48 protein-coding genes and 1 tRNA gene (1 of these 49 running past the window's edge) are annotated in these 57,671 nt (G+C 61.7%); 28 read left to right on the forward strand and 21 right to left on the reverse strand.

The genetic code is table 11. From position 1 onward, the window contains the following. The first annotated feature begins 353 nt into the window (after positions 1-353). From HZC36_00005 to HZC36_00015, 3 genes are all read left to right on the forward strand, one after another. Positions 354-944, forward strand: a complete 591-nt coding sequence (locus HZC36_00005) for a hypothetical protein (GenBank protein MBI5705354.1) — start codon at positions 354-356, stop codon at positions 942-944. 144 nt (positions 945-1,088) lie between these two features. Beyond that, positions 1,089-1,649 carry a hypothetical protein gene (locus tag HZC36_00010; protein MBI5705355.1) on the forward strand — a complete coding sequence of 187 codons (561 nt, stop codon included), beginning with the start codon at positions 1,089-1,091 and terminating at the stop codon, positions 1,647-1,649. 238 nt (positions 1,650-1,887) lie between these two features. After that, the gene (locus HZC36_00015) at positions 1,888-2,583 is read left to right on the forward strand and encodes a PEP-CTERM sorting domain-containing protein (GenBank protein MBI5705356.1); all 696 of its coding nucleotides are present in this window, start codon (positions 1,888-1,890) and stop codon (positions 2,581-2,583) included. 452 nt (positions 2,584-3,035) lie between these two features. Here the strand turns inward: HZC36_00015 and HZC36_00020 are convergent, their stop codons facing one another. After that, positions 3,036-4,244: a hypothetical protein gene (locus HZC36_00020; protein ID MBI5705357.1), complete on the reverse strand. Its 1,209-nt coding sequence runs from the start codon at positions 4,242-4,244 to the stop codon at positions 3,036-3,038. Positions 4,245-4,403: 159 nt separating this feature from the next. Here HZC36_00020 and HZC36_00025 point away from each other — a divergent pair, with 159 nt between their 5' ends. Next, positions 4,404-5,225: a hypothetical protein gene (locus tag HZC36_00025; protein ID MBI5705358.1), complete on the forward strand. Its 822-nt coding sequence runs from the start codon at positions 4,404-4,406 to the stop codon at positions 5,223-5,225. Here the strand turns inward: HZC36_00025 and HZC36_00030 are convergent. Continuing rightward, positions 5,215-7,122, reverse strand: a complete 1,908-nt coding sequence (locus HZC36_00030) for a hypothetical protein (GenBank protein ID MBI5705359.1) — start codon at positions 7,120-7,122, stop codon at positions 5,215-5,217. The genes HZC36_00025 and HZC36_00030 overlap by 11 nt on opposite strands. An 88-nt stretch (positions 7,123-7,210) precedes the next feature. Between HZC36_00030 and HZC36_00035 the strand changes: the two genes are divergently transcribed. Together HZC36_00035 and HZC36_00040 are read left to right on the forward strand one after the other, a co-directional pair. After that, a complete protein-coding gene (locus HZC36_00035) occupies positions 7,211-7,933 on the forward strand; it encodes a DUF3298 and DUF4163 domain-containing protein (GenBank protein MBI5705360.1) in 723 nt (240 codons plus the stop codon). A gap of 134 nt (positions 7,934-8,067) precedes the next feature. Continuing rightward, positions 8,068-8,568 (forward strand): hypothetical protein, encoded by a 501-nt coding sequence (locus HZC36_00040; protein ID MBI5705361.1) that lies wholly within the window; start codon positions 8,068-8,070, stop codon positions 8,566-8,568. Here the strand turns inward: HZC36_00040 and HZC36_00045 are convergent. Both HZC36_00045 and HZC36_00050 read right to left on the reverse strand, forming a co-directional pair. Beyond that, positions 8,466-11,432 carry a hypothetical protein gene (locus tag HZC36_00045; protein MBI5705362.1) on the reverse strand — a complete coding sequence of 989 codons (2,967 nt, stop codon included), beginning with the start codon at positions 11,430-11,432 and terminating at the stop codon, positions 8,466-8,468. The genes HZC36_00040 and HZC36_00045 overlap by 103 nt on opposite strands. Before the next feature lie 135 nt (positions 11,433-11,567). After that, on the reverse strand, positions 11,568-14,078 hold the full coding sequence (locus HZC36_00050; GenBank protein MBI5705363.1) for a zinc dependent phospholipase C family protein: 2,511 nt from the start codon (positions 14,076-14,078) through the stop codon (positions 11,568-11,570). Between the two features lie 188 nt (positions 14,079-14,266). On the opposite strand from HZC36_00050, the gene HZC36_00055 reads away from it, so the two are divergent. The 6 genes from HZC36_00055 to HZC36_00080 are packed head-to-tail and all read left to right on the forward strand — an operon-like array spanning position 14,267 to position 19,740. Next, entirely contained in the window at positions 14,267-14,377 is a 111-nt protein-coding gene (locus HZC36_00055) for a hypothetical protein (GenBank protein MBI5705364.1), read from the forward strand. Beyond that, positions 14,364-15,056 (forward strand): NAD(P)-dependent oxidoreductase, encoded by a 693-nt coding sequence (locus HZC36_00060; GenBank protein MBI5705365.1) that lies wholly within the window; start codon positions 14,364-14,366, stop codon positions 15,054-15,056. The genes HZC36_00055 and HZC36_00060 overlap by 14 nt, the downstream gene beginning before the upstream one ends. A gap of 1 nt (position 15,057) precedes the next feature. Then, positions 15,058-16,545: an ABC transporter ATP-binding protein gene (locus HZC36_00065; protein ID MBI5705366.1), complete on the forward strand. Its 1,488-nt coding sequence runs from the start codon at positions 15,058-15,060 to the stop codon at positions 16,543-16,545. Beyond that, on the forward strand, positions 16,542-17,540 hold the full coding sequence (locus HZC36_00070) for an ABC transporter permease (GenBank protein MBI5705367.1): 999 nt from the start codon (positions 16,542-16,544) through the stop codon (positions 17,538-17,540). Before HZC36_00065 ends, HZC36_00070 begins: the two co-directional genes overlap by 4 nt. Next, positions 17,533-18,390 carry an ABC transporter permease gene (locus HZC36_00075; protein ID MBI5705368.1) on the forward strand — a complete coding sequence of 286 codons (858 nt, stop codon included), beginning with the start codon at positions 17,533-17,535 and terminating at the stop codon, positions 18,388-18,390. The genes HZC36_00070 and HZC36_00075 overlap by 8 nt, the downstream gene beginning before the upstream one ends. A 33-nt stretch (positions 18,391-18,423) precedes the next feature. Then, a complete protein-coding gene (locus tag HZC36_00080; GenBank protein MBI5705369.1) occupies positions 18,424-19,740 on the forward strand; it encodes a hypothetical protein in 1,317 nt (438 codons plus the stop codon). Between the two features lie 139 nt (positions 19,741-19,879). Here the strand turns inward: HZC36_00080 and HZC36_00085 are convergent, their stop codons facing one another. The 4 genes from HZC36_00085 to HZC36_00100 form a co-directional block, all read right to left on the reverse strand. After that, positions 19,880-21,166, reverse strand: coding sequence for a PDZ domain-containing protein (locus tag HZC36_00085; protein MBI5705370.1), 1,287 nt, complete (start codon positions 21,164-21,166; stop codon positions 19,880-19,882). A 76-nt stretch (positions 21,167-21,242) separates the two neighbouring features. Further along, positions 21,243-21,611 carry an ATP-dependent Clp protease adaptor ClpS gene (locus HZC36_00090; protein ID MBI5705371.1) on the reverse strand — a complete coding sequence of 123 codons (369 nt, stop codon included), beginning with the start codon at positions 21,609-21,611 and terminating at the stop codon, positions 21,243-21,245. Positions 21,612-21,685: 74 nt separating this feature from the next. Beyond that, positions 21,686-21,913, reverse strand: a complete 228-nt coding sequence (locus tag HZC36_00095) for an ATP-dependent Clp protease adaptor ClpS (protein MBI5705372.1) — start codon at positions 21,911-21,913, stop codon at positions 21,686-21,688. After that, positions 21,876-24,266: a hypothetical protein gene (locus HZC36_00100; GenBank protein ID MBI5705373.1), complete on the reverse strand. Its 2,391-nt coding sequence runs from the start codon at positions 24,264-24,266 to the stop codon at positions 21,876-21,878. The genes HZC36_00095 and HZC36_00100 overlap by 38 nt, the downstream gene beginning before the upstream one ends. A gap of 272 nt (positions 24,267-24,538) precedes the next feature. On the opposite strand from HZC36_00100, the gene HZC36_00105 reads away from it, so the two are divergent. Continuing rightward, the gene (locus tag HZC36_00105; GenBank protein MBI5705374.1) at positions 24,539-25,294 is read left to right on the forward strand and encodes a sugar phosphate isomerase/epimerase; all 756 of its coding nucleotides are present in this window, start codon (positions 24,539-24,541) and stop codon (positions 25,292-25,294) included. A gap of 245 nt (positions 25,295-25,539) precedes the next feature. Here HZC36_00105 and HZC36_00110 read toward each other — a convergent pair whose 3' ends face one another. From HZC36_00110 to HZC36_00125, 4 genes are all read right to left on the reverse strand, one after another. Next, on the reverse strand, positions 25,540-28,488 hold the full coding sequence (locus tag HZC36_00110) for a hypothetical protein (GenBank protein ID MBI5705375.1): 2,949 nt from the start codon (positions 28,486-28,488) through the stop codon (positions 25,540-25,542). A gap of 151 nt (positions 28,489-28,639) precedes the next feature. Beyond that, positions 28,640-29,677: a DUF4838 domain-containing protein gene (locus tag HZC36_00115; protein MBI5705376.1), complete on the reverse strand. Its 1,038-nt coding sequence runs from the start codon at positions 29,675-29,677 to the stop codon at positions 28,640-28,642. Between the two features lie 26 nt (positions 29,678-29,703). Then, positions 29,704-30,849, reverse strand: coding sequence for a hypothetical protein (locus tag HZC36_00120; GenBank protein ID MBI5705377.1), 1,146 nt, complete (start codon positions 30,847-30,849; stop codon positions 29,704-29,706). An 87-nt stretch (positions 30,850-30,936) separates the two neighbouring features. Next, complete coding sequence (locus HZC36_00125) at positions 30,937-31,917, reverse strand: acetylxylan esterase (protein ID MBI5705378.1); 981 nt, start codon at positions 31,915-31,917, stop codon at positions 30,937-30,939. A gap of 77 nt (positions 31,918-31,994) precedes the next feature. Here HZC36_00125 and HZC36_00130 point away from each other — a divergent pair. Further along, positions 31,995-32,069: transfer RNA gene (locus tag HZC36_00130), tRNA-Val, on the forward strand. Between the two features lie 79 nt (positions 32,070-32,148). Then, positions 32,149-33,783, forward strand: coding sequence for a DUF2961 domain-containing protein (locus HZC36_00135; protein ID MBI5705379.1), 1,635 nt, complete (start codon positions 32,149-32,151; stop codon positions 33,781-33,783). A gap of 66 nt (positions 33,784-33,849) precedes the next feature. Here HZC36_00135 and HZC36_00140 read toward each other — a convergent pair whose 3' ends face one another. The 4 genes from HZC36_00140 to HZC36_00155 form a co-directional block, all read right to left on the reverse strand. Then, positions 33,850-34,689, reverse strand: coding sequence for a PEP-CTERM sorting domain-containing protein (locus HZC36_00140; protein MBI5705380.1), 840 nt, complete (start codon positions 34,687-34,689; stop codon positions 33,850-33,852). 428 nt (positions 34,690-35,117) lie between these two features. Next, on the reverse strand, positions 35,118-35,900 hold the full coding sequence (gene folP / locus HZC36_00145; GenBank protein ID MBI5705381.1) for a dihydropteroate synthase: 783 nt from the start codon (positions 35,898-35,900) through the stop codon (positions 35,118-35,120). Between the two features lie 294 nt (positions 35,901-36,194). Next, on the reverse strand, positions 36,195-36,677 hold the full coding sequence (locus tag HZC36_00150; protein MBI5705382.1) for a TlpA family protein disulfide reductase: 483 nt from the start codon (positions 36,675-36,677) through the stop codon (positions 36,195-36,197). 1,334 nt (positions 36,678-38,011) lie between these two features. After that, a complete protein-coding gene (locus HZC36_00155) occupies positions 38,012-39,286 on the reverse strand; it encodes a Glu/Leu/Phe/Val dehydrogenase (protein ID MBI5705383.1) in 1,275 nt (424 codons plus the stop codon). Positions 39,287-39,431: 145 nt separating this feature from the next. Between HZC36_00155 and HZC36_00160 the strand changes: the two genes are divergently transcribed. Genes HZC36_00160 through HZC36_00175 form a run of 4 tightly spaced genes read left to right on the forward strand, consistent with a single transcriptional unit; the run spans position 39,432 to position 44,266 of the window. Continuing rightward, positions 39,432-42,152, forward strand: coding sequence for a peptidase (locus HZC36_00160; protein MBI5705384.1), 2,721 nt, complete (start codon positions 39,432-39,434; stop codon positions 42,150-42,152). A 6-nt stretch (positions 42,153-42,158) separates the two neighbouring features. Continuing rightward, positions 42,159-42,353: a type II toxin-antitoxin system VapB family antitoxin gene (locus HZC36_00165; GenBank protein MBI5705385.1), complete on the forward strand. Its 195-nt coding sequence runs from the start codon at positions 42,159-42,161 to the stop codon at positions 42,351-42,353. Positions 42,354-42,371: 18 nt separating this feature from the next. Beyond that, on the forward strand, positions 42,372-43,175 hold the full coding sequence (locus HZC36_00170; GenBank protein ID MBI5705386.1) for a tryptophan synthase subunit alpha: 804 nt from the start codon (positions 42,372-42,374) through the stop codon (positions 43,173-43,175). Then, positions 43,172-44,266, forward strand: a complete 1,095-nt coding sequence (locus tag HZC36_00175; protein MBI5705387.1) for a histidinol-phosphate aminotransferase family protein — start codon at positions 43,172-43,174, stop codon at positions 44,264-44,266. Before HZC36_00170 ends, HZC36_00175 begins: the two co-directional genes overlap by 4 nt. Positions 44,267-44,662: 396 nt before the next feature. Here HZC36_00175 and HZC36_00180 read toward each other — a convergent pair whose 3' ends face one another. Next, positions 44,663-45,484, reverse strand: coding sequence for a M48 family metalloprotease (locus tag HZC36_00180; GenBank protein ID MBI5705388.1), 822 nt, complete (start codon positions 45,482-45,484; stop codon positions 44,663-44,665). 85 nt (positions 45,485-45,569) lie between these two features. Here HZC36_00180 and HZC36_00185 point away from each other — a divergent pair, with 85 nt between their 5' ends. The 6 genes from HZC36_00185 to HZC36_00210 all read left to right on the forward strand — a co-directional run bounded on the left by HZC36_00185 (position 45,570) and on the right by HZC36_00210 (position 50,168). Next, entirely contained in the window at positions 45,570-46,163 is a 594-nt protein-coding gene (locus tag HZC36_00185; protein MBI5705389.1) for a hypothetical protein, read from the forward strand. A gap of 151 nt (positions 46,164-46,314) precedes the next feature. After that, complete coding sequence (locus HZC36_00190) at positions 46,315-46,644, forward strand: prepilin-type N-terminal cleavage/methylation domain-containing protein (GenBank protein MBI5705390.1); 330 nt, start codon at positions 46,315-46,317, stop codon at positions 46,642-46,644. Positions 46,645-46,780: 136 nt separating this feature from the next. Then, the gene (locus HZC36_00195) at positions 46,781-47,224 is read left to right on the forward strand and encodes a type II secretion system protein (GenBank protein ID MBI5705391.1); all 444 of its coding nucleotides are present in this window, start codon (positions 46,781-46,783) and stop codon (positions 47,222-47,224) included. Between the two features lie 9 nt (positions 47,225-47,233). Beyond that, positions 47,234-47,800 carry a hypothetical protein gene (locus HZC36_00200; protein ID MBI5705392.1) on the forward strand — a complete coding sequence of 189 codons (567 nt, stop codon included), beginning with the start codon at positions 47,234-47,236 and terminating at the stop codon, positions 47,798-47,800. 8 nt (positions 47,801-47,808) lie between these two features. Further along, entirely contained in the window at positions 47,809-49,728 is a 1,920-nt protein-coding gene (locus HZC36_00205; GenBank protein ID MBI5705393.1) for a hypothetical protein, read from the forward strand. Next, the gene (locus HZC36_00210) at positions 49,728-50,168 is read left to right on the forward strand and encodes a hypothetical protein (GenBank protein ID MBI5705394.1); all 441 of its coding nucleotides are present in this window, start codon (positions 49,728-49,730) and stop codon (positions 50,166-50,168) included. Before HZC36_00205 ends, HZC36_00210 begins: the two co-directional genes overlap by 1 nt. Positions 50,169-50,404: 236 nt before the next feature. Here HZC36_00210 and HZC36_00215 read toward each other — a convergent pair whose 3' ends face one another. Beyond that, positions 50,405-50,791 carry a DUF4339 domain-containing protein gene (locus HZC36_00215; protein ID MBI5705395.1) on the reverse strand — a complete coding sequence of 129 codons (387 nt, stop codon included), beginning with the start codon at positions 50,789-50,791 and terminating at the stop codon, positions 50,405-50,407. A gap of 306 nt (positions 50,792-51,097) precedes the next feature. On the opposite strand from HZC36_00215, the gene HZC36_00220 reads away from it, so the two are divergent. After that, on the forward strand, positions 51,098-51,520 hold the full coding sequence (locus HZC36_00220; GenBank protein MBI5705396.1) for a hypothetical protein: 423 nt from the start codon (positions 51,098-51,100) through the stop codon (positions 51,518-51,520). 206 nt (positions 51,521-51,726) lie between these two features. Beyond that, the gene (locus tag HZC36_00225; protein MBI5705397.1) at positions 51,727-52,149 is read left to right on the forward strand and encodes a hypothetical protein; all 423 of its coding nucleotides are present in this window, start codon (positions 51,727-51,729) and stop codon (positions 52,147-52,149) included. Between the two features lie 240 nt (positions 52,150-52,389). On the opposite strand, the gene HZC36_00230 is transcribed toward HZC36_00225, so the two are convergent. From HZC36_00230 to HZC36_00240, 3 genes are all read right to left on the reverse strand, one after another. Next, positions 52,390-53,898, reverse strand: a complete 1,509-nt coding sequence (locus HZC36_00230; protein ID MBI5705398.1) for a D-aminoacylase — start codon at positions 53,896-53,898, stop codon at positions 52,390-52,392. Between the two features lie 315 nt (positions 53,899-54,213). Further along, positions 54,214-55,380 (reverse strand): ATP-dependent 6-phosphofructokinase, encoded by a 1,167-nt coding sequence (locus tag HZC36_00235; protein MBI5705399.1) that lies wholly within the window; start codon positions 55,378-55,380, stop codon positions 54,214-54,216. Positions 55,381-55,477: 97 nt separating this feature from the next. Further along, a complete protein-coding gene (locus HZC36_00240) occupies positions 55,478-56,701 on the reverse strand; it encodes a hydroxyacid dehydrogenase (protein ID MBI5705400.1) in 1,224 nt (407 codons plus the stop codon). 85 nt (positions 56,702-56,786) lie between these two features. Between HZC36_00240 and HZC36_00245 the strand changes: the two genes are divergently transcribed. Next, on the forward strand, positions 56,787-57,671 hold the 5' portion of the coding sequence (locus tag HZC36_00245; protein ID MBI5705401.1) for a glutamate--tRNA ligase. It continues 711 nt past the right edge of the window; only the first 885 of its 1,596 coding nucleotides appear in the window; it begins with the start codon at positions 56,787-56,789; the stop codon falls past the right edge of the window.

The raw sequence follows: 57,671 nt of genomic DNA on the forward strand, positions 1-57,671 counted from the left end.
CCGCGCTCCCACATTGCTGTTTAGGCGGCGGTTTCCTCCCTGGGAGCAGGAGCCCGGCTGGCGTGGCCTGTGGCTGGCTGGTTGGTCTGCCGACGGCAAAGCGATGGCGCATGTCGAGGTGGAAGGCGACGCCCACACGCTCATCGTTTCAAGGAGGGTGGACCGATGATGAGTCTCGCCAAAGAACCCTAAAGCATCAGGAACTCACCCCACCGCGCCTACGCGGTGGGTCCGCATTGAACTCGGACCTAACGACGTGGACCCACCGCGTAGGCGCGGTGGGGTGAGTCAACTTCGCTTCGTAGCCGCTTTGTGATCATCGCGTCCGCTTTGTGGCCCGATGAGGCTGGGCAATGATCGAGCCGAAAGTCTCAGCAGGATCCTGCGATGCTTGGTACGCTCCCAGCATGGTCTCCTCCCTGGCGCTGCTGTTGGCTTTCGCATCCGGCCCGCTGGACCGCGCCGCCGCCTGGCAGCAGGACCTCGAGACCTTCCGCACCGAACTCGCCGCAAAGCACAAGAACCCGTTCGACTTCCTCAAAAGGGAGGACTTCGACGCTGAAGTTCGGGACCTGCAGGCGAAGGCCCCCAAACTCACAGACTCTCAGATCGTGGTGGCCTTGCAGCGCATCGTCGCCAAAATCGGCGACGCGCACACCACCCTGGTCGCCGATGAAAAGCGCTTCGGCCTGGGACGGACGCCGATTTCCTTCCGCCAGTTCAAGGAAGGATGGTTCGTCTGGGGCGCGGCGAAGTCCCTCGGGCCGCTGGTTGGGGCCAGGCTGCTCGACGTTGGAGGAGAACCTGCCGGCGAGGCCGTCCAGCGGCTTGCCCAATTCGTTCCCACAGAAAACGAGGGTTGGCAGGCTCAGCAGGTCGCGTCGCTGCTTTCATCGAGAGCCCACGTCGTCGAGTGCAACCTTCAGCCGGTTCTGCGACTGTAGCTGCCGGACGGCACAATTCGGAAGATTGAGCTTGCGCCCCCAACCAAACCGGGTCCTCCGGGTGGGTTCGCCCTCGCCGCTCGCGCCGATGCCCAGATCAAGAGCCGACAGACTGCGTATCGGTTCGAGCGACATGGAGGGGCCATGGTCCTGACCTACAACCGGTGCCAATCCGACCCAAACAACCCCTCGGGCCCGTTCTTCGAGAAGCTCTTCGCCGAACTCGACGCCAATCCGTCACCCCTCATCGTCGACCTTCGCCAGAACGGCGGCGGCAACAATCTGGTCTTTCGCCCCGTGATCACGGGAATCCAGCGACGTCCCTGGCTCAACAAATATGGCCAGGTCTACGTGCTCATCGGCCGCGGCACATTCTCAAGCGCCATGCTCAACGCCCATGAGCTGAGGAAGATGGCCAACGCGATCCTGGTGGGGGAGCCCACCGGTGGCAGCCCGAACGGCTACGGCGAGGTCAAGGTGTTCCAACTGCCCAACTCGAAGGTCGTGGTGAGCTACTCGACGAAGTACTTCCGGATGACCGACGGAAAGGAGAAGACGATCCGCCCCGATGTGTTGATCCCGGAGACGGCCGCGAGCTACTTCCGCAACGAGGATGAAGCCATGAAAGCAGTGGTGGCACGGATTGACCGGCGCTCGAAGGTCAACGTGCGGCAGGAAGTTCGGCACTATTGGATTTCACCGTAGGGCACCGGAAGAACGTGCCGGAACTGGGGATTGTGGCGTAAGGCGTACATGAAGGATGGAGCGCGGACGTTCGGCCCCATGTCGCCAAGTAAGAGTGCTGTGTGGTCATCCTATACTTCTTTGTACATATTTTTTAGGGTTTCTCTAGTACTTACACTGTTGACACGCGCTCGTGCGCTCAGATAGAACCTGGTTGTCACTTAATGTTTCTTAGGTTGTTCTAGGAGGTTCGCTAACCATGGATTCCACAAACCGACTTTCGGCCATCGGCATGGCCTTAGCCCTTGCGGGCGTAGCCGCTCAGAGCCAAGCTCAAACCACGATCGACGTCAATCCGGGAGATGCCTGGATCGGCTACATGAACGTTTTCGAAATACCACAGCACGGCGGCGGCTACGTCTTTGGCAGCGGTTGGGGCACGGCCGATCTCTGCGCCACTTGGGCAGGATCGGTGCTCACCCTGAGCCCGAACACCATCGGCGACCCCGATCCCTTCTGGTACACGCCGAGCGGCGGGCCGGGCAGCGTGGGCAACAAGATCATGGACGCCAACATGTACGTCGAGACGACCGGTACCTATGTGAACGAGATGCTCACCTTCCAGGGCCGAGTGCTCTCGAACACCCTGGTCGGAAAGGTGGACGCAAACGGCAACGGATGGAGCAGCGTGGCGTTCATCAAGGACTTTGCGGCGGATTACAGCTCATTCACCCAGGTGACGATGGCGCTTTCTCCCGGCGATTTCAGCATCAGCCTCTTCACTTCGGCGAACCCCGGCCACCACATCCAATACGGCTTCGAGACCATCGGGCCGGACGTGTGGATCACCGACGTGGCGCCCTACGGCAACATTGAGGTCACGGCCGTTCCCGAGCCCGCCTCGCTGGTGGCAATCGGCCTTGGCCTGATGCTTCTTAGGCGACGCAGGTTATAAGGTCGCTCGTGACGCCCGAATGCAGAGAGGCGTCGTGCGGCATCGGGTGGCAGGCGGCGTTGACCCGCCAGCCCAGAAGGGCGGATTCTGTGAGGGGGGCACGGCGCAGCGTCTCGGGCCCATGCGGACATTTTACGAGCGTTCGGGCCGAGGTCCGAACGAAGAGGGATGGGTCTCGTTGTTTCTCCCTCCCTCCCTCCTCATGATATGAGGGGAACCCGTTGAGGAGTTGGAGGCGCTGATGGCCTCATCGGGATTGGCGAATTCGGCGGGTGACGCGAGAGCTGAGCCCCATGCACTTTTGGATGAACCGCGCCTGGGTCTGGTGCGGCAGGGCCACTCGATTCAGCGAGGGGATTCCAGCCCCGCATCCGTGGTCCTGAAACAAGAGGCAAACGGAGCGTGGACCCCGCTCGGCGAAACCGCAGGGCAGCGCGGGGCGAACCCCCAGGTCAGAATTCCGTGACCTCGTTCTCCTTGATTTCGACCTTCACCGTACGCGTCCCAACCTTTAGATGGTAGATGCCGATCGGAAGCGCGATCACCTCGCCGCCCTGGATGTTGTTGACCTTTCGATCTTTCGAATCGAGGATGTGAAGCTGATTGGCATAGGCGGCAGTCGACCTCAAAGCGCCGAGCCGAATCCGGGTGGCGTGGCCCACCTTCACCGGCACCTTTTCCAGGACCATACCGTTGATGACGAGGTCGTACTCGCCCTCCATGACCGTGTGCTCGGTCTTCCAGTTCTCGTTGTACTCGTTCTGGTCGCGTTTGCCGGGCAGGTACACGTAAATGCGCTGATAGCCGGCCCCCGATTTCTCGTGCCAGTTGGTGCGGATGATGCCGTTGCGCCCCTGCGCCTTGGCGTCGGCTTCCACGACCCAGGGCTTCATGTCGTTGATAGGCTCGCTGGTCTTCTTGATGCCGCGCAGGTTGAAGGCGTAGGTCCCGGTTTGGGTCTTCAGCATCGCCATCCTGCTCGCGGGCTCCACGTAAACCGGATCGCCCAACCTCACGCTGCCCGTGATCGGCGACGCGACGCTTCCCATCGTCCCCGGGTCGATGACGCTGGCGTTCAGCACGTGCAGGGCGCCCGTCGACAGGTTGCGCGCGACGATGATGCCGTTGACCGGTTCGGCGCCGTTGAGCTCGCTGCTGAAGTCCGCCTTGATGCCGCTCACCAGGTCGGCCCCTTTGATCTTGTTGCGAAGGGCGTTGACCGGTTCTGCCGGGTTTGTGCCAGGTTTGTTGACCGGCTCGGCGGGATCGGCATTGGGGTTGGCCAAGATGCCGGCCAGCAGCGCTTCCGCCGTCGCCTTATCTTTCACCACCGCCACGACCGCGCAGCACGGCTCGACTCCGTCCGGCTCGCGGAGGGTCACCGTCCGGTCGAGGCCCTTGACCTTCACGAGCTTGGCCATGGGCCCGTCGGCATCCACCACGTCGCCGACCTTGAGCTCCTTGGCCAGCGCGGCATCGGCCACCTGCATGATCCGCCCGGTATAGCGGTTGTAAACGGTCGCGGCGCCCTTGACGGCGTCGACCGAAACCACGCTGCAGCAGGGTTCGAGAGGGAAGATCCGCAAGGCAAGGGCCGAAAGCGCTCCCGTCGAGCAGAGCAGGATGGCTGCGGGCAGGGCGAGGGTTCGGATGGAAGTCATGGTAACGTCACCTGGAGTCAGTATATACATTCTCTACAAACTGGTCAAGATGAAGCCGAATGCCTTCAGACGGGCAAGCTGAGGCGGCCGACGGCTCTGAAACAGGGCATCGACGGCAGGCGACAGCGGATGCCGCTCCAGGCGGAATAGACTGGCTTGGTGGCCCGCATCGCGATTATCGTGGACCCTGGGCAGCCGTTTGAGACGCTAGGCTATTGCCTGTCCGGCCCTGTGAGGCAGTGGCGAGTACAGGGTCTGGATGTCGAGATCTATGACTGCCCGGCATCGGCCAAAGACGCTGAACTGGCGATCCTGCACGTCGACCAGACCGTTGTGCCCGCTGCCTATCGCTCGCTCGCCGCACGCTATCCGAAGTGCCTGAACCGGTACACCAGCGACATCTCCAAGCGCGCCATCTCGCGGCAGCTGGTCAGCAAGAACGATGGCTTTGCGGGGCCTGTCATCGTGAAGTCCAACCTGAACAGCGGTGGCGGCCCTGAGGCGGCTCGTACGGCAAGATTCGGCGCGGCGAGGGGTGGTGCGATGACATTCAGGGACTACTGCGTTCTCCCGTCGCCGCACGAAGTGCCAGACGCCGTTTGGAGCAACCCGCTTCTCGTCGTCGAGCAGTTCCTGCCTGAGCGCGAGGGCGAGCGCTACTGCGTCCGGCTCTGGAACTTCCTTGGCAGTCACGAGATCGTTTACCGCTGTGAGAGCGATGAGCCAATCGTGAAAGCCTCGAATACCGTTCGAAGGACGATCGTCGAAGGCGTTCCCGAAGAACTCCGGCAATGGCGTGAGGAGATGGGATTCGACTTCGGTAAGTTTGATTTCGGAATCGTGGAGGGCATGCCGGTGCTCTACGACGCCAATCGGACTCCGACCTACTCTCTGAAGCAAGATGCAGCTCAAAGGGCCGAACGCGACGGCGCGATCGTGGACGGGATTTGGGATTTCATGCCGGCCAGGCTCAGGGCGTGAACTCGACCCCCGCCAGCTTCGCCGCACGCGCTTTGAGCTTGTCATCCTTGAGTCCTTCGATGCACGCCATGACGATCTGTTTCGTGTCCTCGTCTCCATAGGCTTCAAACACGTCGAGCGCAAGCGAGCAAAGGTCAGCCTTCCCCGAGGCCAGGAGGCTCCGCAGCCCCTCCAGGCCCCCGGCCTTGGCGATCGCCGCGCGCGAGTCCTTGCCGGCGGCAAGCAGCACTTTTGCGGCCGCCTTCAACACGCCCTCGTCATCGCTTCGGAACAGCGCGGACGCGGTCCACGCCACATGGTTCGGGCCGTCTTTGGGGTCTGAGGACGCAAGCCCCGCGACCTTGGCCGCCGACCCATTAAGGTACTGCGCCAAGTCTTTGGGCTTCACGTCGGCGATCATGCCCACCACTCGCTTCAGCGAGGATTCGTCAAGGCAAACGCCCTCCCCCACAAGGTTGGGCTCAAGGGTATCGCTGTATCCCTTCTCGGCAAAGTCGACACCCGTGAACTTGCGCACGTCGTTGAGCAGCATCACAAACCGGCCCGCGGCGATCCCCGGGACCATCCGCTTGTTGATCTCCGTGCGCGAGGCCTTGTCCGTATAGATCCATACCCTTGCCTGATCCCAGGGGCCGCGAAACCGCGACTTGTTCGTGATCGATCCAAGGAGCTTGAGGCCGATATCGTGGCCCGGGCGAACCTTCCATTTGTTCTTGAGCGATGGCTCGTGCTTGGCCATCTCTGTGCAGGCCCAGCGGAAGGTGGCTTTGTCCTGAACCCCTATGAGATCGCCTCCCCAAGCGCTGAGTTGCAGAGTCGCGGTAGACCAACTCGGGATTCGAAGTTGGGTGTGCTGCATCGAGCTCATGATTTGGCACCCGGGGTCATCGGGATAGAACAGCGTTCCATAGGGCATGGTGAACACCACGTCCATGCCGGTCTTGTTTGTCACTTGAAGCTGCCCGTTGTTCATGTTGTCGCCGAGCACTTCGTAAGTCACCGAATCCTGTCGGATGGGCACACCCATAGGGTCATCAATCCGGATGTGACCGAAGAGATCGCTAAGGTCCGGAAGCTGAAGATCTTTGAAAGGGTTCTCATAGGCGTCATTGGCCCGGTTGAATTGCTCAAAGAACTTTTTGATCATGTCGCCAATCTTGTCTTCCTCGGGCTCGCCGTAGCAGAAGCAATAGGTGCTATTCGTGTGCTCGACGAGTTCGTCTGCCGGGACCTCGCTATAGGCCACGATTTGCTCGTGGGTTCCCACGACTTCGTTGATCGGCGTTCGCACCCCTCGGCTCATCGAGAAGCCGACCTTCGTCATGGTGCCGCGCACATGGAACCGCTTGCCGATGAATCCAGGGATCCAGGTCTCCATCGAACATGGGCCGGTGTGCTGAAACTCCCACTTCTTCTGCTTTTTGGCTTCCTTTCGAAAAGCGGCGAGGGCCTGGCTGACGCGCTGCGACCAATCGTTGGGCGACACGCTTCCTCCCCCCTTGATCGCCAAGGCGTTGGCCGCGGCGGTGGCTGCGCGCATGGCATCCTGATAGGGTTCGTAATAGCCCTTGATGGTGGCCTTGTGGGGGGTCTGGCAGCGATCGTCGCATGAAAAGTCGCACTTGGAATGCTCTTTATGGACTTTCCCGTTGCAGACGTTGTCGCAACTGAGCACCTTGGCAACGCTCGGCTCATCTTCCTCCACCCAAGTCGACACTTGGTACTCGAGCGAAAAGAACTCGGTCGCCTCGATCACGTTGCCGTTCCGAATCTCGTTCTTGTATTCCCGCGACTTGATCGAGCCCTGGTCCTGCCAGTTCTGTCCCGAGGCGCTTGACGTCCCCAGGGCCAAGAGGGAAAGCGAAACCCATGCCGAACGGGCCACATTGCATTTCATTCGCATACTTTACGCCACTTTCCGGCTGAGTTCAAGGGCATTTCGAGACGACAGAAGCGTCGTGGCCCGCGACAAGTCAGAATAAGTTGTGGCCCGCAAATTCCTATTCCTGTTCTGTTGGCTCTTGGCCGGATTGGCGCTCGCAGGCGAGGACGTCACGACGTCCAAGCCAAAGGTGCTGACGGCTTCCAGTCCCAACAAGTGGTCGGCACAGGCGACTCTTCTTGCGTTGGCCAACCACAAAAGCGCCCTCTGCCGTGTTGCCGAGGCAGACACGCAAAAACAAGAGCAGTCGTTCTTCAATGCCTTCGTGGAGTCCGCAAGGCAGGCAGAGGACTCGATTGGAAAGATCACGTCCGCCAAGCTCAGCTACGAAAGCTCTTTGAGTCTCCGCTTCAACGACCCCAGGCTTCTGAGCTTTAGGAGCGAGACGTACACCTATATGGGCGGCGCCCACGGCATGGCCAACATGCGCACCTACAACTATGGCTTCGTGAAGGGGAAGCCGGTTCGCTTCAGGCTTTGGGACGCGCTCAAGAGCGACGCCGACTCGAAGATGGAGATGCACATGGTGCTTCTGGAGAAGGCGATGGCGCTGAAAGGGGCGGACTGGATCGACAACGGCGAGGTCACCGAATTCGAGCCGATTCAATATGATCGGTTTTGGGTTTCGGGGAACCAACTCGTTTTCGAGTTCGACCCCTATGAGCTTGGGCCCTTTTCCAGCGGCCCGATGAGCGTGCGCGTGAGCCTTAAGGAGATCGCTGCCCTGGTGCGCACCGACGGCCCCCTGGCGTTCCTGCTGAAGTGAGCGTCCCGCTTTCCCAATTCGGACTACATCCTTGCGCGGACGTATCGAAGCCTGTCCGTGACAACCTGACGCCACTCGCGTGACAACACTCGGTTTTGCAGGTTATGAGCCTCAAAACCAGATACGATGAACCTGTGAAAGACCAGGGACCTCAGGCGTTCACGGAGGAGGAGCAGATGCGGCTGCGCGCGAGCATGCTGCGGATCATTCCGCTCAGCGATCGCATCGCGGAGAGGTTCTTGGATCTGACCTGCGAGGAGTTGTCAGAGCCGGGGTTTGAGATGACGGAGAGGCAGCGGGATCGCTTGATGGTTCTGCTGGCAACGCTTGTTGACCAGGTGCGCTCTCGCAGATCGTTCGATTCGACCTGTCGCAAGCTGGCCGCCGAGGAACTCGGCTTGCCCGCAGCATTCCTCTTTGGGCCATCGGGAGAAACGGCCTTGCGAAGAGCGATTGCCGAGGTCGCTTGGAGTCTGGTCGAACCCGACGAGATCGAGCTCTGGGCCAAGCTCCAAAGAAAGGCGTCCCGCAGCTACTTCGGCATATCGAAGAACGCCATCGCAGAATTCGGGTCTCCGTTGAATGAAACGGATGGAAGCGGCACACCGAGCCCACGCGTGACGTCTTCCCGATAGGCCACTTCGGTCCAAACGATAGTCAGGCCAAGCGCCAGCCGCATGGCTTCTGCAAAAGCAAGCGTTTCGGCGCCCCTGTTTTGCCGGCCTTCCACCAGGTGAAACTCGGCAGCACGCGTCAGGTGCGCATTCAGGCCTCCCCAGTCCTGCTCCGCTTGCCATCCTCTGGCGGCCCGCATCATGGTGTCCCGCGCCTCATCGAGTCTGCGTTGGGCGATGAGCGTTCGGGTCAATGATGTGAGCTGGTCCGTGATTTGATAGCGGACGCCCATGCGTGTCCAGAGGTCGAGCGAGGTTCGAAAGGCTCGTTCGGCTTCGGCATAGAGGCCCTTGTCGTGCGCCACCCTTCCGTCGACTTCATTCCACAGCGCCAGGAGCTGGGGATCGCCCAAGCGTTGGGCAAGAGGTCGAACATGATCCAAGACCGCCTGCCCATTCGGCTCGTCGCCCCGATTCTGAAGGAAGGACCCGTAGACCAGGCCACTGGAAACGAGGTGGACTTCATCCTGGGCGGCGTTGAAGAGATCATAGGCCTCTGCGTAAACGGCCATGGACTCATCGAGCCTGTTGGAATAGCGCAAGAGCGTCGCGAGGCTAAACGCGCTGTGGGCGCGCGACAATGGGTCGGCGTCTTGAGCAAGCTTGGAGTAGCCTTCCTGGGCGCATGTGAGCCCCTCGGAAAGGGAGCCGGCCCTCCTCTGAACCATCCCACAGAGGCACTGCATTGGCCCTTGCATGTTCGGGTCTCCCAACTGCTCCGCCAGCCGGATGCCTTCACGGACAATTGGCAGGGCCCTTTGCTCCTGTCCCAGGCCCAAGAGGGCCGCCGCCGCCCCATAGGTGAACGCACATTGGTCTGCGAGCTCGAACTTGTGGGATTCGGCTTCAAGAGCCTCGTATCTCGCGACGACGCTCGAATGCCTTCCTCGCGGCAGATCGAGCCTCCAGACCGCGCCCGCCAGCTTTCCGGCGAGTTCAGGCGGCCCAGACTGCGCCGCCGCCTCTGCGGCGACGAAATTGTCGAGCTCTCTGCTGAGCCTTTCAAGGCTGTCCAGCGAGAGCGGCGCCAGAAAGGTCGGGATGGCTTCGCCAAGCTTGCTGCTCGCCCAATGAACGAGGGATCGTTCGGCGTCGAGGGCCTCCTCAGCGGTCGCTACCTTCGCCACATATTGGCGGATAGGTTCTAGAAGCCTCAATCTGAGTTCAGACTCTTGGTCATCGACAGCCACCAGGGAGGAATCCACCAATGCCTCGACCGAAGCCTCGTTCTCAGCCCCTACGACGAGTTCCAGGTCGTTCACGGCGCAGCCGGCACGAAACCACGCCAGCCGCTGCAAAGCGATCCGATTGGATTCCGAAAGCGCAGAAACACTCCAGTTCAGGGCCGATTCCAGCGATCGATGCCTCGCTTCCAGGTCGGGCGCTTGGCTAGACAGCGGCTGAGACCGGTCCTTGAGCCGGCGGACCAGGTCCTTGGGTGAGCGGAGTTTCAGATGTGCTGCCGCCAGTCTGAGAGCGAGAGGATAGCGATCCAGAAGCGCCGCAAGCCGCTCAGCCTGCTCCAAGTTCTCTGGTGTTCGTTGAAGGCCTGGCCGGGACGAGCGCCACAGGTCAAAGAGCAGGTCGCGCGCGTCGTCCATGTTCGCGAGCGGGCCGATCGAGAGCACATTCTCACCTGCGAGCCCGAGAGGCATCCGGGAGGTGGCCAATATCTTAAAGCCCGGAGCAGCCTCGAGAAGACGCTTCACGTCCTGGGCCACGAGCGGAAGGAGGTGTTCAAGGTTGTCCAACACGGCCAAGCAAGAGACCCCTATCGAGCGGGCTAGGAAGAGGACTGGATCTCCAGCGGATGGGGCATGCAGCCCTGCTGCCTCGCAGAGCGTGCGCCCAAACTCCGGCGCCGAATCGAGTTCAGCGAAATTCGCCACGAAGGTGACGGCGAAACGGTCCTTCAGGCGATTGGCTGCCTCCACGGAAAGGCGAGTCTTGCCGATGCCACCGGGCCCGACCAGCGTTGCCAGTCTGCCGGTTTCAAGCGCCCCTTCGATCAACCCGATTTCGGCCTCTCGGCCAAAGAAGCGGTCAATTGGGGTTGGAAGGACGGGCCGGCCGGCCGGATGGGTGGCGGCCGGGACTTCCGGTGTGGAGGCAGCAAGTGCAGCCATCGCTTGCTGCGCTTCTTGCGACGGCTCCGCTCCCAGCCTTTCGCGCAACTCGCGCTTGTACTGCTGGAACTCTGCCATAGCGTTTGCGAGGCTCCCGAGCGCCGCATGTGCCCGGACGGCGAGCATGCGGGCCTCTTCATGGCAGGAGTCGGTCGCAATCGCCTCGCGGGCGCCGTTCAACGCCCCTTCGGCATCGCCTTCCTTCAGGAGAAGGGTCCCCAACGCAACGCAGCAGCGAATCTTGAGAGCGGACGCACTTGCGCGTTCTGCAATCGCCCAGTCGTCGGTCCAGGAAGGCAAGAATTCGCCGGCGCACCGGGCGCAAGCGGAGACCAAAAGCTGCCTTGTGGCTGTAGCAGTCGGGTCGGCGTGCGCGGCTCGCGAAAGGAGCGCAACGTCGGAGTCCAGCCTCTCGCTGTCCACCCAAGCCACTTGGTTATCGCACTCGAGAATGTCCGAGGCGGGTCCCAGCGCGCGTCTCAGCCTGCTAAGCTCCTGGCGCAGTCGAAGCCTCGTTGCATCCAGGTAATCGTCGGGCCAGAGGAGATCGGCAAGGTCGTCGCGGCGCATGCGTCCCGACTTGGAGAGGACGAGCAGCGCGAGCAGCTTGGCGGAGCGCTGGGTGTCGAAGCGCTCGACGGACAGGTTCTCGCAGGAGAGCCCGAAGCCACCAAACATGCGCACACGCCACTCCCCCATCGTTGCGCGATTCTAACACGGATTCGATGGGATTCCAAGTGGGCGCCGATTGCGTTCTACAAAAAGCAAAGGGGCGCCGCGATCGCGGCGCCCCTCACCGGGACCTGCAAGGTTGCCCCTGCCGCAGGGCTCCCCTTAGTAGCCGAGTCTCTGGATCAGGTCGGTGCACCAACCGATGAACCGCTGGCCGAAGACCGGCTCAACTCCGTTGCCGAGCTGGCCGGCAACGAGCTGCGAGGCGGCGGCGACCTTGTTGGCCGCCGTCTTCTTGTCACCTTTGTCCAGCGCCTTCTGAGCGTTGTTCAGGTGCTGCTGAAGCGCAGTCTGCGTCGTCGGTTTTGTGATCAGGCCCATCGAGTAGGCTCGGTTCACGGCTGACTTGAGACCCTGGATCGTCGCGTGGACGCTGAAGATCCGAGTCAGGCTCGAGGCGTTGCCAAGCTTGTCCGCAGCTTGGACGACGATCGTGTGGTCGCCCGCCGTCAGGAAGAACGAGTCGATCGTGGCCAGGTCGGCAAGGCTGCCGCCATCGAGCGTCGCCGAGGAGCTGTCCACGCCAGAGCCCGCGTCTCCAATCGTCATGTCGAACACGAGGGTCGTGTTCACATCCATGACTTGGTTCTGGGCTGGCGGGGCCACGGCAATCGTCGGCGGCGTCTGGTCCAGGGTCACGTTCTTGTTGTGCAGAGCGCCGGCATGGTCGTCGCCGCTCGGGCACACACCGATCCCCTGGTAGTTCAGGTTGTACACACCGTCCGGGCCGCTGATCGGGCCAAACGTTGTGGTGGTCGTTCCGGCCGACAGCGTGCCGAGGGGCAGGTACTGGCCTTCGGCTCGAATCTCCGAGTTGTTCCAGAAGTAGTTGCTGATGGCGTCCACGGTGAAGGTCGTGCCGCCCCCCACGTAGGTGATGCCGTTGTTTTCGAACTTGGGGCCGTTGATCGTCAGCGAGCTGTTGGGATTCGGCGTGTTCGAGAGCTTCTGCGTCGGAGCGCCAAGGTCTGGGAACTGCGCGTTGCCGTTCTGCCAGTCCTTGAAGAGGCCGCGGAAGACGCGGTCGCGGGCCAGGCAGTCCACCCACATCGGCATGCCTTCGCCGTGCTGGGCTCCGAGCGGGTTGTTGACGTATCCTCGGGCCGTGTTCACTCGCCACTGTTGGTGGCCGTCGAGCGTTCGGATGAACCCGAGCATCGCGTTCTCGTTGTCGGTGCTTCCACCCGTCGAATAGATCGCGCCGACGCGATTGTCATAGAGCACCTGGTTCAGCGCCTCGGGCGAGAGCAGGATCAGCTTCGACATCTGAATCGTGTTGTAGATCGGTGCGAAGGCGTTCTTGTCGAACGGCTCACCTTCCGATGTTCGATTCATCAGGGCGTCGAGCTGGACCGAAGTGTTCATGGCAAAGCCAAGCTCCCATCGGTTGATGTGGTTGGCCGGGTGTTTGGTGTACTTCCACGTCTCCAACGCGTCGATTCCCGAAGCTTGGGAGAGCATGTAGTTGGCAAATTCCAATGCATAGTCCGCCAGCGGCTCGATCAAGTTGCCGAAGGCGCTGAGGATTTCGAGGATGACGCCGAACGCATAGGCGTCGATGTCCGGCACGCCAACCATGAAGGCCAGGTGCCACTGAATGAAGTCGCCCACTTCGCTGAACGCCGAATCGAAGTCATGGTTCTGGAAGAGGTCCACCGAGATGCTCTGGCTCATGTAGGCCCATGCTTCGAGACCCTCGTCGATATCGTCGATCCAGTCCAGCAAGTTGAGATAGATGAGGCCCATCGTAATGGGATCTGCGATCCAGAGTGCAATGACCTCGGGATCTTGCCCGTCGATCGGGTCGAGAAAGGCGATTGCAGCGCTGACGTCTGAGCGCAGGTCATAGAAGAAGTCGAAAATCGCGCCACGGCCAAGGTTCTGCGCTGTGTACCCCTGGCTGTCAACAAAACCACCCAGGTCGCTGCCCTTCATCATGGCCCAGAGCTGAAACTCCGCAAGCTCCTGGGAGTTCTGGACCAGGCTAAGGTCGGTCGTGGGGGTCGCGTCGCCCACATAGGACTCGACGACGATGTGCCGGACGGCGATGGGCCAATCCTGGACTTCGGAGATGGCAGGGAACACTCCGCCTGCCCAGTCGTTCACGAACGTGTGCGCCCACATGTCGCCCGCTGCGTGGGTGATGAAGCCATAGGTGAACGCGAGGATCTTTTGGCCCTCGGCGTTGCCGCTGCGGCTGTTGTAATAGGACCAGCCGGCTTGATAGATGTGGCGGAGCCAGTCCAAGGAATAGGAGTGGCCGTCACCCAGCGTGTTTCCGCTGCGTCCGTTGTCGTTACGGGTGTCGGGGTGGATGAAGCCCTGGCCGACATAGATGTCGGGGAAAGCGTCGGGTCCGCATACGCCGGCGCGGTAGAAGTCGGGGTAGGCCCGAATCGCCGCCGCAACCTCAGGGATTACGGGGTAGTTCGTGCCATTGATATTGACCACATCGAGGTCGCTCTGAATGAGGCCGATGGCCTGGTTGGCGCAGTACATGTGGGTCTTGGGCTTCCAGGCGACGGCTGTCGTCGCTGTCAGCGCAAGAGCCGCCACAAGTGCCGGCGCTGCCAGACTTCGGACCCATTTGCGGACACTGAATTGGGTTGGCATATTTGAGTTCCTCCAGGTGGCGCGACGATCCCGCGCCGTTGGGGAGGAGTATCTGCATCGGCTGTGACAGTCGAAATTGCGCCTCGTGAAAAAACCGTGACAAGGCATTTCACGCGTTGGAGCCCTGTGAGGACTCGCCTTCGGTTCTAAAAGCAGGAATACGGGCGTATAGCCCAAAATTGCAATTCGTGGCTAAGATCGGATTCGTCGGTTTGGGGGTCATGGGCGGGCCGATGGCCGGGCACGTGGCTCGGTCGGGGGCGGACCGGCCAGGTCTTTCTGTGCGTGAGAGCGTCTGAGGATGTGGCCGCTTGCGCGGGTGCGATTGCCCAGGGCTACAAGAGCGCCGGCCGGTCAGATGGGCTGTTGATCGCGGACCACTCCACCATTCTTCCTGAGGCTGCAATAGAGCTCTTCCAGGAGCTCAGAGATCAAGGCATCGGGTTCGTGGACGCCCCGATCACCGGCGGAAGCATGGGGGCGCAGAAGGGCACGCTCACCGTCTTCTGCGGGGGTGAGTCCGGGCACATCGAGGCTGCGATGCCGACGATGAAGTGCTATGCGAAGCGGGCCGAGCGGGTAGGTGGGCCAGGCGCGGGCCAGACCATGAAGGCCGCCAACCAGATCGCCGTGGCCTGCTCGCTGCTGGGGCTCTGCGAGGCCCTGGCCTTCGCCAAGAACTCCGGACTGGACGTGGCGCAGACGCGGGAGCTGCTCTCGTTGGGAGCGGCGGGGAGTTGGGCTTTCGAGAACTACGGACCCAAGATTCTGAACTTGGATTGGTCGCCTGGCTTCACCGTGGATAACCAAGTGAAGGATCTCGCCTACTGCGAAGAGGCCGCTCGGGGGTCGGGAGCGAGCGTTCCGGGTACGGAACTGGTGCACCGGCTGCTGCGGTCCATGCAAGGCAAGGGCGAGGGCGGACTGACCACGGCGGCGCTCTATCTGGAGCTGCTCGGGCAGCAAGAGGACCGGTAGCTTGGTCGAACTGCGCGGCATCACCAAACGCTTCGGGCCGTTGGCCGCCCTGGACCATGTCGATCTTTCGGTTCGTCAAGGCGAAATCCACGCGATCATCGGCGAGAACGGGGCCGGAAAGACCACGCTCATGCGGGTGCTTTATGGTGCGCTGCTGCCAGATGCCGGCGAGATCGTGCTGAGCGGCGAGCCTCGCCGCTTCCGGTCAGCTGCCGAAGGGATCGCTGCGGGCATCGGCATGGTCAGCCAGCACTACTCGATCATCGGAGAGCTCACGTGCCTGGAAAACCTGATGCTGGGCGCCGAGCCCGGGGCCGTGATCCACCGGAAAGAAGCGGTTCGGCGGGCGGACGAGCTTGCGGCAAAGATGGATTTCAGGTTCGACTGGAGCGCCGAAGCCTCGGGCATGAGCCCGGGCAATGCCCAGAAGCTGGAGATTCTAAAGCTCCTTTGGCGCAATTCGCAAATCATGATTCTGGATGAGCCCACGGCGATGCTCTCGCCCGCCGATGGCGACGCGCTATTCGGGAGCCTCAAGCAACTCGCGGCGGAGGGGAAGACGATTCTGTTGGTGACCCACCGCTTGCCTGAGGTCCTGGAGTTCTGTGATACGGCGACGGTGCTGCGCGGCGGCAAGCGGGTGGCCAGCGTTCCCGTAACACAGGCGGACGCCAAGTCGTTGGCGGAGCTGATCGTGGGCCACGCGCTGTCGGAGCTTGCTCCACCGGTACCCGCCCAAACGGAGCGTCAGATCCTGGAGTTGGAGGGAGTCACGGTTCTTGGAGACCGCCGAAACGAGGCCGTCATCGAGGCTTCGCTTCGGGTTGGGATGGGAGAGGTCGTTGGGGTTGCCGGCGTCGATGGCAACGGGCAGCGAGAGCTTTTTGAGGCGATCATGGGGGTACGCCCGCTCCGAGCGGGGAGGATTCGGCTGGGGTCCGAGGACATCTCATTTGCTCCGACCGGAGAGAGGCTGATGCAGGGTCTGCGATTGATCCCCGAAGACCGCCACGAGGAGGGCGTCGTGGAGGACTGGAGCCTTGAGCTGAACGCTGCGCTGGGTCTGCAGCGGGTCGCGCCACTTGCCAGTGGCGGGAGGGTGAACGTGGCCGCGCGAAGAGAGGCAGCCGGGGCGATCATCGAGCGCTTTGGGACGAAGGCGGCAGGACCCGGAGCACCGATGGCGAGCCTCTCCGGGGGGAACCAACAGCGGTTTGTGGCTGCCAGGGCGCTCGCGCTCAAGCCTCGACTCCTGCTGGCCTTTCAGCCTGCCCGGGGACTCGACATCGACGCCACGCGGGCAGTCTACGCCGGGATTCGAGAGGCATGCCTAGCCGGCGCCGGGGCCATCGTGGTGAGCTTTGATCTCGACGAACTGCTCGATTATTGCGATCGGATTGTGGTGATGAATCTGGGCCGATTGGCCGAGCCGCCACCCCAATCCGCCCGGGAGCGTGCCGCCATCGGGGCGCTGATGGTGGGCGCATGAGAAACCTCCGCGTATGGCTTCTGGTGCTTGCGAGCGTGGCCGCCGTGCTCGGCCTGGTGGCTCTCACCAACGTCGGAGCGCGCGAAGCGCTTTCCGGCCTCATAGAAGGCAGTCTCGGCTCTCCGGGGTCGCTGAACGGCACGCTGAAAGAGATGACCCCGTTGCTCATCGCGGGGCTGGCCGTGTATGTTGCACTCCGGGCGGGCCTCTTCAACATTGGCGTCGAGGGCCAACTCGTGGTGGGCGCTATGTGCTGCGCGGTCGTGGCGCTAAGGGTTCCAGGCCTGGCGGGCTTGGTGGCGGGCTGCGCGGCCGGATGCGTCGCGGGCGCTCTCTGGGCGCTGCCGGCGGGAACGATCAAAGCGTTCAAGGGCGGGCACGAGGTGATCACGACGATCATGCTCAACAACGTTGCCGTCCAATTCGCCCACTACATGACGGACGGCCCGATCAAGGCGCCGGGACAGATGAACACGACCACGGACCGAGTGCCTGAGAGCGCGATGTTCCCGTTCCTCTGGTCCGACCCCCCACTTCGCATTACGAGCGCGCTGCTCTTGGGGGCGTTTGTCGTCTTCGGGTTCGCCTATTGGCTGAAGCGGACCGTATCGGGCTATGAGCTCGATCTGGTGGGAAAGAACGCAAGGGCCGCTGAGATGGCGGGGGTCGCCACCAAACGGGTGGTTCTTTCCTCGATGTTGTTCTCGGGGGCGCTGGCCGGTTTGGCGGGATCCGCGATGGTGCTTGGCCACGAGGGGCGGTTCTACGCGGGGTTCTCGCCTGGGTATGGTTTCGACGCGCTCGGCGTCGCAATCCTAGCGGGCAACACCCCTCTCGCGCTGCTGGCGTCGTCGTTCTTCTTTGCCGTGCTGAACAAGGGCGCGGCGGCGATCCAGATCGTGGGCGTGCCCAAGGGGATCAGCACGATCGTCCTGGGGTTGCTGATCGTCATCTTCGCCGCAGTCCGTTACCGGAAGGGAGAGCGCCATGAATAGCGCGTGGTTCCTCACCTTGGCGGCGAGTACGATCACGCTCAGTGCGCCGCTGATTCTGGCGTCACTGGGAGGGTGGTTCAGCGAGCGCAGCGGCGTCATCAACATTGCGCTGGAAGGCAAGATGCTCACCTCGGCCTGCCTCACGGCGCTGGTGGGGCTGGCGACCAACAACCCTTACTTCGGTCTGCTTGCGGGAATCGGCGGCGCGATCCTGATGGCCTGGCTGCATTGGCTACTCACCCACACCTACCGGATGGACCACGTGGTGAGCGGCATGGCCATCAACGCGCTCGCCTTCGGCGCGACGAACTTCCTGGACAAGCGGTTTGCCGACCCCACGCGCAACACCCACATGCCGCTGCTGCCGGTCTCGGCGTTCTATATTGCGGCGTTCATCCTGCCTGCTCTGATCTGGCTCTATTCCAAGAACACGCGCGGCGGGTTGAGGCTGATGGCCGCGGGCAGCGACCCCTCCAAAGCCGAAACGATGGGGGTGCATCCGGCAAAAGTGCGCTTTGGGAGCTTGGCGGTCTGCGGCGTTTTGTGCGGGCTTTCCGGAGCGCTGATCGTCACGAACGCGCGATGGTTCACCGACGGCATGACCGCGGGGCGCGGGTTCATTGCGCTGGCGGCCCTGATCCTTGGCGGTTGGCGGCCCATTCCGGCGGCGCTGGCAGGATTGGCGTTCGGGTTCTTCGACGCGGTGCAGGTCCAGGTTCAAGGCACGAAGCTCTGGGGGGTTCAGCCACCGCCGGAGTTTTGGGCTTGCCTGCCATATCTCATCACGATCGTTGCGCTGGCGGGGCTCTTGGGAAGAAGCCGCGCTCCGGCGGGATTGGGCAAACTGTAGGGCTAAGTTGGCACGTCCACAATTGGTACACGTATGGTTGCCGCATCATTAGCCCTAATCCTCGTCGCGGCGCCATTGCCCCAGCGCTCCAGCCCCGCCGAGGCGCTGATCGACTCGGCAATCCTCGCCCACCGCAGCCTTGCTGCGACGCGAGCGGAGCTGACCTCCAACTCAAAGCTTGACGTCGCCAGCCGCTACACGTGTTCGGTGTTCGTCGTAAAACCGAACCAGGCCCTCATCAGGCTGAAGACGCCGCAGCAGGTTTCGGTGGCGCCCACGGATCGATCCTATTTCGTTTCGGGGGATCGGCTCTCCGCATACGACCATCTGGCAGGCGAGGTCATCCGTCGCCGCGCAGCGGAAAATGCGACACTTCTCACCAAGATCGAAGCCGCGACAGGCCCACTCGACGAGCCGATCCGTGCGCTGCTCGACTCCGGGATGATGGAAGCCCTTCTTCTGAAATTTCGTTTGATGTCGGGGTGGAAAGTGTCCAAGAAGAGCGGGATGCTGGCCATGGCGCAAGATTCGGTGCAAAAGGGCGTTCGATCGCACCTCGTGTGGACCTTCGACGACAAGACGCGCCTCGTTCGAGGCGCGACGCTAAAGCGGGGCAAGCAGTCGGTGACCTGGTCGGTGACTTACGGAACTGCGCCCACAAGTCTGTCATTGTCTACCCCTCCGGCCGCTCTTCCAGTAGACAGCTTTCTTCAAAAGCCCGTCATGCCGAAGTCGATCAACGCCAAGACAAGCAGCGTGTTGATCCGGTCGATTCTCGCCTTCTCCAAGCTTCGTCAAGCCGCCTGGACCTCTCGTGAGGCAGGAAATGAGGCCAGCGTGTGGGTTTCCGGGCCTTCGGTTCGCGAAAAGACCGCCGTGCAGGAGTGGGTTTACGACGGCAAGATGCTGACGGTGGTGCTCGCCAAGGCACGCCTCGCCTATCGGGGCGAGTGTCGTTTTGGGGCGATAGGGACGGCCCTAAACCGATGCGGCGCGAGGGTGGATGCCACCACTTGGCAATATCTGAGCCGCAAATCGCCGGTGCTCTCGCTGCTGAGCCAGCATTCTGCCGCTCGGCTCGCGGGCGAATTGGAGCTGAACGGCGTGCCGTGCGACATCGTGGAATTCAAGGATGCGACGTCCGTCGGGTCGGTCACGATCCGACGGACCGACAACCTGATCGCCGGCACGGGGTTCACGAGGACGGACGCGAGCGGCAAGGTGCTCTCGAACACGTGGCGGTCGGTGCAATTTCATTCGGTGGGCAAGGCGCTTCCCGCCACGACGTTTCAGGTGAAGATTCCTGATGGTGTGAAGGTTCAGGCGATTCCTCGGCCGAAGAAGGGTTAGGCAGTTGGTGGAGTCACGGGCGAGGTGCCTGGGCTACTCCTTGGGTAGAGGGCCGACCCAGGCGGGACGCCTGGGCCACATCGGTAGGGGCAGCCCGGGCTGACGCCTGGGCTCAGCGTGAGATGGCAAGGGGGACTGTCTATAGGACCATTATCCTGCCGTCGCCGGAGCGTTCTTTGCGCAGTTCGATCCTTCTCAGCAGGGCCGTCGCCTTCTCGACCGCAAAGTCGGTCTCATTGAGTTTGGGCGTGGGCGCTTCGATGTCCACGTCGACGCCGTTGGCCTCCAGCCGGACCCCTTGCACCGAGACGTAGTCCATCATCGGATACTGGAGCACCCACCCTTCGGGGAGCTGGGCCATGACCGAGACGAGCACCGCCCCAGCCGATTTCGTACCCAGCACGGGCGCGCCCTTGAGCTCCTTGAGCGCTTGGGCTGTGATTTCGGCGGCGCTGCCGGTTCCGCCGTTCACCAGCACGGCGATGTTCCCCTTGTACGTCGTCTTTCCGCGCCGGGGCATGAGCGGACGCTTCATCCAGGCCGCTATCTCCTTGATGTCCGCCGGTTTAGATGGGAAAACATCACCATAACGTCTCACCGCGCTCCGGTCCACAAACGTGCCGAACCCCGATCCCGACGGCAGCACGTGGCCCAGGAAATCCAGCATGTTCAGCACCACGCCGCCACCGTTTCCACGCAAGTCCACGATCAAGTTGGGAACATCCTTGGCTTTCTCGAAAAGCTCGTCGATCTTGTTTGGGTTGTAGGCCGTGTCGAACGTGTGGACGGTCATGACGGCAGTCGTCGGATTCGCCATTTTGAGGGTGTCTTCGCGGATGTTGCTGTACTTGCGCCGCACAAGCTTGTAGGCCTTGACCTTGCCATCTCCGCCCTTGACTCGGATCTCGACCTTCGTGCCCTCGTCCCCCATCATCCCTGTGGTGGTGGTTAGCTTCTTGCCGTCAGCCTCCATGATCAGGTCGCCCATCTGGAGCCCGGCTTCCGAGGCCGGCGTATCCGGAAAGACGTTCATCACCCGGAGGCCGCCCTCTTCAAGCTGCACCTGAACGCCGATGCCGACGGTCTTCCGCTCGATGCGCGCCTTGGCGGCTTTCGGCGTCACCAAAACGATGTGGCTCACGCCAAAGTAGGCGCTCAGCTTGGAGTTGATGGCCTCTACAAGCTCGCTGTCGGTGGACGCCTTGTCGATGGCCGCCTTGTTCTGATCGAGGAACTCGGGCCACTTGGAAAAGTCCACACCCGGGACGAAACAGTTGTTCAATACGAGCTTGCCCACCTGCTCGACCACGGCGTCTTTGGTGGCCTTTTCGAGCGGCACCCCCTGGGCGGCAGAGCCTCCCACGAGTGCAAGGGCCACTCCCACAGAAAGGAGCAGGTGTAAAAACAAGCTTGGTCGTTTCGGCATGGCGAAGTAGTTCCTAATACGCGGGTCCCGGGCAAGAGTTCACCGTGCTCGTGGAAATCCTGGGAAGGACCTCTCTTTACTCTTCGGAGACTTCGACCTGAATGCCAATGGTCGCGATGATTTCTGCGGCGCGGCGGCATTCCTTCTCGGTCGAATAGTGGACCACGGACTTGCCCAGGTGGTCGACCTCCCAGGTTTCGATCTCGGCTTCGTCGAGCGAGCAGCCCGTCGCCGCCATCAGCACCATGATCACCTCGTCGTAGGTGTTGGTTTCGTTGTCAAAAACCGTGACGATCCAGCCGCCCTTTGCCGCTGGACCGCGCGATTTCTCCTTATGCCTTTCGAGCGGCTCGATCACGCTCGCCTGCACTGCCATCGAGTGGCAGCGGCCGCCGAAGGTTACGAGTACCGAGAACTCGCTCTCACACGGACCTATAACCGTCATTTGCCCCAGCTTCTCCATCCACCGCTCACCGCGCCCACTGGTTGGCCCATCGCCTATTCCCCGACTGGGCCCGTTCAGTCGTCCCACTCGCGCCGGACTTGGGTCTGCACGCCGATGCTTCCGATCATCGAGGCCACCACCTCACACTCGTCCCGCCCGGAGAAATGCACCGGCGCCTTTCCGTAGGTGTGCGCCTCCCAGGTCTCCATGTAGGCCTCGTTGAGCCCGCAGCCGGTCGCTTTCATCAGGATCTCGATGACGTCTTCAATCGGAGTGTGGTCGTCGTTCAGGATGACCACCATCCAGCGCCCGGTTCCCGTTGGGACCTCCAGAATCTCCGGCAACGCAAAAATCGTACTCATCGTCGTTATCGGTACCCCAGCCTCGATCGCCGCCGCAGGGCGACTTCTCAGAACCTATTGTACAAAACAATCTGGACTCTCGAATGCAGTTTTTTTTGCTAGGTCGCAGGGGCGTGTTTTTGAGGCTGTTTGGCGCGGCGGCCCGCGAAAGCAAGCGCGCCGAGCCGTTCGCGGTCGCAGACCATTGGCCGATGGCTCGATCCTTGACCACCAGGCGTCCTGGGCCCGTCGCCTTGACGTGAATCCCTGTGCACGACTCCTCAAGTATCTCGGCAGGGCCAGCGTGTGTGTACGCCCGGCCCTTTGACGGGATGGCGGCAGAAAACAGGCCGAGGCGGCTCGCGTCGTTTTGAAGGCCGGGCAACTGGGTCCGCGAGTAGATCCGGGTAACCCCAGCCTCGCCAAGCTTTGCCACATCGAAGCCTGGCTTAACGAACTTGATGTTTCCGTTGGCCGCAGGCGAGGCGTCTCCACCTGCGATCTCATCCAGGATTCGTGCCGAATCGCGGCTCATCAGCGAGTCGTATCCCGCCAGGTCATGAATTCGCGCGATCGTTGCCGTGTTCGGCGGCATGGCGGCGTTGGCAGCTATGAGAAGCTCCCAGTCCCCGTTGAGGAAGGCGACGCGCTCGTGGGCTCCCGCGCCCAAGTCCACCCTTAGGTCAGAATCTCCCGACCGGATGAACCCCATGCCGAGCGTGAAGAACGGCGTCAGGGCGGCGGCCACGAGCACAATGCCCTGAGCGCCGCGGATTCGCCTCGCCATCGCCTGCAGGCCGAAGGTGCAAGCCAACAGCACCACCGCGATGCCTGGAATGGCCGACGAGACCCCGGCGAACGCGATCTTTCGCACGGCATCGGCGCTGACGCCTGGCATCCAGGATTCGAGTGACACGGCGTGGGAAAGGGCGGCGACCAGGTTCAGGGCCACCAGAACTCCGCCGACGAGCATTGTCAGGCGCACCTGCTTCCAGCCCGGGCGCTCGACTTCGATCCGGGTGAACCCAACCCCCGCCAATACGCAGGCGACGAGCACCACGAGCACCCCTGCACGCCCGGGAGAGCCGGTCGCCGACCAGCCAGGGACGCCAAAATAGAGGTACTGGTTAACTGGCGTACCGAACGCCATCGCCAAGGCAAACGCGCCGGCAGCTACGAGCCCCCAATGCGCCGCGCGGAGCCGTCGCCAAGGCACAAACAGCAACCCGATGAAAGCGAGCGCACCGACGCCGGTAGCCGACTCCGCGAAGTTGGCGCCGCGATGCTCGAAGGCCGGATAGTAGCTGCTGATCGGAGCGTCCTCTTCCCAGGGCTGGGTGGGATTGCCCAGAAGGGTGGGAAAGAGAATGCCGGCGGCCTCTGCCCCCGTCAGGGCGCCTGCCTGGTAAGCCGCGAAACCCTCAGCGGTCGGTACGTTGCGCCGATGCGACTCCTTGGAAAAGGCCAACACCTCTACGAACTGGGTCGAGGCGATACCGATGCCAAGCAGCACCGCGATCGCTGAGGCGGCGGCGCCACGCCAGGCGACGGGCGAACGAAGGTTGGTGGAGAGCAAGGCAAGCGTGAGGATAAGCGCGGTGAGCAAGCCATAGGCGGCGAACTGCAGGTGCCCGGCAAGCAGCATCATTCCGATGCAGGCCGCGAGAGCCGCCACGGCGGATAGGTTCAGGCCTTGAGGAGGCTGGCTGTCGGGTGGCTCATCGCTCTTTGTCGCGCGCTTGGCGGCTGGCACGAGGTGAAGCACGCACGCCAGCACCCACGGAATCCAGGCGACCGTCGATGGCACGCTTCCGAGTGAGAGCCAACCGAGCATAAAGGCCGACAGCGAGAAACCTGCGCCGGCAAGAACCGCGCCGAACTCGCGCGCGCCGAGGATGCGCGAGAGCCTAAACGCCCCGAGACCGGCCCAAAAGAGGTGGAGCCAGGCGAGCAGGGTGATGGCCAGGCTCGTAGGCAGATGGAGCAGCCCGAAGAGGATGTGCGGAGGGTAGAAAGCGCCCGACTGCGAGTTCGCCGCCAGGGGGGCGCCTGCAAGCTGATAGGGGTTCACCATCGGCGCTTGAAGCTTCCCCCAGGATTCGAAGACCAGGTCGCGCCAGCCGTAGAACTGAAGCGCGCCGTCCGCCTGGAGCACGTCCCAGGGCTGGGAAGTGGACTTGCCGAACCAAGGCGCCATCTGACGGATCTGATCGAAGGGGCCGATGGCTTCGCCGGTGAGCATGGGTTTCCAAAGAGGAAGGAGGGGTATGAGGGCCAGGAAGACGATGGGCCAGTGCCTCCGGATGAAGCTCATGGGCAATAGGATAGCGGATTCCTGGGTGTGGTGGAGGTCGGATAGTGGGTGAGGATGGAGAGGATGGTAAGGATAGAGACCTGGCATGAGGCCTCGCTTCTCGAGATCCGCGCCACCGGTATTGGCCAGTCGTCAATCCCCTGCGGCCTATTCCCTTCTGGAATCGTCAATCGTCAATCGTAGATCCCTGCGACCTTCACCCCCACCCTCCTCCTCCTTCGGTGCAGGAGGAGGGGGCCACCCGGCGAGGGTGAACCAGATAGAATCTCAGCATGTCACTGCCGATAGCCCTCGAACTCTATTCCGTCCGAAACGAATGCGCACAAGACCTGCTGGGGGTGCTGGCGAAGGTGGCGAAAATGGGCTACCAGGGCGTGGAGTTCGCTGGCTTCCACGGCCATTCGGCAGAGGCGGTCAAGTCGGCCCTGCAATCCAGCGGTCTTCAGGTCGCGGGGAGCCACACCGGAATCGGCGTCCTCGGCCCCGACAAGCTTGATGAGACGCTCGCTTTCATGGAGACGATCGGCTGCAAATACGTGATCGTCCCGGGCATCCCTGAGGAGAAGCGCAATTCGCCGGAGGCCTGTTTGGCGACGGCAGAAGAGTTCACCGCACTTGCCGAGACCCTGGAGGCTCGTGGGTTCCGTGCAGGTTATCACTGCCATCATGGCGACATCGTTCCGCTCTCGAACGGCGAGACCGCCTGGTACATGATCGCCGAGCACACTCCGGACTCCTTCGTCATGCAGTACGACACGGCGAACGGCATGTCCGGCGGCGCTGACCCTGTGCAGCCGATCCTGGACTTCCCAGGTCGCGGCGAAACGGTTCACCTAAAGGAGTGGGCCGGGGCTCACGGAGCGGCCCTCATCGGCGAGGGCCAGGTGCCATGGCAGCAGGTCTTCGAGGCCTGCGAGAGCGTAGGCGGTACGCGCTGGTACATCGTCGAGCACGAGGACGAATCGCTGATGCCCCCGATGGAGGCCGTCGACAAGTGCCTTCAGAACCTCCGCCGCATGGGCAAATAGCGCTCGGGGCTGCTCTTGTGAATGGCGAAGCGCGAAGGGCGAAGGGCGATGGGTCAGGGAGCCCACCCCGCCCCATCGGGGCGAGGTTGTGAGCGCAGCGAACCGGGTGAGGCGGCGAAAATGCGCGATGCGTGATGGGCGACGTGCGATTGGAAAGCAACTCCACCTCGCCCCCTTGGGGAGAGGCGGTGAGCGTAGCGAACCGGGTGAGGGGCGCTCCACCAAGTCCCTGCCAGAGCAAGGCCCTATTGCACCCAGATCAGCAAGCCCCGCTTCGGCGGCAGGATCACGGCTTGGCCCGCGTCCAGAATGGACTCCTTCTGGAAGCCCTCAATCTCGGGGCACCGAAGGACGGCTCTCTTTGGATCGATCCCAAGGGCCTTCCAATCCAATGTCATCTGGACGCGGGCCTCGGCTCCGCCAAAGTTGCCGATGGCGACAAGGGTCCGACCCTTACCAAGATAGGCCGTGGCCTTCACTTCGGCCTTGTCCGTGCGAACGGGACAACCCGGCTCCCAATAGCCGATCATCTTCGCCTTGTCGATGCCGAACCGGTCCCAGAACTTCCACAGCGGGTCCGGGTTGATCATCACATTCTCGGTGGTCCAGCCGTAGCGCGTGGCCATGCCGAACACCATTCCGAGCCATTTGTTGCCGCCGCCCTGGAGCATCTCCCCCATCAGGCCAAACGGGATGCCAGAGACTTCGACCAGCCATTGCTCCGGCGGCATCGCGTCGTAATTGAAGCTCTCGCCGAACCACAGTCGGTCAACGAAGGGGAAGAACTCTGTGTATTGGTTGGCCGGCCCGATGGAGAACCCCGTGTTGGAGTGCAGATCCATCATCGGCTCACGGCCGCCCATCGCCAGGACCCTCCGCATGCGCATCAGGACGCGCCTATCAAAAGTGACATCGTCCAGATAGATGCCGTCGATGCCTACGTTCTTGGCCAGCCAGGCCAACCCCTCGATATAGTAGTTGATCCAGCGTGAAAAGCCCGCCGTAACGATCGAGGCGTCGGCCGTTCCCGTTTCGACATACGGTTGATACCATGAGGGGATGTAGCCTGTGCCCAAATGCTCCTGGAGCCAGGCGAACCCGCCCCCGCCTCCGTTCGTGAAAATCTCATTGCCGAGGCTTCGAAGGGCCCAGATCTCGGTCGTGTAGTTGGTCAGTTCGCGGATGGTGTCGTAGATCTTGACCTTGCGCCCCGCGCGGTGCTGCGCATCCACAAAGGCTTTCATCTTGGGCACAGCGAGAAACGGATAGTTGATGTACGGGTTGATGTCGTTGGCGTGGTGGACGTTCACCACGTTTGCCCCCGCTTCTATGGCCTCCGGTTTAGGGGCGTACTCGAACGGGTTGTGATAGAACCGGGTCCTGAAGTGCCAAGCGGTGTCGATCGGCTTGACCGGCGTGATCAATAGCGCCAAATCAAGTTCTAGCGATTCGCCGGCCCGTAGGGTCCGTTCGCCGGTGTAGAGGCGAGCCGTGGCTTCGCCGCCGTCGCGGGTGATCATGACACCGCCCTTTCCTCCGTTGGACCACGAGGCAGGCGGCGCGGGACGGAAAAGGTTGAGCATCGGGCCGTGGTAGCTTCCGCCACGTAGCTCCACATGCAGCCCCCTATGGACGTCCCCCATCCAGAAACTGTCAAAGGGTCCCTGCCATCTCCAATCGATCGCTTCTGGGGCGAATCCCCCCGCTCTGCCGAGACCCATGAAGTAGGTCGAGGAACCCTTATGGAAGGGCAGCACCAACGCCAAGTCCTTGAGGTGGAGGTCTTGTTTGGCCCGTAACTGAACACGGAGGTTCACATGCCCATCAAATTCCAGATTGCCCACTATGGCAGCATCGATGGATGCGCCCACCGAGACTGATTTCCAGGAGCATTTGCCTTTTCCGTCTACGAACTCGACCGGGAGCCTGGGCTCCGTCTTGACGAACCCCCCGTCTCCGGCCACCTCCAGAGTGAGAGGGCTTCGCAGGATGGAATTCGGTCCCGCAGAGAGGCTTTGAGGTAGGCCGCTCCCCCCGACGAGCAATTGGCGCCCAAGGCACGAAACAACATGCCCGCGCCTTTGAACGGGGGTGTAGGGTGGGGTGGGCCGATCGGCTGTACCGAGGGTCGAGTTGAGCCACCTGAGGCGCGAGTGTCGCCATGGTTGAGAATCGCCGCGATCCTCCAGGATCGTTCCGCTCACGGTGAGCCGGATCGGCAGGAGCATCGGCGGCGCATTCTCGGGCTTGAGGGTGAGCACGCCTCTATAGGTTCCAGGGCGAGCGGATCGCCCCACGTCCACGCCCATCCAAAGCGCCTGAGCCAATCCCTGCGGCACATCCACCCGCTTGACCAGCTTGGAGCCATCCCAATTGGTTCCTCCCAAGTTGAAGCAGGTCAGCTTGCCGGCCCCGATCTTGGAGCGGCCCGGTCCCACCAGGTCTGAGAATTGAACCTTGACGTTCTCTAGGCTTTGCCGTGCGGCGAAGACGCCGACCTGAAAGGCAAAATACTCGTTGGGTTGAGCTTTGCCTACGATCGCCCTACCCGCACCCGCCTGAATCCACCGGTAGGGCAGGGCATCACGCATCCGGATCGGGAACTCCCGGGATTCGGGGAAGGCCAAATACGGCTCAGGGTGAGCGCGTAGCAACCGGTCCCTTTCTTCTCGCGTCGCCGCGAGTTCCATCGGTGCGAAGCTGTCAAACGGTGTGCGCGCCTCAAAACGCAAGAGCGTTGCACGGGGAAGATCGCGGATGGCAGCCCGCGTTCGCTCCGCCCACGCCGCATCGGTTGGGGGTTTGGGGGCCAGATAGTTGCCGTCGGCGCCTCCCCACACGCCTTGGTAGCGAAACGGCATGGTGTAGATCGCATAGTCTGCTGGCGCGGATAGGGGCCTGAACGCAACGGTGCCAAGCTCCGGCGTCGCATTGAGGACCAAGACGTCGGGAAGGGGGTTACCCGTTGCCAGATCGACGACTACGAGGGCTTTCTTTTCAGGATTGGGGTCGTGCCTTCTCCAAGGAAGCTCCACCACAACCGTTTCTGCCGGAGAAACCACCCTGACGATGGCGCGGTGATGGCCCAGGCCATCGACGGGCCACGGCTTTGCGGCAACCGTGAAGGGAATGCCGGCCGCCTGATTGCCATGGACCGACGGAACAAGGGCAAGGCATGTTGTGAGAACGGCCAAGGGCACCATTGCGGGAGCGTACCCTTGACCCTAATGTGGCCCACCCCATATGGGAGTGCCGAGAAATGCAGTTTGGCGGCTCTATCACTACGATCTTTGAGCCTTAGTCGCCCAGGCGAGACGACTGGGCGACCTCTTTCTCAACAGACCCCTACGAGCCGACGTTCTTCAACCCGTTGCCATACTCTTCCAAGAACCCCAGGTCCCCGTGGACTTTCAAGTACTCCGCGTCGATCCACGCCGCAAAGCTCGTGACGTGACGCACGCCGCGTTTGGCATACGCCTTGAGGTCCTCAAGGAACACCCCCTTCATCCATGGGATCTTGGGCACGGGACGCCGCCAGCCCGAAAACCGCGACATATCTAGCCAGTACTCCAGAGCTTGCGCCGTCTCAGCGGGGAACACCTTGAGGTTGGCTTCGAGCGCGTTGAGGCCGTCCTTCTCCTGAAGCTGCTGATCATAGGGGACGTCGTACCGCCTGTGGATTGGCGCGAACTCAAGGAACACGCCCTTCTTCGGCTTAACTTTCGACGGCGGCAGGATCGTGTTGGCATAGGAAAGGTGCGCCAGGCTCGCTTTGGGGTTGTCTTTCCGGAGGACGCCCACCAGGTGATTGTTGAGCAACAGCGCCTGGTCTGAATCGCCAAGCTCCCGGCACTTGGGGCAGCGGCACCATTCGGCGCCGTCGTCTCCCCAAAGAAAGTGCCGGCCGGTCGTGGGTCTGAGCACCTCCGAAATCCGCAAAGCGCTCTGAGCGACAGCATCTAGCGCGGCTCTGGAGCACACGCAGAGGTTGGCGTCGGGCACTCGTCCACCCTTGTCGTTCATCCGGAAGAGTGATGGGTCTTTCTCAAAGAGGGCTCGCGGCAAAAGCTCCCTCATGGCGTGAAGCTCGTATTCCACCTCAAGCCCGAGCTTGCGACAGCTCTCCAGAAACTGCTGGCCGGCGTCCGACTGAACGAAGCGCATGACATGGCTCGGGGCGCTGCCGTGATGCAGGGCGATCGTCGTCAGCCCCGCCTTGGCCGCCCGCTCGGGCCAGTCCCTAAGCGAGAGGTCCTCAGGGTAGATCACCACGCCCCGAGTCTTGAAGTAGGGCTGTTTGGGCTCAGGCATCGACATTACGCCTCGATCCACGCAGAGCGCCGCTCCGGCCAGCAGCAGGTCGCGACGCGATGGACCTTTCATAGCCTATCTTGGCTTGAATCCCGGGCTCAAGACGAGGTTCGCGCCTTCTTGCACCATTCAGAAACCCTTCTGACGCGCTCGATCCCCTCTTCGCCGCAGATCTCTGGGAGCTCATCCGAGATGCCGAGGACCAGCCTCGGGTGGAAGAGCTCGACGATCCGCTCGACGCAGTGCATCAGCTCCTCCTCGGGATAGGTGTCCATGAAGAGCACCGCCGGGATGCCGTCCAGCAGGATCTTGTCGCCGAGGTGTTCGGCAATGGCGTCAAGCTCCAGGTCGCCCTGCGGCTTGGGCGTCAGCGCCTCGATGCCGTCGAACGGCATGTCCTTGAGGCGAGGCATGAGGTTCTTGAAGTAGCCGTCGATGTGGATGTAAGTGAAGATGCCGGCTTGACGAAGCTGGCTCATCCGCCGTTCGTACCAGGGCAGATAGTAGTCCTCGAAGATCGCAGGGGAGATCAACTGCTCATGGAGATTCTCGCCGACGTTGAGGATCTTGGGCCAGGGGTGAGTTGAGTCGGAGAGGGGGTGAGTCGGTGAGTCGGTGAGATCCGAATACAGAGAGTCGTACGACCGGTCGATGGCCTCCATCGCCGCCTCAACCACAGCCCGGTCATCCGCCAGCGCGTAGACCAGATCTTCGAGCTTCATGAAGGTCTGCGCCAGGGCCTGGTAAGGACTCTTCGGCAGAAAGAACTGGGGCTCTCCGAGGTCGCCCATGTATTCCGAGCCCTGTCGGAACAGCTCTGCGTCGAATCGAACCTGGGAGCGTTCAAGCACCCAGATGAGCGCTCGGAGGTCGCTCGGCGTCTTGGCCAAAAACTCCACCTCCCGCCACGTGTCGTCCTGAGTCTTCTGATGGCGGCTGGTAAGGATGCCTTTCGGTGTCTTGAACACCCGGTGCAGCGTGTCGCCATCCTGAGTGTCCTCTATCACGACCTCGGGCGTGTAGTGGGTCTCGAGGGGATAGGGTGCGTCGTTGTAATAGGCCAGGTACCGCATCGAGCAGCCGACGTCTCGATAGACGTCCCTCACTTCGGCATCCCGATAGCGGGCGGACAAGTTGCCAAACTGCTTTTGGTAAGCGAGCCACGGCTCAAACCGAGGCTGGAAGAACACGTGAGGGAGCGGCTTCCTTTCGAAAACCGCCAAATTCATCTCTTTGAACGTCATCGCTATTCACGATTGGTCTTCGACACTGCTAGCGCCCTCCCGCCAACCTACAAAACTACAAACCTACGAACCTACGAACCTAAGTTCCTATCCCCACAACTCCTTCAAGAACCGGATCTTGCACTGGTTGTGGAAGCCGCCGCCGCCCTCATGGCCGTTGTACGGGTAGACCTCGATCGCCCTGTCCGCGCCGCCCCAGTGGTTGTAAGCAGCAAACACCGTCGAAGGCGGGCAGATCTGGTCCATCATGCCCACAGAAAAGAGCGTTCTGGCTTTGGCGCGAGCTCCCAGGTTGACGCCGTCGAAGTAGGAAAGCGTCTGGAACACCCTTTCCGTCTTGTCGCGGTGCACGTTGCAGAACCGCGCGATCTCCTGATAGGGATAGCTGTCCACGATCTCAGTAGCCCGCCGATAGTGGCAAAGGAACGGTACGTCCGGCATCGCCGCCTGCACGTCCGACACGAGCCCCGCCGCGGCGATCGTGATGCCGCCCCCTTGCGACCCGCCGGTCACGCAGATGCGGGCTGGGTCGATGGCCTCGTGCCCCCGGACCGCCTCGATCATGCGCACGGCGTCCGTGAACACCCTTCGGTAGTAGTAGTGCTTCGGGTCCAGGATGCCCTGGGTCATGAATCCGGGAATCGAGGGGCTGCCCCCCTCGCCGTAGGCATCGGCGGTGTCGCCGTGGGTCCAGCCGACCGCCGCGCCCTGCCCACGCGTGTCCATGACCGCGTGCGCATAACCGAAACAGGACCACTGGAGCCAATCGGTCGCAAACCCGCGTCCGCCGGTGTAGCCCAGGTACTCGACCACGCATGGCAGGGGACGCTTTGCATTCTTGGGCAGCACCAGCCAGCCTTTGATCGGCTGCCCTCCGAAACCGTGGAAGGTGAGATCGAAACAATCTTGTGCGATGAGGCCGCTTTGAATAGGCTCGAACGCGGCCTGAAGCGGATGCTGACGGGCCGATTCGAGCGTGGCCTGCCAGAAGGCGTCGAAATCGGGCAACTCGATGCGATCTGGCTTGTAGGATTGGAGTTGGTCGAGACAGAGGTCGAAGAGCGCCATGACTTGGTTCGATTATGGTCTGAGGAGGACATCTCGCGGCCTGATGCGCCGATTGGGTACAACATCCAAGCATCTTCGGGCGGTTAGCTCAGCGGTAGAGCACTTCGTTCACACCGAAGGGGTCACTGGTTCAAATCCAGTACCGCCCACCATCTCGTTCTTCTTCGCAGCAAACCAGGTTCAATGTTGAGACGGCGCTCGGTGCGCGCGTTCACTGGATAGAGGCCCAAGATGGTGTACCTGGCAGCCGCCGCTTCCCTTCGCTTGTTCACGTCGCTCCCGATCACGTTCTCCGGCCTTCTCGCCGAAATGACCGATCCCGCTTCGCTTGCGCGATGGCCGGAGCCGACCTATCAGTGCCTTCAGGCGTCCTCCTACAACCGGGAGTCCGTCAAGCGCGATGCGCCGGGATGGTTCGCCGACAGCGATGGCACCGGGTTCATTCGAACGGAAGTGATTGGGGGCCGGCAGGAGTGGGTGATGATGGAGCATTCCGGACCCGGATGCATCACCAAAATCTGGACGCCGTTCTTCTATTACGACTTCAACAACCGAGTAGGGCCCAACGTCAACGTCTATCTCGACGGCTCCACGACGCCCGTGATTCACGAGCCGCTCATCTCGTTGGTTTGCGGCAAGGGGAGCATCGGGGCGCCCTGGGCGGCGTATTCCGCCCGCGCGGGCAATCTTTATCTGCCGATTCCCTTCGCCAAATCGGCGAAGGTCACGATGTCCCTGCGGCCGTTCTACTTCATCATCAACTACCGGGCGTATCCGGCGGGCACCGCAGTCGAGAGCTTCCGCACGGAAGACACGGCGAGACGGAAGACCGATCTTGTCCGCGCGGCGAGGGCCCTTATGACGAACCCACCCTTGGTGCCCAAACCCGCTGGCTACCGTATCGAGGGTGGCGAAACGGCATCGACCAAGCCACCCGCGGGTCCCAACGCGATCAAGTGCTTGACCCTTCGAATCGCCGATATCTATCGAAGACCGGAGCTCTTAAGGAACCTCGTCTTGGAGATCACCTTCGATGGCCGGGAGACCGTCTGGTGCCCGGTAGGCGATTTCTTCTGCAGCGCCGATTCGTTGCACGCCTACCGCACGGCAAAGCGCCGCGTGGATTCGGATGGCTTGCTGGTAAGCCGTTGGGTGATGCCTTACAAAGCCAGCTGTGAAGTGCGCCTCCGAAACCTCTCCCGGACAAGCGCCGAGGTGGAACTTGGGCTCGGAACGCAGCCTTGGAAATGGGACTCTCGCTCCATGCACTTCTATGCGCGCTGGCGGCCGGACGACGTGGTGCCTGGCACTCCGTTCCAGGACTGGAACTTCGTGGACATATCCGGCAAAGGCGTGTATGTTGGGGACGCCTGGACGGTGCTCAACATCCGCAAGGACTCCTGGTGGGGCGAGGGCGACGAGAAGATCTACGTGGACGACGCCTATAAGAAGGGCTTCCCAACCCACTTCGGCACGGGCACCGAAGACTACTATGGCTGGGCCGGCGGCGTGTATCCGGTGAAGGAGGACGAGTTCTCTGCGCCCTTCCTTTCCAACGTCAAGGTGGGAGGACTCGACGGCCACACCCAAGGCGTAAACATTTGCACCCGTGAACGCGGCCTGGATGCGATCCCCTTCCTAAGAAGGCTGAGGTTTGATATGGAGTCGTCCTTTGGGACCGATATGCGCCAGAAGTGGGACCTACTGGGGTACTCCTCGGTGGTCTTCTTCTATGCATTCCCCGGCGCGACCCACAACCGACCGGCAGAGTCGAAAGAGGCCGCCAAGGGTTACCTAGAGTTCGATGATGTGAAAGCTCGATCCGAGGCTATCAAGGGCGGTATCGGAAGGAGTGGACGTCCATAAATGGGGCAGGCCCCCCGGGGCAAGGGGAGCCTGCGGAAGCAAAAGACGAGTTGAAAGCAGATGAGTCTACTTTCGGCGACGGAGCAGAGCGACAACCCCCAGGCCGAGCACTGCCATGCTGCCCGGTTCTGGGACCGCTGTCACCGTGCCGTTCATGATAACGGCCAGGAGACGGCTGGTGTCGGCTTCAATTTGTCCGTTAACCTCTTGGCTGCCATACACCTTGTACGAAAAGATGTCCGAGTGCTCCCCGGATTCCGAAGCCAGGTCGTCGTCGTACCAGAAGTTCTGGGGGTCGAGCTGCTCGCGTCCCCAATACTCCGCGCCAGTGAACGTCGGGTCGTCCTGCATCAGCTCTTCGAGCGTGATGGTGCGGTTGCGCGCGTTGTTGTAGATGTCCACAAAGAAGATGGGGCTGGTGTCCAGATCTGGGGCGGGATTGAACACGCCATCACGGATTGCCTGGCTGCCGTCGCCCAAGGTGACCAGTTCGGAGTGCCACTCGGGCAGGATCGTCGGCTTCTTGATGACCTGGTTCTGGCTTGCCCCGGGATAGAGCCAGTTTCGGATGATGCTTCCCTGGTCGAAGAGGCGATTGAAGCTCACGCCAAAGTGGGTAAAGCTTCCCTGCGAGACTCGGGCTGTCTCGGAGTAGTAGCGTATGAGCACGCCGGCCTGGCCGCTGAAGCTGGTGTCGGTGACCGTCGGCGCGCCAAAGGCCGAGTAGTTATAGGTGTGAAAGACGTCGGAGGAACTGCCTCCGTGGATCTCGATTTCAAAGCCGCATGAGTCTCTTGAGTCGTCGTTCCAGACGTCAAAGTTGCTCAAAGCGCCCCGAATGTTCAGAGCCGGCGCCTGCGAGGCGATCGCGGCGAGAAGAAAGGAAAGGGCCATTACTCGTTTCATGAAGGGTTCCTCCGGCCAATCAGCCAGTAACCGAATGAGGCGGGCCGCTTTGAGTCTGATACGATACAAATTCGTCAAGATTTGAATGGCGATTCGGGGTCCCTCAGGCATCTTCTGAGGCAGCAGCGAGTTCCGAGACGCCCCGAGCTTCGGGGATTCGGCATGGCGCGCAACCCACGCCAGGGGGGTTGACGATGCTGCCAGAGCTTGTTCCCAAACTGAGGCACGCCGCGAGGCGCGGCCGGCCGAACGGAGGCGGCGAGCCTTCGAGGTTGGTAGGCATCGCGAGGCCGCTTCTCCAGGCCCGAGGGGCCGACCTCAGTCACCGCAGCGCAGCGCCCCGGAACCCGGTTCCGGAGTCGCGCAGGGACTGAAAGGTCGCCTTAGGGACTGTTGGTGTGGCCTATGGTCGTCTGGCCATCCGCCTCTTAAGCCAGCGCCGCCAAGCTGTCGATCACTCGTCGTGAGGCGAGCACATCGTGCGCACGAATGATGCGCGCCCCTTGAGTTTGCGCCCAAGCCTGAAACGCCAGAGTGCCTTCGAGGCGCTCGCCGACCGGAAGTGGGGCCGCTTCTGAGCCCAGCAGCTTCCCGATAAACGATTTGCGGCTGACGCCGACGAGCGTCGGGTATCCGGAGGCCACGAGTTCGTTCAGCCGCCTAAGGAGTTCCAGGTTGTGCGCCACGGTCTTCCCAAAGCCGATGCCCGGGTCGAGCCAGATGCGATCTCCTGGGATCCCCTCGGCTTCGGCCCGCTGAGCTTGCGCCAGTAGCCAGTCCCGTACGTCGGCCACGACGTCGCCATAGCTCGGTTCGCGCTGCATCGTCCGTGGCTCGCCCCGCATGTGCATGATGCAGACGGTGCAGCCAGCATCCGAGCAAACCTTTCGCATGGCGGAATCGCGCAGGCCGCCGACGTCATTTACGACGCCCGCGCCAGCTTGGCACGCTTGTTGGGCAACCTCGGGCTTCTGAGTGTCGATGCTCACCATCACGCCCTGAACGACGAGCGCCTCCACGACCGGGAGCACGCGCCGGAGTTCCTCTTTGGCAGAGACGGGCTCAGCCCCGGGACGCGTGGATTCGCCGCCGACATCCACCAGGTCTGCGCCCTCTTCCTTAAGGCGCAGACCGTGCTCGATCGCGGCTTGATGCGCCAGGAATTGCCCCCCGTCGCTAAAGCTGTCCGGGGTGACGTTGAGCACGCCCATCAGGGCTGGGCGGCCGGGGGGGAGGGAGATTGACGATTGACGATTGACGATTTACGAATGATCGCACAATCCGCGGGGGCGAAGGGCGAAGGGCGAAGAGCGAAGGGCGAGGGGATTTAGGATTGACGATTGACGATTTGGGATTTACGATGTACGATCTACGCATTCCGATTTGGGCCCGGGTCTTGGGATAGGGGACAAGGGACAAAGGATATCGGATTCTGACCTCAGTCCTCGGATCTCAGGGCCTCAGTTCGTAAATCGACAATCGTAAATCGTAAATCGTAAATCCCCTTACTTCTCCGCCAGAGCCTTCTCGACTTCCTTGCGGAACTCAGCAAACGTCGCTGCCGAATACCCCACGTGCAGGGACTTCAGAACCCCGTCCTTGCCGATCAGCGCCGTCGTCGGGATGCCGGTAATGCCGTACGCGTCGAAGTTGGTCCGCTCGCCATAGACCACGGTCCAGGGCAGGCTGTACTCCTTCATGAAGTCGCCCATTTTCGCAAACTCGGTGTCTTTCGGCATGTCGCGCTTCTGGCTGTTCTCGCCCTTGTAGTAGCCGTAATAGGTCGTGAACGCGACGACTTCCAGGCCCTTGTCGTGCAGGTCGGCATACATCTTCTTCATGTCGGGGAAGGAGGCGATGCAAGGGCCGCACCAGTGCGCGAAGAAGTCGACGATCACGACCTTGCCTTTCATCGAGGCAAGGCTGGTGTAAGTTCCATAGGCGCGCTCGGCGACGATGTTCGGCGCGGTCTTGCCGACGATCACCATACGGGTCTTGCTGGACTTTAAGGACCGGGCGGCCGTGCTCTCCGGGCGGATGCCGGCGAGAGCGGCGTCGATGGCCCTCAGGGCCTCCGCTTCTTTGCCCTCCGAGGTGTAGAGTTCGGCCTTCGCTTGACCAATAGCGGCTTTCAGGGTCTCGACCTGCAACAGTGGGTCAACACCCGCTGCATTGGGGTTTTGCGCCTTCATCTTGTCGGACTGCTCTTGGTAGAACGCCTTCACCTTGTCGAAGTCCACCTTCCTTTCGGCGGCGTCCAGTGCGGCGAGGGCGGCGTTCAATCCTTCGGTCTTGCGGATCGTGTCAGCGTAGAGGGCGGCGGTGGATCTTAGGAAGTTGGCCGACGAGATGGGATCGGGCGGCTGGATTTGGCCGACGAGCATGTTCACCATGTGCCCTTCACCCAAGGTGTTGCAGCACTGGATCTGGAGCATTTGGGCTCGGTATTTGTCCTGCGGCCCGGGGTTCGAGCTCAGGTAGCGGCCGGCGGCGTCGCAGGCGTCTTTGGTCTGTCCGGCCTGCTGGAAGAGCCGCGCCCATTCATAGGCCTGGGCTGCCGGGACCATGTTCGGGTCGACGCCTTTCACGTTCTCGCGCGCAATCTTCTCGGCCTCGGCCTCGATAGCGCCAAAGTCGGGGGTCTGCTTGGCGTCGCGTGCCGCGGTGATCCTCTGGGTGCGCATCTCGGTGATCTGCTTTAGGACGTCGGACGGGTTGACGTCCGCACGGAAGGCAGAGGCGAGAAACGCGGCGACGACGAGAGTGAGCGAGAGAAGGACGGCTTTTTTCATGATGGAACCCCGAACTCGTACAGGAATTGTACGCGCAAAAGGTGGGAATGGGTCCCCTGAAGTTAGGTTTGCCCCCATATGTTCGGCTTCCGATCGAACTCTGGGTGCCACCCCGATTCATCGGGGTGAGTTCCTGAAGCATCAGGATCGGGGTTTTCTAGAAATACAGGTGGCGGTTTGATTCAAACACCCCGGACCAGCCACCTTTCGGGTGGGTTTCCACTGGGTCGTCGGTTTCGGTTGCCTGCAGACGCCAGTCTGCTGCAGTTGAAGTGTCGACCGGTTTTGGCGAAAGGATCCGACAACCTCCACATCTTCACCTTACGTCAACCTACTCCAGTTCGCGGCGTGGCTCTTCGGCTTGTTGAGTCGACGTAGCGCAAGGCCGGCGGAACCCACACCTGCAGCAAACTGGCGTCTGCAGGCACCCCAGGTTTTTACTCCAGCGTTTCGTCCTCCTGATGCCAAATATAATGGACTACGGGGGCTCAAAGAGCCCCCGTAGCTTGTTTTTGCCCCGGAGGGACAGCCTAGACTTTCGCCTTTTGTCGGACATCGCCCTTGACCCAGCCGCGCTCTCTGCACGCCTGTGCCACACGCTCGACCGCCACCAGGTAGGCCGCCAGCCTGCTATGGACGCCATACTTCGCCCTTCGCTCGAAGACCGCGTCAAACGCCGCTGTCATTCGCTCGTCGAGCTTTCGATGGATGTCTTCCAGCTTCCAGCGATCCAGATTGAGGTTCTGGACCTGCTCGAAGTAGCTGACCGTCACGCCGCCCGCATTGCACAGAAAGTCGGGAATCACAAAGACCCCTCGCTCGTGCAGGATGTGGTCGGCCTCGGGGGTCGTCGGTCCATTGGCAAGCTCGGCAATGATCTTCGCCTGAATCTTGCCGGCGTTCTCTTTGGTGATCACGTTTTCGAGGGCCGACGGCAGGAGCACATCGCACTCCAGTTCGAGCAGTTGCTCGTTGGTGATTTCCATCGAGCCCGGGAAGCCCACCACAGAACCTGTCTTGTTCTTGTAGTCCGAGACGGCCATCGGGTCGAGTCCAAGCTCGCTGTAGATGGCGCCTTTGGAGTCGCTGACCGCGATGACCGTAGTGCCGAACAGGCTCTTGAGCAAGCGATGCGCGTGCATACCTGCGTTGCCGTAGCCCTGGACGACCGCGCGCGCCTTCTTCAGGTCGATTTCCATCGCGCGCGCCGCTTCGCGGAGGGTGTACATGCCGCCTCGGGCAGTGGCGTCATCGCGTCCGGGCGATCCGCCCATGTCCAGCGGCTTGCCGGTGATGACGGCCGGAGCGTGATGCCCGGTCAGCATCTCGTACTCGTCCATCATCCACGTCATGATCTGGGGCGTGGTGTAGACGTCGGGGGCAGGAATGTCGATTTCCGGGCCAAGGGTCCGGCAGACCGCGCGCATATAGCCTCGGCTCAGCCGTTCCAGTTCATCCGGAGAAAGGGACTTCGTGTCACAGATCACGCCGCCTTTGCCGCCTCCGAGCGGGAGGTCGAGCACGGCGGTCTTCCAGGTCATCCAAGCCGCAAGGGCTCGTACGGTGTCGATGGTCTCCTCGGGATGAAAGCGAATGCCTCCTTTGTTGGGACCGCGCGCCGAGTTGTATTGCACGCGAAAACCCGTGAAGACCTTGGTCGTTCCGTCGTCCATCCGAACCGGAATTCGGACGTGATGCTCCGCCATGGGATACCGGAGGAGTTCATGGACGTCGGGAGAGAGTTCGAGGAATTTGGCGGCTTCGTCTAGCTGCCGCTGAGCAGTTGTAAAGGGATTGGTCGTCATTGTCCGCTCCAGTTGTAATTGTGGCTTTTTTGGAGCGCTCGTTACATATACAAAGAAGTAGGGATAGAGTCACCATCGAGTCTGTCGATGCCTCTATGTAGGAGGACTTCGCGGGACCTGCTCGAATTACTTGCGTCGTACCGCCATGAAATCCCTCCGCACCCTCCTCCTCGTTGGTTTTGCCTGCGTTTCAACACTCGGCCAGGGCGCGATCACGTCGCCCAGAGACTTCTTTGGGTTTGCGGTCGGCGACGACTACATGCTTGCCAACTACAAGCAATACTCGGCCTACCTGAACAAGATCGACAAGGAGTCGGATCGGATCAAGGTGCTCAGCATCGGCAAGACCGAGGAGGGCCGCGATCAGCTCATGGCGGTGGTCACGTCTCCGGCCAACCTTCGCAATCTTGAGAAATATCGAAAGTTGGCCACGCAGCTCGCCTCGGGTCAACCCGCTTCGGCAGAAGACGCAAAAAGGCTGGCGGTTCAGGGCAAGACGGTCGTCTGGATCGACGGCGGGCTCCATGCCACCGAGGTGCTCGGCGCGCAGCAACTCATCGAGTCCATCTATCAGCTCGCCTCACGAGACGACGCGGAAACCAAGCGCCTTCGGGACGATGTGATCACGCTCTTTGTGCATGCGAACCCCGACGGGATGGACCTGGTCAGCGACTGGTATATGCGGAACTCCGAGAAAGAGCGCCGCTCGATGGGCGGGCTCCCGAGGCTCTACGAGAAGTACGCCGGGCACGACAACAACCGTGACTTCTATGCCTGCAATCTCGCCGAATCGATCAATATGAACCGAATTCTCTATACAGAATGGTGCCCGCAGATTCTGTACAACCACCACCAGACGTCACCGCCCGGAACGGTCATCTTTGTACCTCCCTTCCGACCGCCGTACAACCATCACGTCGATCCGCTGGCCCAAGTGCAGACCGATCTCGTGGGCATGGCGATGCACCAGAGGTTCGTCGCCGAGGGCAAGCCGGGCGCAGTGATGCGCAGCGCGGCGAGCTATCAAACGTGGTGGAATGGCGGCCTGCGCACCACCGCTTATTTCCATAATATGGTTGGAATCTTGACTGAAGCAATGGGCAGCCCCACGCCGGGCAGCATTCCCTACATGCCCGGGCGGCTGGTCAAGACCAACGACATGCCCTTCCCGATCGAGCCGCAGCCGTGGCGGTTCCGACAGTCCATCGAGTACGAAGTGACGGCCAATTTTGCGATCCTCGACCTGGCATCACGGCAGCGAGAGACATTGCTCTTCAACACCTGGCGGATGGCGCGCAACGCCATCGAGAAGGGCATGAAGGACACGTGGACCGATTATCCCGCGCGGGTGGCTGCGAACACGGGCGGTTTCCAGGGCCTCCGAAAACCCGAACTACGCGATGCCAAGGCTTATGTAATTCCGGCTTTCCAGGCGGACTTTCCGACTGCCTGCAAGTTTGCGAATGCCTTAATCAAGAACGGCGTTCAGGTGCTCAGGGCGAAGTCCAGCTTTGTGGCAGACGGCAAATCCTATCCGGCCGGGTCCCTGGTGGTCAACTGCGCCCAGGCCTATCGGGCGCACGTATTGGATATGTTTGAGCCGCAAGACTATCCGAACGATTTCCAGTATCCGGGCGGTCCGCCGATCGCGCCCTACGATAGCGCCGGGTACACGCTTGCCTACACGATGGGGGTTCAGTTCGACCGGATCCTGGAAAAGTTCGAAGGTGACTTTGAGCCGATCGCGGGAATGGTCCTTCCTCCCGAGGGCTCGATCATGCAGAAGCGCTCTCTACAGCGCGCTTTGGTCCTCAACTGCAGCCCGAACGACGCCTTTACGGCGGTCGCCCTCATGCTGAAGGCCGGCATCGAAGTCCGCCGTCATGAGGCCGTTCCGGCACCGACCGCAAGCCCGGCCTTTTACATTGCGGAGAACGCCGACTCCCTTCAGCTCGCGCGAAAAGTGGCGAAAGAGCTTGGGCTCAGCTTCGGCGAAATGGCCGACATGCCGAACGGCATGCCCAAACTGGCGGCGCCACGAGTAGCATTGCTCGACCGTTACGGCGGCTCGATGGAGTCCGGATGGACCCGCTGGATACTTGAGAGGTTCCAGATTCCGTTCACCGTCATCTATCCGCCCGACATCGACGCCGGCGGCCTAAAGGACAAGTTCGATACGCTGATCCTCGTGAGCGGCATGACCTTCGGGGGCGGACCTGGTGGGGGCGGTGGCTTCGGTGTGGGTGAAGGCATCGAAGAATGGACGGATTCGCCTCTGCAGGGCGGTGGTGGCGGACAGGGCAACCTGCGCAACGATCCCACGATCCCCGAAGAGCTTCGTCGCCAAATGGGTAGCCTGACCCCCGGCACGTCGTACCCCAAAGTCAAGGAGTTTCTGGAAGCCGGCGGACGGGTCGTGGCGATCGGTTCGGCGACGGGCATAGCGAGGCAGCTCAACTTGCCGGTCGCCAGCGCGCTAACCGAAACGGTTGACGGGAAAGAGCGAGCCCTGCCGCGGGACAAGTTCTATTGCCCCGGGTCCGTCCTTAGAATGAAAGTTGACACCGCCCAGCCGGCCGCCTGGGGGATCACTGAGGACTTGGACGTGATGAGCGACAACAGCCCGGCCTTCAAGTTTCTCGATGGCGCGGAAGCGGCGGGACTCAAGAAGATCGCCTGGTTCGATACCGACAAGCCGCTGCGAAGCGGTTGGTGCTGGGGACAGGCCTATCTCAAAGGCGCGATCGCGGCCTACGAGGCGCCGATCGGCAAGGGAAAACTCTACGCATTTGGGCCGGAGATTCTCTTCCGCGGCCAGACCCACGCCAGCTTCAAGTTCTTGTTCAACGTGATCTTTGGGGGATAGCAACTCATGAAGGTCCGAGTCGAGCTAGGAGCCGAATTTGTTGAGCGGGCGAAGCAGGTTACTGGAGTCGCGTCTCTGGAGGAACTTGTCCACCGTGGGCTTCAATGCCTCGTTGAGCGAGAGAGTGCGAGGAAGCTGTCGGCAATGGGTGGGTCAGATCCGGCACTCAAGCCTGTGAGGCGCAGGCGTTCGGCACGATGAGCCACAATCCCCTATCCCATGAGCAAACTTGCCGGCCGCATGGCCGAACTGCAGCAGAAAGGCGAAAGGGCCCTGGTGGCCTATGTGACGGGCGGCGATCCGAGCCTTGAGGACCTCCCGGAAATCCTCGCGACACTCTCCCGCGCGGGGGTCGACGCCATCGAGATCGGCATCCCGTTCAGCGACCCGATTGCCGATGGCCCGACCATCCAGGGCAGCAGCCAGCGCGCGCTCGACCGTGGCGTGAAGCCCGCGGACGTTCTCAGGCAGGTCGGGTCATTTACGGCGGCACATCCAGATGCTCCGCCGCTCGTGCTCATGGTCTACACCAACACCGTCATGCGCTGGGGCTGGCAGGCGTTTGCCGAGGCGGCCAAATCGGCTGGTGTCTCAGGAGTGATCGTCACCGACCTGACCCCTGAGGAATCCGAAGCCTGGCGGACCGCCGCGAAAGCCGCTGGACTCGACACCATCTTCCTCCTTGCGCCGACCAGCACCGACCCTCGGCTCGACGCCATCGCTCCGCTCTCGACCGGGTTCGTCTATGCGGTCTCGCGAACCGGCGTCACGGGAACAGAAAACGCGGTTCCGGCCGACGTCGCGGGTCTGGTGGAGCGCATCAAGGCGCGTACGCAGACTCCAGTATGTGTGGGGTTTGGCATCAGCAAGCCGGAGCACGTGCGCATGGTCGTTTCCGCCGCTGATGGCGCTGTGGTGGGTTCCTGGCTCGTCGACCTGCTCCATCGCGAGTGGAGCGGTGGAGCAGGGGCGGGAGTGGTCGAGGCCCAGGTCCGAGGCCTGAAAGAGGCGACGAGGCGTTGAACCCGGAGAAGCACGCCGTTCACGGTGGCGACTTCTTCAAAGCGATCGGCGAGGAGTTCGACGACCTTTGGCGTCGTCGCGAGGTGGTCAACGCCGACGTGCTCGACGCATGGTACGAGCCCGCGCCGGAAGTGCTTGCAGCCGTCCAGGAACACCTGAGCTGGCTCATGCGCACCAGCCCCCCGACCCACGGCGAAGGGCTCGTTCGGGTCATCGCCCAGGCGCGCGGCGTTCTGGAGAACTCCGTTGTCGTTGGAGCGGGCTCATCGTCGCTGATCTACCTTGCGTTTCCGATTCTCCTTCACGAACCGAAGCCGATCGTGCTGCTGGACCCCACCTACGGCGAGTACGAGCATCTGGCGAAGCGGCTGGGGTTGCCGGTGCGAAAGGTGTTCCTAGAGCCGGAGAACGGGTTCAGACCAAGCGTGGACGGCATCCTTGAAGCTGCGAAGGGTGCGGGCATGGTGGCGCTGGTGAACCCGAACAGCCCGACCGGCGTCTCGATGCCCAAAAACGAGATCCAGGCGCTGTTGGAGGGCCTCGACGCTGACACGACGCTCTGGGTGGATGAGACCTACATCGACTTCGCCCCTGGCGATCAGTCGGTCGAGCCGTTGGTGGCGGCCCACCGCTACCTGGTGGTGGCCAAGTCGATGTCGAAGTTTTATGCGCTGTCGGGGCTTCGGGTGGGCTACCTGGTGTGCAATGAGGGCCTTGCTGACCGCCTTAGGCAGCTTTCTCCGCCGTGGCCGGTGGGGTTGCTGTCGCAGGTGGCGGCGGTGAGGGCGTTGCAGTCGCCGGGGTACTACCGGCAGAAGGCCTTGGAAACGGCCGCCCTGCGTGAAGCGCTTTTTCGGAGTCTCTCCAAGATCCGGGAGATAAGGCCGTTCCCCTCAGAAGCGAACTTCATCCTGTGTCGATTGGAGGGACTCACAGCTTCGGAGGTTTGCGCCCGCGCCGAAACGTCCGGCGTGTTTCTTAGGAACTGTGATTCGTTGTCGGAGAGGTTTCAGGACCGGTTCGTGCGCACGGCGGTGAAGGGGGAAGAAGAGAACGCGCGGATTCTAGAGGCGTTGAGCCAAGCTCGTTAGGCGAGAGGCGAGAGGCGAGAGGCGAGAGGCGAGGGGCGAGGGGCGAGGGGCGAAGGGCGAGGGGCGAAGGGCGAGGGGCGAAGGGTGGATGCGCCGGAAATGCGCGGGCTGAAGCCCGCTCCTCCTGAAAAGGCGGGGTAAACCCCGCCCTCTGTCCAGGCTATCCTGCGTCCAAAACCGCCCTCCGTCATTTGCAGACGCCAAACCGCGAACCGCCAACGGCCACTACTTCCGGCACTCTCAGCGTCTTCGGCGTCGTCGGCACCCGGGACGCTACTCCCCGATCTCTCCGTGAACTCCCGCAAAGCGCCGCCAAGCAGCCGCTCACCAAGAACACCTCCTAAAGCCCTAATGCCTTAACGCCCCAATGCCCCAATGCCTCAATGCCCTAATGCCTTAACGCCTTAACGCCCCGCCACCTTCCTTCTTCTCCTTCTTCTTCTCTTCAGGCGCTTTGGGGAAGGGCAGGGGTGTTTGGGGTGCGAACGTCTTGCCGGTTTTCGCCACCCTCTCCTGGAGCTTCTTGATGCGGTTCTTGTCGTCCGGGTGCGTGCTCAGCCACTCGGGCGGCTTGTCGCCGCTCTGCTTGCGCAGCATCTCGAACACGTCCACCATCCCCTGAGGGTTGAAGCCCGCCTGGACCATCAGGTCGAAGCCCACAGTATCCGACTCGGTTTCGTGCCTGCGCGAAAATGGGAGCGAAAGTGCCACGTCGTTGGCGATGCTCGCCGCGCTGGCGATGGTGTTGTTGGCGTTAAAGATGGTCAGGAGTACCGTGAGGCCCAGCGCACGGCGCTGCTGGTCGGCATAGGCGTTCGCCCAGTGCTCTTTGCGCACATGGGTCAACTCGTGAGCGAGCACCCCCGCCATCTGGTCCTCGGTATCCATCTTGTTGATGAGCCCGGTGTAGAAAAAGACCGGCCCGCCAGGGAGCGCAAAGGCGTTCACCTGCTTGGATTCGACCACGTCAAAGCTGAACTTCCAGGTGGCCTTCTCCTTTTGGGGGACAAAAGCCATCAGGCGGTCGGCGATGCGCCGGAGCGTAGCCACCTTGATGTCGGCGTCTGGCAAGATCTTCTCTTGCTTCCGCAGGTCCTTCGCCACGCGCTCGCCCAGCTTCACCTGCTCAGACTTGCTCGGCTTGAACATGTCCGCCTGAGCCTGTGGCAGGCTCGAAAAAACCAGTCCGGCAACAAGCAGAGGGTGATGCCACTTCATGCGTAAGCTCATCTCTTACTTTGACGCCTGCCAAGCGCCATTGTTTGCAGGAGGCGGGACCTTGTCGCTTGCGTACAATGCACAAATGCTCCCAGCTCTCTTGGCCGTAGCCTGGATTCAGCCGGACCAGTCGCCCTCTTCGCCCGCAGCCCGTGAAATCGCCTTTCAGATCGAGGCGCGGGTAATGGCGGACCAGGAGGCGCGAAACGTCATCGTCGAAGCGATGAAACAGAGCAAGCCGCTCAGCCAGGCCGACCTGCGGGAGATGGCGCGAATCGACCGCGAGAACACGGCCTACATGAAGGAACTGATTGCACGAATCGGGTGGCCCAGATCGAGTTCGGTGGGAAAGCAGGCTGCCCACGACGCTTGGCTGCTCGTTCAGCACGCCGACCTGGACCCGAAGTTTCAAGAGCACTGCCTCAAGCTGATCGAGCCGCTCATGGGGACCGGCGAGGTTAAGAAGCAAGACTACGCCTATCTCTTTGACCGCGTGGCGAGGGCGATGCACCGCAAGCAGCGATACGGCACTCAGTTCATCATCGAGCGCGGAAAGTGGGTGATGGCCCCCACCGAGGACCCCTCTCGGCTTGACGCGAGGCGGAAGAAGATGGGTATGCCGCCGATGGCCGTTTACCAGAAAAAGCTCGAAGAGGTTTACGGCCACCCCAAGCCCTGAGCGCACCCAAGCCCAACCCTAAGAAGTCCCTGGCCTCCCGCCGACAATCCTGGTGTTAGTACGTGCTCCGTGTGGTGGCCGTTGTGGAAACACCCAGCTACCGGGGCTCTGCCCAAACCAACGGGAGGACGAATAGGTCGCTATGAACCGAATTAGAAAATCGAAGGGTTTCACGCTGGTCGAAATCATGATCGTGGTTTTGATCATCGGAATCCTACTTGCCATCGCTGTTCCGAACTTCATCAAGGCTCGCGAGTCGAGCCGAGGTAAGACTTGTGTCGCCAACCTTCGCCAGATCGAGGCTGCCAAAGAGCAGTGGGCGATGGAAGAGAAGAAGGGCGCCACCGACACGCCCGTCCAGGGTGACCTCGAGCCCACGTACATCAAGAAGTGGCCCGATTGCCCGAGCGGCGGCAGCTACACGATTGGAGACGTCGCCACCGAGCCGACCTGCTCGACCGGCGGCACGCACACCCTGTAATCTCGCTTTCGAGATCAACGACGGCGCGGCCAGTGTTGGCCGCGCCGTCGTTGTTTGTTTGGCGGGTCGATTCGCGGGGCATTGCCTGGTGAATTGGACGCCAAAGTATGGAATCGATCTCATTGGGTGTAAATTGATGAACCGCAAGCGTGGTGCAACCCTAATCGAGAGTCTGTTTGCCGTGTTCCTTGTGTTCTCTGCGGCGAGCGTCGTCTTGTCCACGATGCCGATCGGGACGAACGCGCGCACAATCTCCGAGCTCAAGCAGCGGGCCATGGGGCTCGCGCAAAAGGAGCTCGAGGCCATCCGGGGCCTGGGCTACGCCAACGCCACCTACACTCAGCTCTATTCCTTCGGCCTGATTGATAGCACCACGCCGATCGCCGATACGACCTATTCGTTCACCAATGCCGACAACGCCGCCCGCGACAATCCCAGCCGCATTCTTCCAAGCGGAACCGGCGCCGTCAAGCTCGAGCAGGCCGACATCGACCTGCGGCGCGTGACGGTGACCGTGAGCTACGTCGAGCGTGGATCGGCCAAGTCGGTGTCGGTGGGCACACTGATCGCCAACCTCTGAAGGAGACCCATGACGAAGCAACGCAAGAACCTTGGCTTGACCACTGTCGAGCTGATGATGGCCAGCACCATAAGTGTCGGCGTACTGTTCACGGCCGTCATGCTGTTTCTCTTCGGCATGGCGCAGTGGTCTCGCGGTGAGGCGCACATCACGGCAAACAACGGGTCGCAGATCGCCGTTCGACTCATCGCGTCCGAGTTGCGTGAGGCCATGTCGGTCACCGTGGATTCGGACGGTTTAGGGCTCAGCTACCGCCTTCCCAAGAAGAACGAGAGCGGCGATTGGATCACGCCGGTCGAGTGGGACGGAGTCCAACGGCGGATCGACTACGTTGATGGGAATATCTGGATCACCGGCGGCGGAGAACGCGTGGTCTGCCGGCACGTGGTGTTGAACGACCCTCAATGGGACGGCAACCACGCCTACAAGTTGTTCACGGCGGGCTCGGGCTCGATCACCCGTCAGTTGACGATCATGGTCGTGACGAAAACCAACGAATACAAGGACGAGTGGAGCACCAGTCGCAGCCGTGAGACGATTTACCTTCGGAATGTGCCCGAGTTGACGGGCACTTAGGAGATGCCATGAAAGGAACTCGAAAGAGGAACAACCGCAAGCGCGGCTACGTGCTGGTGACGACGTTCGCCATCCTTGGCCTGCTCGCCATCGGCGGCGTGTCGTATGTGAACAGCGCGACCCAGACCGTCCGCGTCGCCTATCGTCAGGAACTCGACATCGAAACGACGCACCTGTGCGAGGCAGGCGTTCAGGCCGTTCTGCGAAACCTGTGGCGCCCCTTCAAGATCACGCAGCAGTTCACGGGCCTGGAATCTTCTTGCAACGGCGCCAGTGAGAACTCGCCCGTAGCGATGGTCAATGGCACGATTCCCGGCGTGGGCCGATACTCCGCCGGAGTCATCTCGATGCAGCAGCCCAACGGAGATACCTACTCCAGGCTGGTGCGCGTTCGGGCGGTCGGCTGGCAGGACCTTAACGGCAATGGGCAGCTCGACGAAGCGGAGCCTCGCAAGACCGTCGACGTCAACTCCAATTTCCAGCTTACGCGCAGCCAAGTCTTCGATTACACCTATTTCGTGAACAACTACGGCTGGATGGACGGCTTCTCGCCGACCCAGCTCTACATCAACGGAGACAGCCGCGCGAACGGGAACTTCAACTTCCTGAACGGCTCTCCCACCTGCAACGGCTCGATCCTGGCGTGCATGAACGAGAAGCTGAGCCCGGCTGCAGCGGGCACCATCAACACCGCGCCGGTGAAGATGAACACCTCCAGCTACGCGTCGATGGTGGCCAGCACCTCCACGCCCTCTAAGGAGCGCATGCGCCAGGTCTACGACTCCACTAAGCACGGCGAGCGGGGCAGTGACACCTACGAGCAGTGGCGCGACGTCATTTTCGATCCCGATGCCTCGATCGTGAAGAACAGGCTCGCCGGCGCATTCCTCGGAGACGTCTCGGGATACAAGTCTTGGCAGCGCACGAGTTCCAGCTCCACGCCAACCACGTCGCTTCTCGACGGCAAGTCGACGGAAGAGGTCATCATGCCCGACCTTAGCGACCTTGCCTATTATCAGAGCCTTAGCAGCTCCTATGTGGATACCAAGGCCAAGTTTGCCGACGGCTCGAACAACCCGGGATACGGCCAGGGCGCCTATGTGGACGTCTGGAACTCCTCGACCAACTCCTACCAGCGCATCACGACGAACGGCGTACTCTCCGGCACGGGCACCATCATCGGGACCTCGTCGAAGCCGATCCGGGTGCATGGACCGGTCACTTTCACTCAGGACTGCGTGATCAAGGGCTACGTCGCGGGCCAGGGGACCATCTACACGGGCCGAAATGTGCACGTGGTGGGGAGCGTCCGGTACTCCAACCAGAACCTCGCCGGGATGGATGTCGGCGCGCCGGACTTCCGCGGATCGAGCATGTCGGCCATCGACAATGCGAACGAGAAGCGCTCGTTCCTGGGTCTGGCGGCGCGCGGCTCCGTGGTCATGGGCAAGACGACTGCCTTTACGGACTCCTATCCGCTTCAGTATATGACCCCGCCCTTCACCAAGGGCCGTTACGACGAGAACGGCAACTGGATCCCGCCCTACAACGCCAAGGAAGTGGACTCGACCGGAAAGAAGCGATATCAGTCGACGATCTCCGATGCCACGATGAACAGCATCGCCGAGGGGATCAACCAAATCGACGCGATCCTCTATACAAACTTCATCGGCGGCGGAAACATCGGCACGGGTGGTGGCGGTGTGGTGATGAACGGCTCGATCATCTGCAAGGACGAAGCCATGGTCGTGTTCAGCCTGCCGATGTATATGAACTACGACACCCGGATTCGCGAGCGAAGCCTCACCAACTCGCCGCTGATCGACCTCACGCTTCCGCGCAGCCCAACCCTGCTGCGAAGCACCTGGCAAGACAGGGGCTTCATGTTCAACATGGCGTATGGAAGCAGCACAGGAGCCAGTAACTGATGAAAGGAAGATGCATCGTAGCGTTCATCGTCTTTGGGATCGCGGCCTATTCTCCGGCGCCGATCGGAGACCGCGGGCCGCTGAAGGTTGAAGCGGAGCGGGGCCAGGACGTGGTCGCCCAAGAGCAGGCGCTCTATCAGGGCACCCAAGGGCCCGTCGGCGAGGTGCCGATGGACACCGAGCAGGAATACGCCGGGCGCGAATCCTCAGATCCGGACGCGGCAGGCGCCCTCAGCGCCGCCCAGGCCTCGGGCGATGAAGGGTCAGCGGCGCAGGTGCTGCGTGAGGCGGCAAGAGGCATGAACGATGGCCGGGGATTTCCCTGGATGTGGGCGGTGATCACGCTCCTTCTTGGGTTCGCGCTTGTGGCGGCGCTTCGGATGCTGGCCAACCGGATCGCACCGGTTCCGGCTAGCTTCCGCGGAAAACCCGGGCGATGAGGCCGTCCCTTCGCGAAGGGTGAAGGGCGAGGAGCGAAGCGAATCGCAGATCCCGCGCCTTACGGGACCGGGTGAGGGGGCAGCGGGCGAAGGTCGAAGTAAGGTCGAGCCCCCTCCTCGTTTTGGTTCGTAAATGAGGAGGGGGTTGGGGGTGGACACTCCGCCGGCGCAAAACCCAACTCCCGCCCCTAGCACCTTGCGCCTACGGCGCCAGCGACCGCCCAAAGCCATCCACCCTAGGGCTGCCGGCGAAGATGGAGAATTCCGGCTGCGACCCGGCTTCTGTCGCTGGCCACCGGAAGATAAGAAGGGCTCGAATAGCCGTAGATGCCGGTGGAGGTCGGCTGCTGCGTGTGGTCCGTCCCATAGGGCGCGTAGACCTCGCCAAACCTCGGCGGCGCGGCGCGCTGTCCGGGCGGCGGCGGCGGCGCTCCGAACGGCTGCGACATTCGAAAGCAGTCGGCAAGTTCGCTCACGCGGTCGGCGGTGAGCCAATCGGGCATGCCCGGATGCCAGACGTAGGTCTCGCGCGTGATGACGCCGCCCACGATCAGTTCGTCGATCTGATCCCGGGTGAGCGGTCCCAGTTGGCCGTAATGCCCGATGTAATACCAATCCGCCACGATTTTTGGGTCCGGACGCCGTTCGCGCTGCCTCCTGATGAGAGCTTACGCGAGGCTTGACAGATTATGGCTTGCGAACGGAGAATTCAGGGCGAATGTCCCAGTCGAACCCTCCTATTGTCGGGAAAGGCCCGCCACTCACGCCCCACAAGACCGCCTCCCGCGCACAGCTTCTGGGTGGCGCGGGCTACTTGTTGCCCGTGCCTGGGACTTCGGAAGGTTCAAGTTGCGTTGGGACTCACGGGCAACACGTAGCCCGTGCCACCCCCTAAAGCACGATTGTCCCGTTCCCCTCATAATTCAGGCGTGCGGGTCCTTTACAGCAAGTTTTGCGAATACGCCTGCCAGCTTTTGAACGGCAGGCACAGCATGATCGGCATCTTCGACAACATCCGGGTGCCGGAGCTGCCAATCGACCACCCACCCTTTTTCATCTGCGTGGAAGTGGAGTTCGAGCACTCCGAATCGGGGTCGCCCCACGCCTTCGTCTTCGAGGTCATCGACGAGGACGGCCGCTCGATTCTCCGGTTCGAGGGCCCGCCGGCGAACGTGCCGAAGGACCCGGGTTTCGGTCCCCAGCGCATGCACATGACGGTTGGCATGGGCGGCGTCCGTTTCGAAAAGGCAGGAATCTATCGCCTGGACATCCTTTGCGACGGGCACAAGATCGGCGAAGAGCGCCTGCCGGTCATTAAGATCGACTTTCCTCAAGACGCTCCGGGGGCATAGGAATGAACAAGGCACTCCCGGTTATGGGAGCAGCCTCTTGCCCACTGGGCATCGAACCCAGGAAGCCACTGCGATTCCTGCAAATGCGGTTCCTTAGGCTCAAAGGGCCGAGCCGTTGGAGCGAAGGGAGGAGCCCTGGAACTCGGTGTCGGACCGCAATGAGCCCTGTCGGGGTGAAATTGCAGCCCCTAAACGTCTCAATAGACATGAGGTCAAGGCGCTTCGTGAAGTGGCTGGCTCTCGCTGCGGGCATCGGCCTCTCATACCGCTACGTCTGGTGGCTCGGAGCCAATGCTTGGTGCCCCGACCCTTCTGTTCGCGTAACCGTGGAGGGCAAACCCGTCTCGGCCAGAGCTCTTGTGTCTCCGTGTGGTGACCTTTGGGTCGAATTCGAGAGTGGAACGATCCACCGCTATACAATTCGTTCCGGCCATTACAGCTCAGAACTTGGCTTGGGAGCCAGTTTCAAGGACTACGGTTTCTTTGCTCTGCCCGCGGGATCGTGGTTTGGCGTTACGGTTGATGCCCGTTCTCCAAAGACAGAGCATGACCCCAAGCTGAGATCGGACGAGCAAGGCATTCATTTCGTGGCCATGGACGGGAAGCAAGTGTCGCTTACAAGGCGCTAGCAGAAATGGGACTGAGCCCATCGGCTCGAACTGTTGATCCCGTATAAACGTATCTGGTCTGGTGAGGGTGGCCCTATAGCACTAACTGTCACGGATCCCACCTGTGAGTGGTGTCCTTCAGGCAGTTCGCAAACGCAAGAGACTCACCCAACCGCGCCGCCGCGTTAGGCCCGAACAATACATCTGTCGAGGCAGAATTATCCATCGCAATGTGGGGTCTTGCAGTTTCGCACTGCCGGGTCAGTGAAGAGCGCGACCCATATCCGTGTACGGTCCCTGCAACACCCTCCCAGGCCTCTTTCCCGTCATCCGACCCTTGTCCAGCACGATCTGCCCGTTCACCAAGACGTACTGAACCCCTTTTGAAAGGGCCGTAGGGTTGTTGGGGGTAGCCAGGTCCGTGATGGTCTTGGGATCGAAGATGGTGATGTCGGCAAAGTAGTCCTTAGCGATCCTGCCCCGGCCAATCAGGCGAAATCGGGATGCCGGGAGTGACGTCATCTTTCGGATTGCCTCCTGGAGCGAGAGGACTTTCTTTTCGCGCACGTACCGCCCGAGGATCCTGGGAAACGATCCCGCTCCCCTGGGATGTGAGCCACCGTCGCGCCCATCCGTGCAGAACATGATGTGCGGCGACTGGATGAACGCCACCAGATCGTTCTCCGACATCGCGGTGCACACGATCGACTCCCGTCCCTGGCCCTCAGGTCCATGGGTCTTGCGGACGATCTCCTGAATCACCTCGACCGCGTCCTTGCCGGTCTCGTCGGCGATCTGCTTCAGGGTTTTGCCAACCCAGGCGGGGTTCGGCGAATACTCGCTGAGCAGCACGTTCTGGGGCCCGCCCACTTCGGCGAGCGCCTTGACCCACACTTGTTTGTCGTCCCAGTTGCGGTCGAGTGTCAGGACGGTGATTGTGGACTGCCAATAGAGGTACGGGTATACGTCAGCGGCGATCGAAAGCCCCTCCATTCGAGCCTGATGAATGAGTTTCAGGACCTCGGGCGCTTTGCCCCACACGGAGGCCGTTCCCAGTTTGATGTGGGAGATCTGGGCTGGGATTTTGGCTTCTCGGGCAATGCGAACGACCTCGCGGAAGCTGTCCAAGGCTGCGTTGCCCTCGTCGCGGACGTGGCTGATGTAGCTTCCCCCCCAGTCCGCTGCAATCTTCGCCAGTTCAATCAACTCCTCAGTTGAAGCGTAGTAGCCGGGATCGTATTCAAGGCCGGAAGAAAGGCCGAGCGCGCCGGCGCGCAAGGTACCTGCGAGAAGCGTCTTCATTTGCTCCAGTTCTTCCCGGGTCGCGGGCCTCTTATAGTCCTTTCCCATAACCTCCTCGCGTATTTCCCCGTGTCCAGCGAATGAAGCGAAATTCAGGGCCGCGTGAGCCATTTTCAACGGAAGAAAGAACCTGTATACAGGTTTGGTGCCACCGCCGTCTTGCCCCACGATTGCCGTCGTGATGCCCTGCAGGATCTGGCTCTTTTGAAGCGGCTGCTCCTTGGCGTTGCCGTCTGCATGGCTGTGCGCGTCGATGAATCCGGGTGCGACGGCCAGGCCTTTGGCGTCGATCAGGGTCTCATTGGCCCGTCTTCGCAGGTTCCCTACGGCCTCAATGCGGTCTCCGACGATCCGAATGTCGGCCCGCTTCGGCGCACCGCCCAGGCCGTCGACAACGGTTCCGCCACGGATCAGGATCGACTGCGGCGCCAGGACCGCCGATGCGAGGAGAGACAGGACGAAGTGCATGTTGGAGTTTTACTCGGGATGGGGGAGAGATGGTCCCCCTCTCCACTCGTGGGAGAGGGTCCGTGAGCGGAGCGAACGGGGGTGAGGGGGCGGGATTTGACACCCGATTCAGGCACCCGCCGGAGTCTCCACCCCCAACCCCCTCCTTCCCGACAAGCCGGGACTCGGAAGCAGTTTCGCTGCGCAAAACCAAGGAGGGGGCTCCAGAATCGCCCCTCGCCTATCGCTTATCGCCTGTCGCCCTTCGCGCATCGCCCGACGCTCTTCGCGCATCGCCCGACGCTCTTCGCGCATCGCGCTTCGCCCTTCGCTTCCCTAGTAAAGAAACATCGGCTTGTTCAGCACGTGCGCAACCTTCGGGCGATAGGCGTCGGCGTCGTAGAGCTCCAGCACGTCCACTCGCTTCTTGCCAGAAATCGCTGTTTCCAGCGGCACGACGGTGTACTTGCCTTCGCGGAGCGCGACCATCGTGCCCGACTTGCCCTTCAGCAGCAGGTCGGTCGCGAGGTTGGCAAAGCTGAACGCCACCATGCGGTCGAGCGCGTCCGGCTCACCGGAGCGCATCAGGTAGGCGATTTGCTGATAGATGATGTGCTCGCCGGTCAGGTCCTTGATGGCGTCGCCGGTGATCTGCCCGATACCGCCCAGCTTCTTGTGGCCGTAGGCGTCGGCTTGGCCATACTCGATGATCTTGCCGCCGATCATCTGCGCGCCTTCGGAAATCGTCATGATCGCATAGTTGCTGGGGTTGTTCTTCTTGTCCTGGACCAGCATCCAAGCGAGCTTCTCCGGATCGAAATGAACCTCCGAGATGATGGCGCGGTCCACTCCCGCCAGGTAGGCCGAGATCAGCGAGGTCTCGCCGGAATTGCGCCCGAAGAGCTCGACCACGCAGATGCGCTCATGCGAGCCGGTGGGGGTTCGCAGAGCCGTGATGAAGTTGACGCTGCGCGTGACGGCGGTCGAAAACCCGATGCAGTAGTCGGTGCCATACACGTCGTTGTCCATCGTTTTCGGGATGGCGATGACGGGGAACTTCTCTTGGTCAAGCCGAGCGGAATAGGAAAGCGTGTCGTCGCCGCCGATGGTCACCAGCGCATCCACACCCAGAAAGTCCAGGTTCTTGAGAACGTGGGGCGTGAAGTCGAATATCTCATCGGGTCCTGGGCTCGGGTTGTTCGGGTCTTTCAGAAATTCAGGGATTCGGTCTGCCGTCACACGCTGAGGGTTCGTGCGCGAGGTGTGAAGGAACGTGCCTCCGGTGCGGTCGATCGTGCGCGTGTTGTAGATGTCCAGGGGGATCATCCACTGCTTGTTGCCTTCGGGATCGTCCGGGTTGAAGTTGAGCAGGCCCGCCCAGCCGCGTCGAAAGCCGATGACCTCGTGGCCCTCTTCGGTGGCGCGCTGAACGACCGCTTTGATACACGGGTTAAGGCCGGGGACGTCGCCGCCGCCGGTCAAGATGCCAATCCTCTTTGCCATAGTTCTCCCCACTCAAGGTAGTAGGTCGGTGAAAGACGCGCCTCAAAGTTGGCGCCCCGGCATCGTCGGCGGGAATGCAGTGCCTTTCCTTCAGAGTTTAGCCCACGGGGGCCGCTTCCTTCTCGATGGCAAAGACGTTGGCGTCGAACACGCTTGGATGGAGCTTAATTCTGTGGATCGACTCCTCCCCGGGCGCCTTGTCCAGCGAGATTTGCGCGATGGCGGCGTGAGCCCCGCCTAGGATCACGTTTTCCATTTCCTGAACGCTGATCCCCTCTTCCTTCAGGATTGCGAACACGTCGGAAAGAACGCCGACGCGGTCCTCATGCCGAACGACCATGACGTGCGTGGCGATCTCCGCTTTCTTCACGTTCACCACGTTGGGCGGCACGCCGGTGTTCTTATAGTCCTTCACGATCCGCACCGTCTCGCGCGCGACGGCTTCCTGGGCCTGCTCGGTGCTTGCGCCGATGTGGTGGGTGCAATACACGCGGGGATGGTCCTTGAGGACGCCATCATAGTCGGCTTCGCCTGTGTCCGGTTCACCCTCGAAAACGTCCAGGCCGGCGATCAGGCCTTTCTCGCGAATGGCGCTCAGCAGGGCCGCCTGATCGATCACCTCGGCACGGCTCGTGTTGACGAAAATGGCTCCCGGCTTCATTGAGTCGAAGAACGCCTTGCCTAGGAGGCCGCGAGTTGCGGGGTTCAGGCTTACGTGTACCGAAACCACGTCCGACTGCTCGGCGATTTCCTTGGCGGAATCCGCCCGGCCGATCCCAAGCGCAGAAGCCACTTCGGGGGTCATCCAACGGCTAAAGGACACGACGTGCATTCCGAACGCCTTGGCGCGCGAAACCATTTCCTGCCCGATGTTGCCCATGCCGATAAGGCCGAGGGTTCGTCCATAGAGACCGCGCGCCTTGCTGTACTCCTTCTTGTTCCAGTGCCCGGCTCTGAGTTCTGCGACGTTGTCGGGTATTCGGCGGTCGCAGGCGAGGATGAGGCCAAAAGCAAGCTCCGCCACGGCAAGTCCGTTTTTGCCGGGGCAGTTCGTCACATAGATGCCCTTCTTGCTCGCTGCGGCCACGTCGATGGTGTTGTAGCCTGCGCCGGCGCGGATGATGAGGCCAAGGCGCGTGTCTTCCAGCATGTCGGCCGTCACCTTGGTGCCCCGAACAATCAGGACCTCGGCGCCGGAGCTTCGTATGGCCTCGCCTAGGGCAGCGTCCTTCAGATCGGGCTGGCTGTCGACCTCCAATCCCAGGGACTTCAAGCCGTCCATTCCGATCTTTTCAAACTTGTCCGCGACGAGAACCTTCATGGCTGCAGAGTTTACCGGCGCACCCTGGCGTCTGGCCTTGGCAGCCCGTTGCCACGCACCCCTCCCAGGTACTCTCTGACCTTCCATGTCCGTCCGCGTCCGCTATGCTCCAAGCCCCACCGGCAGCCCACACGTCGGCAACATCCGCACGGCGCTGTTCGACTATTTGCTGGCGCGGCGATTCGGCGGCACGATGATCGTGCGACTGGAGGACACCGACCGCAGCCGCTACATCCCCGGTTGCGAGGAGGAGATCCTCGAATCCCTCAGGTGGATCGGCGTCGAATGGCAAGAAGGGCCGGACATTGGCGGGCCGTACGCGCCGTATCGGCAATCAGAGCGGGCGCAGCTTGGTATCTATAGGGAATGGGTCGATAACCTGATCGAATCCGGTAACGCCTATTGGGCTTTTGACACCCCAGAGGAGCTTGAGGAGATGCGCCTGACGCAGCAACTCAACAAGCTCCAAGTGGGCTACTTCGGCGGCCATTGGCGAGAGGCTTCAGCGGGCCAGATCGCACAGGCAACTGAAGAAGGCAAGCCGGGGGTGATCCGGCTAAAGATGCCCAGAGGACGCAAGCTTGTCGTCCACGACGCCATTCGAGGACGCGTAGAGTTCGACAGCGACGTGGTCGATGACCCGGTGCTCCTGAAGGCCGACGGCATGCCGACCTATCACTGCGCGGCGATGATCGACGACCACCTGATGGAGATCACGCACATCATTCGTGGCGAAGAGTGGATCAGCAGCGCGCCCAAGCATGTGTGGCTCTTCGAGGCGCTCGGCTGGGAGCCGCCTGAGTTCGTGCACGTACCGGTGATCCTGGGCAAGGACGGCAAGAAGCTCAGCAAGCGCCACGGCGACACGAAGTGCCTGGACTATCGCGACGGCGGGTACCTGCCCGAGGCCCTGGCGAACTTCATCGCGCTGATCGGCTGGGCGCCGGGGGGCGACCGCGAACTGATGAGC

Source organism: Armatimonadota bacterium (genome assembly GCA_016223145.1).
Taxonomy (GTDB): domain Bacteria; phylum Armatimonadota; class Fimbriimonadia; order Fimbriimonadales; family Fimbriimonadaceae; genus Nitrosymbiomonas.

Excerpts from the sequence above, each read along its gene's own strand:
- HZC36_00210 (MBI5705394.1), top strand. The coding sequence starts at position 49,728 with ATGAAAGGAAGATGCATCGTAGCGTTCATCGTCTTTGGGATCGCGGCC.
- HZC36_00185 (MBI5705389.1), top strand. The coding sequence starts at position 45,570 with ATGCTCCCAGCTCTCTTGGCCGTAGCCTGGATTCAGCCGGACCAGTCG.
- HZC36_00080 (MBI5705369.1), top strand. The coding sequence starts at position 18,424 with ATGGTTGCCGCATCATTAGCCCTAATCCTCGTCGCGGCGCCATTGCCC.
- HZC36_00160 (MBI5705384.1), top strand. The coding sequence starts at position 39,432 with ATGAAATCCCTCCGCACCCTCCTCCTCGTTGGTTTTGCCTGCGTTTCA.
- HZC36_00180 (MBI5705388.1), bottom strand. The coding sequence starts at position 45,484 with ATGAAGTGGCATCACCCTCTGCTTGTTGCCGGACTGGTTTTTTCGAGC.
- HZC36_00100 (MBI5705373.1), bottom strand. The coding sequence starts at position 24,266 with ATGAGCTTCATCCGGAGGCACTGGCCCATCGTCTTCCTGGCCCTCATA.
- HZC36_00005 (MBI5705354.1), top strand. The coding sequence starts at position 354 with ATGATCGAGCCGAAAGTCTCAGCAGGATCCTGCGATGCTTGGTACGCT.
- HZC36_00010 (MBI5705355.1), top strand. The coding sequence starts at position 1,089 with ATGGTCCTGACCTACAACCGGTGCCAATCCGACCCAAACAACCCCTCG.
- HZC36_00235 (MBI5705399.1), bottom strand. The coding sequence starts at position 55,380 with ATGGCAAAGAGGATTGGCATCTTGACCGGCGGCGGCGACGTCCCCGGC.
- HZC36_00015 (MBI5705356.1), top strand. The coding sequence starts at position 1,888 with ATGGATTCCACAAACCGACTTTCGGCCATCGGCATGGCCTTAGCCCTT.
- HZC36_00075 (MBI5705368.1), top strand. The coding sequence starts at position 17,533 with ATGAATAGCGCGTGGTTCCTCACCTTGGCGGCGAGTACGATCACGCTC.
- HZC36_00105 (MBI5705374.1), top strand. The coding sequence starts at position 24,539 with ATGTCACTGCCGATAGCCCTCGAACTCTATTCCGTCCGAAACGAATGC.
- HZC36_00225 (MBI5705397.1), top strand. The coding sequence starts at position 51,727 with ATGAGGTCAAGGCGCTTCGTGAAGTGGCTGGCTCTCGCTGCGGGCATC.
- HZC36_00095 (MBI5705372.1), bottom strand. The coding sequence starts at position 21,913 with ATGGTGGTCATCCTGAACGACGACCACACTCCGATTGAAGACGTCATC.
- HZC36_00070 (MBI5705367.1), top strand. The coding sequence starts at position 16,542 with ATGAGAAACCTCCGCGTATGGCTTCTGGTGCTTGCGAGCGTGGCCGCC.
- HZC36_00115 (MBI5705376.1), bottom strand. The coding sequence starts at position 29,677 with ATGAAAGGTCCATCGCGTCGCGACCTGCTGCTGGCCGGAGCGGCGCTC.
- HZC36_00195 (MBI5705391.1), top strand. The coding sequence starts at position 46,781 with ATGAACCGCAAGCGTGGTGCAACCCTAATCGAGAGTCTGTTTGCCGTG.
- HZC36_00230 (MBI5705398.1), bottom strand. The coding sequence starts at position 53,898 with ATGCACTTCGTCCTGTCTCTCCTCGCATCGGCGGTCCTGGCGCCGCAG.
- HZC36_00085 (MBI5705370.1), bottom strand. The coding sequence starts at position 21,166 with ATGCCGAAACGACCAAGCTTGTTTTTACACCTGCTCCTTTCTGTGGGA.
- HZC36_00205 (MBI5705393.1), top strand. The coding sequence starts at position 47,809 with ATGAAAGGAACTCGAAAGAGGAACAACCGCAAGCGCGGCTACGTGCTG.
- HZC36_00135 (MBI5705379.1), top strand. The coding sequence starts at position 32,149 with ATGGTGTACCTGGCAGCCGCCGCTTCCCTTCGCTTGTTCACGTCGCTC.
- HZC36_00050 (MBI5705363.1), bottom strand. The coding sequence starts at position 14,078 with ATGCCAACCCAATTCAGTGTCCGCAAATGGGTCCGAAGTCTGGCAGCG.
- HZC36_00045 (MBI5705362.1), bottom strand. The coding sequence starts at position 11,432 with ATGGGGGAGTGGCGTGTGCGCATGTTTGGTGGCTTCGGGCTCTCCTGC.
- HZC36_00120 (MBI5705377.1), bottom strand. The coding sequence starts at position 30,849 with ATGACGTTCAAAGAGATGAATTTGGCGGTTTTCGAAAGGAAGCCGCTC.
- HZC36_00030 (MBI5705359.1), bottom strand. The coding sequence starts at position 7,122 with ATGAAATGCAATGTGGCCCGTTCGGCATGGGTTTCGCTTTCCCTCTTG.
- HZC36_00150 (MBI5705382.1), bottom strand. The coding sequence starts at position 36,677 with ATGGTGATCGTCGGCAAGACCGCGCCGAACATCGTCGCCGAGCGCGCC.
- HZC36_00140 (MBI5705380.1), bottom strand. The coding sequence starts at position 34,689 with ATGAAACGAGTAATGGCCCTTTCCTTTCTTCTCGCCGCGATCGCCTCG.
- HZC36_00170 (MBI5705386.1), top strand. The coding sequence starts at position 42,372 with ATGAGCAAACTTGCCGGCCGCATGGCCGAACTGCAGCAGAAAGGCGAA.
- HZC36_00125 (MBI5705378.1), bottom strand. The coding sequence starts at position 31,917 with ATGGCGCTCTTCGACCTCTGTCTCGACCAACTCCAATCCTACAAGCCA.
- HZC36_00200 (MBI5705392.1), top strand. The coding sequence starts at position 47,234 with ATGACGAAGCAACGCAAGAACCTTGGCTTGACCACTGTCGAGCTGATG.
- HZC36_00240 (MBI5705400.1), bottom strand. The coding sequence starts at position 56,701 with ATGAAGGTTCTCGTCGCGGACAAGTTTGAAAAGATCGGAATGGACGGC.
- HZC36_00165 (MBI5705385.1), top strand. The coding sequence starts at position 42,159 with ATGAAGGTCCGAGTCGAGCTAGGAGCCGAATTTGTTGAGCGGGCGAAG.
- HZC36_00090 (MBI5705371.1), bottom strand. The coding sequence starts at position 21,611 with ATGACGGTTATAGGTCCGTGTGAGAGCGAGTTCTCGGTACTCGTAACC.
- HZC36_00020 (MBI5705357.1), bottom strand. The coding sequence starts at position 4,244 with ATGACTTCCATCCGAACCCTCGCCCTGCCCGCAGCCATCCTGCTCTGC.
- HZC36_00155 (MBI5705383.1), bottom strand. The coding sequence starts at position 39,286 with ATGACGACCAATCCCTTTACAACTGCTCAGCGGCAGCTAGACGAAGCC.
- folP (MBI5705381.1), bottom strand. The coding sequence starts at position 35,900 with ATGGGCGTGCTCAACGTCACCCCGGACAGCTTTAGCGACGGGGGGCAA.